The following is a 41,964-nucleotide window of genomic DNA, read 5'->3' on the forward strand; positions in this document are numbered from 1 at the left end:
CTAGTGTCCTGAGTCGTTAGTTCGTGTGCAGTATGCGGCGAGGGTTTCGAGGATCTCGTCTGCGGTCTTGGTCCACACGAACGGCTTGGGGTTCTTGTTCCACTCGTTGATCCAGCCGCGGATGTCGCGTTCGAGCTCGACGACGCTGCGGTGGGCCGAGCGGCGGAGTTTGCGGCAGGTCAGCTCGGCGAACCAGCGTTCGACGAGGTTGAGCCAGGATGCCGAGGTGGGAGTGAAGTGCAGGTGGAAGCGGGGGTGTCGCAGCAGCCACTTCTTGACCGCTTCGGTCTTGTGGGTGGCGTAGTTGTCCAGGACCAGGTGCAGGTCCAGGTCCTTGGGCACGGCGGCGTCGATGGTCTTCAGGAAACGGAGGAACTCCTGGTGGCGATGGCGTCGGTAGTGCTGGGCTATGACCGAGCCGGAGGCGATGTCGAGTGCGGCGAACAGGCTGGTGGTGCCGTGGCGGACGTAGTCGTGGGTCATCCGCGCCGGCGTCGTCGGTGCCAGCGGCAGCACGGGCTGGGTGCGGTCCAGGGCCTGGATCTGCGACTTCTCGTCCACCGCCAGCACCAGGGCGTTCTCGGGCGGGGCGAGGTAGATGCCCACCACGTCGCGGACCTTGGTCACGAACTGCGGGTCGGTGGACAGCTTCCATGTCTGCACGATGTGCGGTTTGAGGCCGAACGCCCGCCAGATTCTGGAGACTGCGGACTGCGACATGCCCGCAGCCTGGGCCATCGACCGCGTCGACCAGTGCGAATCCCCCGAAGGGGGTGCCTGGTCGAGGGTCCGGGCGACCAGGGACTCGACCTGCTCGTCCGTGATCCTGCGCGGGGCACCCGAGCGCGGAGCGTCGACGAGTCCCTCAAGACGGTCGGAAGCGAACCTGGACCGCCACTTGCGCACCGTCTCCCGCGAGATACCGAGCTCCTGCGCGACCTGCGCGTTCGGGCGGCCCTCGGCGCACGCCAGCACGATCCTCGCGCGCAGCACCAAGGCCTGCCCCGCGGTCCGCTTGCGCAACCAGCCTCGCAGTACGCGGCGTTCGCGCTCGGACAACTCCAATGACAACGGCTTCGGGCCCGGCATCCCCCAACCCTACAACCGCCAATGAACTACCGACTCAGGACACTAGGTCTAGCAGCGAACCGCCGCGCCGCATCTGCTACAGAGGGCCATAGAAGGGGCGGCCGATGGCCGCACGACTTTTGGCAGCGAGCTCCGCTCGCGCTCGCCCCCGCCGTGTCACCTGGTTGTCCCGAGCGGCCCCCGTGATTCATGGAAAGAGACCACCCCTGCCGAGAGGCGGTGGTCTCTTCAGCGTCCGCACCCCCTCCCCAGGCGAAAGCGTGCTGACCTGCGGTGATCTTAAAGGTGGGCCGTGGATATTGCGGACGCTGCGGACGCTGGCGGACGCTAGACATTTTGTTTAGCGTCCACACCAACGTTGCAGGTCAGCGGCTGTGCGCCTGTCCGTGCGGACGCTGCGGACGCTGTCTTCTCTCAACTCTCTAGGACGGGTGGCGCAGAGCCCCCGCGGGCGGGCACTTCCTGGTTCGAAGGGCTCGCCCCGCCGCTCGCTCGCGACAAGCAAGAGGAGCACGGCCGCGCCCCCGGTGCTCCTCTTGCCTGTCCCAGTCACTCGCTTCGGACGGGCTTTTCAGGGGGCACGCTCCGTCTACGTCACCCCGATCACGCATGAGCGGCTCACAGAGCGCTACCGGCTACTGGCTAATGCCGCATCAGGCAACGTTCGCCCTGTCGACGGGCGTGACTCCGTCTCGTGTGGAGCAGCAAGTCATGCGCGATGATGCGACGCGGTCCAGGATCGAAATGTGAACAGGCGGACGTCGCCGTTGCCTGATTCCGGCCCAGACGTGGCAGCCCCATGCCGCGTCTCCGCGATCTGGAAGGATCCAAATGCCGATCGTCCTCATCTCCCCCGAGTTCACACAGGAGCAGTACGAGGAGACCAACCGCAAGTTGACGGGGGGCAAGAACCGGATGGAATCTCCAGCCGACTGGCCCGTAGAAGGTTTGCTCGCACACATCGCGGGACAGGGCGAGAATACCTTCCGCGTCGTCGACGTCTGGGAGTCCGAGGAGGCCCTCAACCGCTTCGCCGAGATCCTCATTCCGATCCTCCGTGAGGCCGGTGTCGAGGGCGACCCGGAGGTGTATCCGGCACTCACATATGTGTCCGCCTAGGCGATCAGCCGCCTCGGGGCAGTGCTGTGCCCGTCCCAGCGGTGCGGATGCCGCCGATAGGGAGCCCTTTCACGCGATCGAACAGCGTCAGGTCAGCCAGTGTCGTAACGGCACTAGTGGCGCACTAGCCACTACAGCCACACACCGTGACGCCCCCACTGAAAAGCCTCGCGTAGCACCCTCAACGCGAGCGGCCCGATGGCGCCCCGGTCGCGCGGGCTGCTGGCGCTTCGAAGGTCGCCCGCCCGGAGGGCGGTCCGTCTTGCTCTTCGTCCTGAGGAGCGCGGGCCCTCTGGGCCCTCTCTGGGCCCTGCGACACCGACCAACGATGACCAACGACGGCCATCAATGACCGCTCGACCGCTGGTCAGTTGAGGTGTGCGGCACGCTGACCAGGGCCGAAAAGCGGGCCCCCTAGACCCAGGGCAAGAAGAAGTAGACGCACGGACGGTATGACCGTGACCGAGCCCCTCACCGCCGCCGACGCCGCCGGCGGCGAGGGGCTCGTCTGGTACCTGGCCTACGGCTCCAACACCGACCCGGACCGGCTCGCCTGCTACCTCGGCGGTGGGCAGCCCCTCGGCGCCGCGCGGAGCTACCCCGGCTGCCGGGACCGGGCGGCGCCGCGGGCGAGCGTGGCGGTGGAGGTGCCGGGGGCGGTGTACTTCGCGACCGAGTCGCCGGTGTGGAGCGGCGGACGGGCCTTCTACGATCCGGACGCGAGGGCCGCGACGGACCCGGGGGTCGCGGAGGACCCGGGGGTCGCGGAGGACCCGAGGGCCGCGGAGGACGCGACGGCCATGAGGGGCGCGCGCGTGCTGGCGCGGGCGCATCTGATCACGGCGGCGCAGTTCTCCGACATCGCCGCCCAGGAGATGTACCGGGAGCCCGGCGCGGGCCCGGACCTCGATCTGACGGCCGCGCTCCGCGACGGGCGGGCCGTGCTGGGGGAGGGGCGGTACGAGACGCTCGTCTGCGCGGGGCGGCTCGACGGGCACCCACTGCTGACCGTCACGGCCCCCTGGTCGATGGACGCCGTCCCCTGGAACCGTCCCTCCGCCCCCTACGTACGGTGTCTCGCGCGCGGGCTGCTCGCAGCGGGCGCCTGGGACGCCCCGACGGTCGCCGGCTACCTGGCGGCCTGCCCCGGTGCCGCCGGCCACTGGACCGCGCCGGACATCTTGGACGTGCTCCTCACGGGGTAGGGCCCCGGCCCGCGAGCCGCGGACGGGGCCCCCGGCAGCCGTGAGTGAGGTCCTCAGACCGTCATCCGCAGCTGCCGCTGCACGCGCAAGGACCGCCCGACTGGCAGCCGCAGCCGCAGCCGGAGCCGCAGCCGCAGGCGCCGAGAAGGGGAAGGTGCACCACTTCGACGGGCGCTTCCTGCTGGGGCTGGGTCGTGGGGGAATCTGCCATCTGTTCCTCCTCAACGGCGGGCGTAGGTCGCCTCGCCCCCATTGCATGCCCAACGGGGAGGGCGCATCAACAGCGCACGGAGGCGCCCACCCGGAGCCGCGCCCCCCTGGCGCCACCGTGCGCCGCCCCGGCGGGCGGGACGCGGGGTCACGCGCCCTCGACCGGCGCCTCCGGCTGCTGCAGCTCGTCCGCGTGCTCGCCCGTCACCAGGTACACCACACGCTTCGCCACCGACACCGCGTGGTCCGCGAACCGCTCGTAGTAGCGGCCCAGCAGCGTCACGTCGACCGCCGTCTCGATGCCGTGCTTCCAGCGGTCGTCCATCAGGTGCTGGAAGAGCGTCCGGTGCAGCAGGTCCATCTCGTCGTCGTCCTGCTCCAGCTGGAGCGCCAGGTCGACGTCCTTCGTGATGATGACCTCGGCCGCCTTGGCCATGAGGCGCTGCGCCAGCTGCCCCATCTCCAGAATCGTGGCGTGCAGGTCACGCGGCACCGCGCTGTCCGGGAAGCGCAGCCGCGCGAGCTTCGCCACATGCTGCGCCAGGTCGCCGGACCGCTCCAGGTCCGCGCTCATGCGCAGCGACGTCACGACGATCCGCAGATCCGTCGCGACCGGCTGCTGGCGGGCCAGCAGCGCTATCGCCCGGGCCTCCAGATCGTGCTGGAGGTCGTCGACCTTCTGGTCGGCCGCGATCACGGCCTCCGCGAGCTTCAGGTCCGCGTCGAGCATCGCCGTCGTGGCGCGCCCGACCGCCGACCCGACCAGCCGGGCCATCTCGACCAGCCCCTCGCCGATCGAGTCCAGTTCCTCGTGGTACGCGTCCCGCATGGATGTCCCTCTCTCACTGCTTACGGGGGTCCGGGTGGGGCTCGGACCCCACGCTCCCACCGTCCGTGTGCGACAAGTCGGGGGCCTCCCTCCCAAGTGAACCGTCACTATCCCCTCGGTGAACTCTGAGCGACGACTGTTCGAGCAGCCACTCGGACGGCTGGGAGAGTATCCGTGACCATGCCTAACCTGGATGCATGGACGTGAACGCGGCGGTCGCCGCAGCGGCAGCGATCGCCGGGTTGCTCACCGGCGTCATCGCAATGCTGGCGTTCCGCTGGAGCGAGCGCGACCAGGCGCGGCCCACCCGGACCTCCCTGCACACCGATGCCGTGCTGCCGCCCGGCGTCGACACCGTGCTGTCCGTGCTGCGCTCCTCCGCCGTCGTCCTCGACGAGAGCGACTCCGTCGTCAAAGCCAGCTCCGCAGCCTACGCGCTCGGCCTTGTGCGCGGCGGGAAACTGGCCGTCGAGCCCATGCTCCAGATGGCCCGCGACACCCGCCGCGACGGCGAGATACGCCAGGTCGAGCTGGATCTCCCGCGGCGTGGCACCGGACGCGGCGAGGCCCTCGCCGTGTCGGCGCGCGTCGCGCCCCTCGGTTCCCGGCTGGTCCTCCTCCTCGTCGAGGACCTCACGGAGGCCCGCCGTATCGAGGCCGTACGCCGCGACTTCGTCGCCAACGTCAGCCATGAGCTCAAGACCCCGGTCGGTGCCCTGTCCCTGCTCTCCGAAGCCGTCATGGACGCCGCCGACGACCCCGAGGCCGTCACACGCTTCGCCGGCCGCATGCAGGTCGAGGCGACCCGCCTCACCAACCTCGTACAGGAGCTGATCGACCTCTCCCGGGTCCAGAACGACGACTCGCTGGAGGACGCCGAGCCCGTACGGGTCGACGAACTGGTCGCCGAGGCCATGGACCGCTCCCGGCACACGGCGACCACCAAGAACATCACCATGGCCTCGGGAGGCACCGCCGACCTGCGTGTCTGGGGGCACCGAGGCCAGCTGGCCGCCGCCCTCGGCAATCTCGTCGAGAACGCCGTGAACTACTCTCCGGCTCATACGCGAGTCGGCATCGCCGCCCGCCGCATCACCGCTCCCGGCGGCGACCTCATCGAGATCGCCGTCACCGACCAGGGCATCGGGATCCCCGACAAGGACAAGGAGCGCATCTTCGAGCGCTTCTACCGGGTCGACCCCGCCCGCTCCCGCGCCACCGGCGGTACGGGCCTCGGCCTGGCCATCGTCAAACACGTGGCGGCCTCGCACGGCGGCGAGGTCACCGTCTGGTCCACCGAGGGCCAGGGCTCCACCTTCACTCTCCGCCTTCCCGAGGCGGCCGCGGCGCGCGACCGCGCCCGCGACCGTGACCGCCGTACCCCCAGCTCCGAGATCACCAGCGATCCGCTCACAGCCCCGGAGGCCCTTCCGTGACCCGAGTGCTTGTCGTCGAGGACGAGGAGTCCTTCAGCGACGCTCTGTCCTACATGCTCCGCAAGGAGGGATTCGAGGTTGCCATCGCAACCACCGGACCGGAGGGTCTCGACGAGTTCGAGCGCAACGGCGCCGACCTCGTCCTGCTCGACCTGATGCTGCCCGGGCTGCCCGGCACGGAGGTCTGCCGCCAGCTCCGTGGCCGCTCGAACGTCCCCGTCATCATGGTCACGGCGAAGGACAGCGAGATCGACAAGGTCGTCGGCCTGGAGATAGGGGCCGACGACTATGTGACCAAGCCCTTCTCGTCGCGGGAGCTCGTCGCCCGCATCCGCGCGGTGCTGCGCCGCCGCGGCGAGCCGGAGGAGACCGCCCCGGCGGCCCTGGAGGCCGGCCCGGTGCGGATGGACGTGGACCGCCATGTCGTCACGGTGGACGGCGGAAAGGTGGACCTCCCGTTGAAGGAGTTCGACCTCCTGGAGATGCTGCTGCGCAACGCGGGCCGCGTGCTGACCCGTATGCAGCTCATCGACCGGGTGTGGGGCGCGGACTACGTGGGCGACACCAAGACCCTCGACGTCCATGTGAAGCGGCTGCGAGCCAAGATCGAGCCGGACCCGGGTGCGCCGCGCTACCTGGTCACGGTCCGCGGCCTCGGCTACAAGTTCGAGCCGTAGGCCGTAGAGGGCCGTACGCCGTAGGGCCGTAGGCCGTACGGCGAAGGGCGCCCCGCCGGTACGAATCCGGTGGGGCGCCCTTCGCGTATGTCAGGGGGCGGCTGTCAGCGGCCGCCGACGGCCGTCAGTGGCTGTCGCCGCCCGCGGCCGGAGAGGTCTCCGCACCGGGGGAGGTCTCGGTGGCCGTCCCGGTCGGGGAGGCGTCCGGGCTGCCGGCGGGCGAGGCGTCCGGCGAGGCGGTGGTGGCGGTCGGCGAGGCGGCGGGGGACGGCGCGCCCGACGGGCCGAAGTCCCTGTAGGAGCCGGTCGCCGGGAAGACGATCCCCTCGAGCTTCACATCGCCGGTCTCGCTGAACTGGAAGACGATCTCCTGCACGGAGCCGTCGACGATGTCCTTCCCGCCCGTGATCTCGGCGGCGGCGTTGCCCTGGCCGCCGATGACGACGGAGCCGCCGGCGGCGACGGTGACGGGACCGGAGCCCTTGGCCGGCGAGAGCTTCACCTCGGCGTCGGTGCCGGGCAGCTGGATGGACTCCAGCGTCTGGTCCTTGGTGCCGTCGTTGAAGACGGTGGCGGAGACGGACGCCGGGCCCTCCCCGCCCTCTGGCTGGGTGATCACCACGGCGTTCTGCACCTTGATGGTGCCCACCGTGACGGCGGCGTTGTCCGGCCTGACGCCGAGGGTCTGTGCGTCGTTGCCCGCACCGCAGGCGGTGAGCGAGGCGATCGAGATCACAAGGGCGGAAGCGGCGATGGCGCCGCGTCGAAGGCTGCGGCTCACGGCGGCGGCAACTCCTAGACGTACGGACTACTGGACGGGCACGGTCGGTGTAGCGGTGCGACCGTCCCTCGACCGGACCGACGGGACCGGACCTTAAGGGGCAGTCGGCGGGCTCAGGTTACCGACCCCGTGTCCCCGTCCCGCACCCGACCCGCCCCGGACCCGCCCTCACACCCCCGCGCACTCCCCGGCACCCGCGTGCCGTGGGCGGCGTCCCGGCGGTGTCCGCGGGCGCCGGGCGGCTTCCGATCGCCGTTCACATAACCGCCTTGATCAATTCTCCGGCCCACACGCATTCCCTACGAATTAGCCACCCGTGATCTATTCGGGAAACTTCCCCGGCGTCCGCCCGTGCGAGTGACCGACAACCGAACGGAGTACGGGAACTGGACGCCTTCGAACCCGACAAATCGGGACGTTTCCTCTCCTTGGCGGCGCTCTGGACGTGCGTAGCGGAGACGTTTCGTACCGCGTCCGTAGCGGCTCCGACCTGCGAATACCCCCTTCCGGAAGGCCGTCGCAGCACGTTCGCGTCGCTGTTGTCAAGCCCCGAGATATGCCCTGACCTGCGAAAACGCCATTCAGAAGAAGCCGTTCTCGTGTTACCCTGGATAGCCACGGAAGGGGTACCTGTCACATGACGTTCAAGGTTGGCGACACCGTGGTCTATCCCCATCACGGGGCCGCGCTGATCGAGGCCATCGAAACTCGTCAGATCAAAGGCGTGGACAAGACCTACTTGGTGCTCAAGGTCGCCCAGGGCGACTTGACGGTACGTGTGCCGGCGGACAATGCGGAGTTCGTCGGTGTGCGCGATGTGGTCGGGCAGGACGGGCTGGACCGGGTCTTCGAGGTGCTCCGCGCACCTTACGCCGAAGAGCCCACCAACTGGTCCCGTCGCTACAAGGCAAATCTCGAGAAGCTCGCCTCCGGCGATGTCATCAAGGTCGCCGAGGTAGTGCGCGACCTGTGGCGGCGCGAGCGGGAGCGCGGTCTCTCCGCCGGAGAGAAGCGGATGCTCGCGAAGGCGCGCCAGATTCTCGTCAGCGAGCTCGCGCTCGCTGAGAACACCAACGAAGACAAGGCCGAGGCGCTGCTCGACGAGGTCCTCGCGTCCTGACGTCGAACTCGGACTCCACGTGTGCGGTACGCCTCACATGTGAACGAAGCGATTAACTGCCGCGGTGCCCGATGACATGCTGTGAGGCCACAGCATCGTCGCCGGGCGCTGCGGCATGTCCGCACTCATGACTCACGCATGACTCATGAGGCTCATGCCGACTCCCGGCTCCCCGGCGTCGGCGCGCGGAGCGACCCGCTCGACCAGCGTCACGGAAGGGTCCGGTCAAGGCGTCGCGCCCGGCTCGCTGTGGCCATACCCATGTCGGCCGAGTAAACAAACCTGCCGGAGTGCAACCGATGTCAGACGCAGCACCTCCCTCCAGCACCGCAGCGGTCATCCCCGCGGCAGGCCGAGGCGTACGACTCGGCCCGGGTGCCCCCAAGGCGCTCCGCACGCTGGGCGGCATCCCGATGCTGATCCACGCGGTACGGGCCATGTCCGCCTCGCGCGCCGTGTCCCTGGTCGTCGTCGTGGCGCCCCCGGACGGCGTCGACGGCGTCAGGGCGCTCCTCGACGAGTACCCGGCGCCCGAGCGCACCGAGGTCCTCGTGGTCCCCGGCGGCGAGACCCGCCAGGACTCCGTACGGCACGGCCTCGCCGCCCTGCCCGACACGGTCACCACCGTCCTCGTCCACGACGCCGCCCGGCCGCTCGTCCCGGTCGACACCGTCGACGCGGTCATCGAGGCCGTACGGGACGGCGCCCCCGCCGTCGTCCCGGCCGTGCCGCTCGCCGACACCGTCAAGGAGGTCGAGCCCCGCGGCGACGGCGCGCCCGAACCGGTCCTCGGCACCCCCGAGCGCGCCCGGCTGCGCGCCGTGCAGACCCCGCAGGGCTTCGACCGCGACACGCTGGTACGCGCCCATCACGAGGTCACCGGCGAGGTCACCGACGACGCGAGCATGGTCGAACAGCTCGGTGTCCAGGTCGTGGCCGTGCCCGGCCACGAGGAGGCGTTCAAGGTCACCCGCCCGCTGGACCTGGTCCTGGCGGAGGCGGTCCTGGCGCGGAGGAGGGTCAACGATGGCTTCTGAGCCGCCCGTGATGCCCCTGGTCGGCATCGGCACGGATGTGCACGCCTTCGAGCGCGGCCGCGCGCTGTGGTGCGCCGGCCTGCTCTGGGAGGGCGAGGAGTACGGGCTCGCCGGGCACTCCGACGGCGATGTCGCCGCCCACGCCGCGTGCGACGCGCTGTTCTCCGCCGCCGGGCTCGGTGACCTCGGTGCCCACTTCGGCACGGATCGCCCCGAGTGGTCCGGCGCCTCCGGCGTCACCCTGCTCGCCGAGGCGGCCCGGATCGTCCGTGCCGAGGGCTATGAGATCGGCAACATCGCCGTCCAGGTCATCGGCGTCCGCCCGAAGATCGGCAAGCGCCGGGAGGAGGCGCAGAAGGCCCTGGGCGCGGCGGTCGGCGCGCCCGTCTCGGTCTCCGGCACGACCACCGACGGCCTCGGCCTGACCGGCCGGGCGGAGGGCCTGGCGGCCATCGCCACAGCCCTGGTGGTCCGCACCTCGTAGCGGGCGCGCCACCACGAGAGTCCGCTGTGCCTGCGGCACCGTCGGCGCCGTCGGCACAGCGGGACGGGACGGCGTCGGCGCGCCCGCTCGGGCCCACTACTCTTGAGGGGTGACTATTCGGCTGTACGACACCAGCGCCCGGCAGATCCGCGACTTCACCCCGCTCACACCGGGCTGCGTCTCGATCTACCTCTGTGGCGCCACCGTGCAGGCGGCCCCGCACATCGGGCACATCAGGTCCGGGCTGAACTTCGACATCATGCGCCGCTGGTTCGCCCACCGCGGCTACGACGTGACGTTCGTACGCAACGTCACGGACATCGACGACAAGATCATCGCCAAGGCGGCCGACCAGGGCCGCCCGTGGTGGTCCATCGGGTACGAGAACGAGCGCGCGTTCAACGACGGCTACCAGGCCCTGGGCTGCCTGCCGCCCACGTACGAGCCCCGCGCCACCGGACACGTCACCGAGATGGTCGAGATGATGCGCGGCCTCATCGAGCGTGGCCACGCCTACGAGGCCGACGGCAACGTCTACTTCGACGTGCGGTCCTTCCCCTCGTACCTGGAGCTGTCCCGGCAGGACCTGGACGAGCTGCGCCAGCCGTCCGGCGAGGGCGAGACCGGCAAGCGCGACCCCCGGGACTTCGCCATGTGGAAGGCCGCCAAGCCCGGCGAGCCCAGCTGGGAGACCCCGTGGGGCCGCGGCCGCCCCGGCTGGCACCTGGAGTGCTCGGCGATGGCCCACAAGTACCTGGGTGAGGCGTTCGACATCCACGGCGGCGGCCTGGACCTGGTCTTCCCGCACCACGAGAACGAGATCGCCCAGGCCAAGGCGTACGGCGACGAGTTCGCGAAGTACTGGGTGCACAACGCCTGGGTCACGATGAGCGGCGAGAAGATGTCGAAGTCCCTCGGCAACTCCGTCCTCGTCTCCGAGATGGTCAAGCACTGGCGCCCCATCGTCCTGCGCTACTACCTCGGCACCCCGCACTACCGCTCGATGATCGAGTACAGCGAGGAGGCCCTGCGCGAGGCGGACGCCGCGTTCGCCCGGATCGAGGGCTTCATCCAGCGGGTCGCCGAGAAGGCGGGCCGGGACGTGGCGCCGGCCGCCGAGGTGCCGCCCGCGTTCGCCGAGGCGATGGACGACGACCTGGGCGTGCCGCAGGCGCTCGCCGTCATCCACAACACCGTCCGGCAGGGCAACAGCGCCCTCGCCGCCGACGACAAGGACGCGGCGGTGGACCGGCTCGCGGAGGTCCGGGCCATGCTCGGCGTCCTCGGCCTGGACCCGCTCGACCCGCACTGGGCCGGCGAGTCCGACCGCGGCCAGGACCTCCACGGCGTCGTCGACAGCCTCGTACGTATGGTCCTCGACCAGCGCGAGGCGGCCCGCGCCCGCAAGGACTGGGCCACCGCGGACGCCATCCGCGACCAGCTCGGGCAGTCCGGTCTGGTCATCGAGGACAGCGTCGACGGGCCTCGCTGGACGCTCGGCGCCCGCTGACGCACTCTTGGATGTGCCGCCCGGCCCGGCCGGGCGGCACACTGACGTATGTACGACTGTGAAGTTTGACGGAGACAGGTAGGTCATGGCCGGGAACAGCCAGCGCAGGAACCGCCGCACCAGCAACAAGAAGGGCGCGACGGTCGGCAGCGGTGGCAAGCGACGCCGCGGACTGGAAGGCAAGGGCCCGACGCCGCCCGCCTCGGCGCGCAAGGGCCATGTGAAGAACCGGGTCGCCAACGCCAAGGCCAAGCACGCCGCGCGCCGTCCGGTCGCCCGGCGCGGCGGCAAGGGCCAGTCCGAGATGGTCGTCGGTCGCAACCCGGTCTTCGAGGCACTGCGCGACGGCGTGCCCGCCACCACGCTCTACGTCCAGCAGTTCATCGACAACGACGAGCGGGTCCGCGAGGCGCTCCAGCTCGCCGCCGAGCGCGGCGGCATCCACCTGATGGAGGCCCCGCGCGTCGAGCTCGACCGGATGACGAACGGCCTCAACCACCAGGGCCTCGTCCTCCAGGTCCCGCCGTACGAGTACGCGCACCCCGAGGACCTGGCGGCGGCCGCGTTCGACGAGGGCGAGGACCCGCTGATCGTCGCCCTCGACGGAGTGACGGACCCCCGGAACCTCGGCGCGATCGTCCGTTCCGTGTCCGCGTTCGGCGGCCACGGTGTCGTGGTGCCCGAGCGGCGCGCCGCCGGGATGACCGCCGGAGCGTGGAAGACCTCCGCCGGCACGGCCGCCCGCACCCCGGTCGCCCGCGCGACCAACCTGACGCGCGCCCTGGAGGCGTACCAGAAGGCCGGCATCACCGTGGTCGGCCTCGCCGCCGAGGGCGAGACCGAGGTCGGCGACCTCGAGGCGCTGGACGGTCCGGTCGTCATCGTCGTCGGCAGCGAGGGCAAGGGCCTGTCCCGGCTCGTCGGCGAGACGTGCGACGTCCTCGTCCGCATCCCGATGCCGGGCGGTGCCGAGTCGCTGAACGCGGGCGTCGCGGCGGGTGTGGTCCTGTACGAGGCGGCCCGCCGCCGCGGCTGACGCGGCCGTACTCACCGCACCTTCCGTCCCCGCTGTCACCGCTGTCCCGAGGCCCGTCATGATCTTGACGGGTCTCGGACATTTCCCGCCCGTCAAGGCAGTGTCCTAAAGCCGCGTCACTCGGTTAGATGAGTGTGGACACCAGAACGCCCCGGCCCGGGTTCGATGATCAGCCTGCGCTGAGCATGGTCAAGGTGAACAGCGACCCCGCGCAGGTCATCGTGAACCACGCCAGTTTCCGGGTACAGCTCGCCCCGGTCCAGAAGCCTCGGTTCGCCGACACCGCCCGCGTCCCCGTCATGAGCGGTGCGGCGCCGGGGGGCAGGCGGCGGACGCCCGTCGTATGGAGCGGCAAGTCCTCGCCCGGCGACCCCGGGGCGACCGGACTCCTCCAGGCCGTACGCGACTCCGCCGCCGTCGACACGCTCGACCGCCCGGCGACCGGCCCCTCCCTGGACGTGGAAGCGGGGATCACCCAGGTCATCCCGCGCGTCGGCTTCGCCGACGACACCATGCCGACGCCGGTCGTCGGCGCTCCGCGCCGCCCCGAGGCCCCGCTTCTGCCGCCCATGCGGCGCGCGGAGGGCGCCTACGACGCACGACCGCACGAGAACGCCGACGGCTACGCCCCCGACTCCCGGTACGACGACGAGGACGGCGCCGACGGGTACGCCGAGGGCTCCGCCGCCCACCAGCGGCACGCCTACTACCCCGGCCGCCGGATGAACCTCGGTGTCGTCCTGCTGCCGCTGCGCGTGTTCCTCGGCTTCATCTCCATCTACGCCGGCATGGGCAAGCTGTGCGACCCCGTCTACTTCGACGGCGGCGAGCGCGGCTCCATGGTCAAGTGGCTGACGTCGCTGGACCCGTGGCCGCTCGCCGAGCCGCTGCGCGACTTCGCCCTGTCCCACCCGGTGGGCGCCGGTCTCACCGTCGCCTTCGCCCAGGTCGTCGTCGGCGTGCTCACGGTCCTCGGCCTCTGGCAGCGCGTCGCCGCCGTCCTCGGCACCCTGCTGTCCGCCGCGCTCCTCCTGACGGTGAGCTGGCGGGCCGTACCCGTGTACGACGCGCCCGACATCATCTACCTCGCCGCCTGGTCCCCGCTGATCATCGCCGGGGCACCCGTCTACTCCATCGACGGCCGCCTCGCCGGCGAGGCATGGCGCACGCTCGGCCCGCGCTCCGCGCTCTGGGCGCTGCGCCGCCGGGTGCTGCGCCGCGGCGTCGTCGTGGCGGCCGTCGTGGTCGGGCTGACCCTGCTCGTCGGCTCGGTGCTCGGCGGGGCCGTACGCTCCTCCGACCTGATCACCGTGCCGGGTCCGAACGACGACCCGACCAACCACCTGCCCGGCCGGCCCCTCCCGGAGGAGCCCACCGAGAGCGAGGCCACCAGCGAGTCGCCCCGCGAGCCGACGCCGTCGGCCTCGTCGTCCGCCTCCGCGTCGCCGTCCGAGTCGGCGGGCCCCACCGCCGGCACCGGCGATCAGACGGAGACCGTCCGCGAGAGCGGCCGCATCGAGGAGCAGCGGCCCACCGCCACGCAGGGCGTCGGCGACGGCGCACCGCAGCAGCCCCGCCCCGAACCGCCCCCGTCCTCCAGCGTCGGCCCGTCGTCCAGCGGTGGCGGAGGCGGTGGCGGAGGCGGAGGCGACGACTCCGGCTCGGGCGACTCCGACGACGGCGACTCCGACAGGGGCAACCGGAACCCCCTGGGCGGCCTCCTGGGCTGACGCCCCGCCCCGACCCGTGAAAGGCCCACGACCCGTGAAAGGCCCACCCCGTCCGGGGTGGGCCTTCGCAATGCCGGAGGCCCAACGCCCGTCGGCGGCCGCCACGGGCGGGGGTGCCTGGAGGCTTCCACGGCTTCCACGCCTGCGGGCCGGCCCCTCCCACTGCCGGGATGGGGCGGCCGGGGCATGTGCCCCTTGGCCCGCGCTGGTCGCGCACGATCGCCCTTAGACGCACGCTTCCAGCGCCCGGAGGCGGAACGAGTCTCTGAGAATCAGACCGACGCCCACGAGAACGGCCCGCCGGAGCGGGGTCCGGCGCGGCACGCACGAGCCGGTGTGAAGGCGCGGAGCACCTGGGAGAGCCGCCCGGCGCAAGGGCCGGCCTCGCGGGACCAGTGACCGCCGCCGGATCCACGTACGGGTGAAGGCCGCCGTCGGGTGAGGGCCCGCGCGCGCCCCTAGCCCCTAGCCCCCCTGTGCCCCCGCCAGCTCCCGCGCGGCCTCCGTGAGGTCCTTGGCGGTGTCGATGGCGCGCCAGTACGCGCCCTGGGGCAGCGGGAAGCCCGCGAGGCGGCGTTCGCGGGCCAGGCGCGGAAAGGTCGTGCGCTCGTGGTCGCCCCGATCGGGGAGCAGGCCCTGGAAGGACGCGGAGAAGACGTAGACGCCGGCGTTGATCAGGTACGGCGACGGCGGCGCCTCGATGAAGTCGGTGATGTGCCCGAACGTGTCCGTCTCGACGGCGCCCCACGGGATGCGGGGCCGGGCGAGGGCGAGCGTGGCGGTGGCGTCGCGCTCGGCGTGGAACCCGGCCATCTCGCGCAGCGAGAACCGGGTCCAGATGTCGCCGTTCGTGGCGTACCAGGGTCTGTCGGGGTGCGGCAGGTGGGCGGCCGCGTACTTGAGGCCGCCGCCGCGGCCCAGGGGCTCGTCCTCGACGACGGTGGTGACGCGCAGCGGCAGGTCTGTGGTGTCGAGCCACTGCTGGAGTACGTCGGCGAGATGGCCGCACGAGATGACGGCGTCGGTCACGCCCTCGGCGGCGAGCCAGGACAGCTGATGGCCGATGATCGGGGTCCCGGTTCCCGGGATCTCGACCATCGGCTTGGGGCGGTCGTCGGTGTACGGGCGCAGTCGCGAGCCCTGGCCGCCCGCCAGGACCACGGCCTGCGTCGGGGAGTTGTGCATACCGGGCACGATAGGCGCACCGCGGCGGTCACGGGGAGCGCGCCCCGCTTCAGCTGGCGCTGGCTACGCCACCGGCGAAGGACGTGTCGCAGACGGGCCGCGAGAAGGACTGCGCGCGGGTCGGCCCGTAGTGGCGCACGGCGGCGGCGCCGAGCTCGCGGGCGAGGGACATGCAGTACTGGGCGAGGGACGGGCTGTCCTCCACGGCGCGCTGGAGGTGCGTCAGGGCGGCGCCCGGGTCCTTCTGCTTCATCTCGGTGAGAAGGCGTTCGCGGAGCACGTCCTGCGGGGCGCGCGGCTTGGCCCGTACCGAGACGTTCTCCGCGGAGGCGGTGAGCAACTGGGTGTCGGAGCGCTGGCCGGCCCACGGGACGCTGGTGACCGCGAGAGTTCCGGAGAGCACCAGGACGACGGGCAGGACGAGGGCGAGGGAACGGCCGATGCGGCGTGCTGTCTGGGTCACGGAGGCGAGCGTAGCGCTCAGTGCAGATATGGAGACATTTAGTCACCCCCACGAGGGAGGTTATCTGCTCCTTTTCGAATTACGGGTTGACGAGGGGGGCCCGAAATGACCGCTGTGCCGGGGTATTTGCGCAGTGCAAGATCACCAAACCTGAACGGCTCCGCGTGGAGGACGCGGAGCCGTTCGTGTTCAGCGTGTCGCGAGGCGTGCGGGGGTGCCTCAGTCGGTGAGGCGCTCGCCCGTCGAGGTGGAGAAGACGTGCATCTCGCCGGGGCGCGGCACGACGTGGAGCTCGGAGCCCTTCTCCGGGATGGCGCGGCCGCCGACGCGGACGACGAGGTCCTTGAGCTCCCTGCCGACGTGGGCGGAGCCGTAGACGTAGCCGTCGGCGCCGAGCTCCTCGACGACGTTGACGGAGACGGCCAGGCCGGCGGGCGCGTGCACGTCCTGGGACAGGGACTGGGCGCCCTCGGCGCCGCCGAGCTCGACGACGTCGAAGTGCTCGGGGCGGACGCCGACCGTGACGGTGGTGTCGCCCTTGTGGGCGGCGGCCGTGAGGGCCTCACGCGAAACGGGGACGACGCTGTTGCCGAACTTGACGCCGCCGTCGGTGATCGGGACCTCGACGAGGTTCATGGCGGGGGAGCCGATGAAGCCGGCGACGAAGAGGTTGGCCGGGCGGTCGTACATATTGCGCGGCGTGTCGACCTGCTGGAGGAGGCCGTCCTTGAGGACCGCGACCCGGTCGCCCATGGTGAGGGCCTCGACCTGGTCGTGGGTGACGTAGACGGTGGTGATGCCGAGGCGGCGCTGGAGCGAGGCGATCTGCGTACGGGTGGACACACGCAGCTTGGCGTCGAGGTTCGACAGCGGCTCGTCCATGAGGAACACCTGGGGCTCACGCACGATGGCGCGACCCATGGCGACACGCTGCCGCTGGCCGCCGGAGAGCGCCTTCGGCTTGCGGTCCAGGTACTCGGTGAGGTCGAGGATCTTCGCGGCCTCCTCGACCTTCTTGCGGATCTCCGCCTTGTTGACTCCGGCGATCTTGAGCGCGAAGCCCATGTTGTCGGCGACGGTCATGTGCGGGTACAGCGCGTAGTTCTGGAACACCATGGCGATGTCCCGGTCCTTCGGCGGCAGGTGGGTGACGTCGCGCTCACCGATCCGGATGGCGCCGCCGTTGACGTCCTCGAGGCCGGCGAGCATACGGAGGGAGGTCGACTTGCCGCAGCCGGAGGGGCCGACGAGGACGAGGAACTCGCCGTCCGCGATCTCGATCTCGAGCTGGTCGACGGCGGGCTTGGTGGAACCCGGGTAGAGCCGGGTCGCCTTGTCAAAGGTGACAGAAGCCATGGTGATGTTTCCCTTCACCGGCAGGAACGTGCCGGACGATCCGAGTAAAGGAAGGAATGTTCATGTCTGGTCCACGTGAGTGAACTCCGGGCGACGGTACCTGGCGGTGGCGGCTTCTGTCATCAGTTCGAGGTCGGCGAAATTTTCGACCTTGGGGAGTTCCTGTCCGGTTACACTGGCCCGGCTGCCTCCTTAGCTCAGCTGGCCAGAGCACCGCTCTTGTAAAGCGGGGGTCGTCGGTTCGAACCCGACAGGGGGCTCAAGCGCGAAGGCCCCCGGTCCCTCCGGTCCGGGGGCCTTCGCCGTGCCCTGCCTCGTGCCCTGCCTCGTGCCCTGTCCTGGGTGGTCGTGGACCTGGTCAGCCGTGTACATCGCGCGGGACGCTACTCGAACAGCTGGCGTGACAGGGGTGCGGGGAGGCAGGGTGCGGGCATGATTCGTGCTGCTACGCCTGCCGACGTGCCCCTTGTCCATGCCATGATCCGCGACCTCGCCGAGTACGAGAAGGCGTTGGAGGAGGTGCGGGTCACCGAGGAGCAGTTGCGCGAGGCGTTGTTCGGGGAGCGGGCGGCGGCGTTCGCGCATGTCGCCGAGGACGAGCGCGGGGAGGTCGTCGGATTCGCGCTGTGGTTCCTGAACTTCTCCACCTGGCGCGGGGTGCACGGGATCTATCTGGAGGATCTGTACGTGCGGCCCGAGGCGCGGGGCGGCGGGTACGGGAAGGCGCTGCTGCGGGAGCTGGCGCGGATCTGTGTGGAGCGGGGGTACGAGCGGCTCGAGTGGTCCGTGCTGGACTGGAACACCTCGTCGATCAACTTCTACAAGGCGCTGGGCGCGCGGCCGCAGGACGAGTGGACCGTGTATCGGTTGACCGACGGTGCCCTGGCGGAACTCGGGCGGGATTGAGAGGGCTCGCTCGGGTCGTGTCGATCCGGTCCGTGACCTCGCCCGGGCCGCCGCGCGGGTACCGCGACGCCTTCGGTGGCAGCGCGGCGGCCCGGTGCAGCCGCTCATGCACGAACCGCGTCGGCAGCGAGCCCGGTTCGTGGTGGTGCGGCGCGACACCGCTGTAGCGCGCGGCGTCCCGGGCGGCCCGCCGGACCGGCCCGGGAGGCGGCCCAGGGGTCAGGGCACGCGGGGGAAGCGGGCCTGGAGGTCCCAGACGACGGGGTTGTCGGCGAGGCCCTCGTGCATGTCGACGAGGTCGGCGATCAGGTCGTGCAGGAAGTCCCGGGCCTCGCGGCGCAGCACGCTGTGGCCGAACGTCAGCGGCGGCTCGTCGCCGGGCATCCAGTCCGCCTCGACGTCCACCCAGCCGAAGCGGCGCTCGAACAGCATGCGGTCGGTGGATTCGGTGAAGTCGAGCTCGGCGTACTGCGGCTTCGCCGCGCGGCTGCCGTGCGGGTCGCGGTCGATCCGCTCGACTATGTCGCACAGTGCCCACGCGAAGTCGAGCACCGGCACCCATCCCCAGGCGGTGGACAGCTCACGGTCGGCCTCGGTGTCGGCCAGGTACACGTCTCCGCAGAACAGGTCGTGCCGCAGCGCGTGGACGTCCGCCCGCCGGTAGTCGGTCTGCGGGGGGTCGGGGAAGCGGCGGGAGAGCGAGTAGCCGATGTCGAGCACGTACGCGATGGTGTCACGTCCCTGGCTGTGGGCGACGCGGACCGGGCAGGCACCGGGGCTCAGGGCGCGGGGGACGGGGCGGGATCAGGGCAGGAGTCGCTGCTCCTTCGCCACCGCCACCGCGCCTGCCCGGGTGTCCACGTTCAGCTTGGCGTAGATGCGGCTGAGGTGGGTCTTGACCGTGGCCTCGCTGATGAAGAGGGCGCGGGCGATCTCGCGGTTGCCGAGGCCGCGGGAGAGCTGGCCGAGGATGTCGAGTTCGCGGGCGGTGAGGGTGGGCCCGGCGGCGCCGCGTACACGGTTCAGGACGCGGTCGGCGACCGGGGCGGAGAGGGCGGTGCGGCCTTCGGCGGCGGCGCGGATGGCGGCGAAGAGCTCCTCGGGGCGTTCGGCCTTCAGGAGGTAGCCGGTCGCGCCCGCGTCGACGGCGCGGGTGATGTCGGCGTCCGTGTCGTACGTCGTGAGGACGAGGACGCGGATCTCGGGGGACGCGATACGGCGGGTGGCCTCGACGCCGTCCATGCCGGGGCCCAGTTGGATGTCCATCAGGACGACGTCGGGGCGCAGCTTCGCGGCCAGCGCGACGGCCTCCTCGCCGCTGCCCGCCTCGCCGACGACCTCGATGCCGGGCTCGCTGCCGAGGAGGGCCAGCAGACCGGCGCGTACGACGGCGTGGTCGTCGCACAGGAGGGTGCGGACGGTCCTGGTCATCGGGGGGCCTCCACGGGGACCGACGCCGATACGACCGTGCCTTCGCCAGGTGCCGACTCCACGGTCAGCGTGCCGCCCAGCGCCGCCACCCGGGCGCGCATCGCGGGCAGGCCGTGGCCCCGTACGCCCTCCGCCCAGGACGCCGCCGACGGGTCGAAGCCGCGCCCGTCGTCCGCCACGTCGAGCACCACCTGGTCGTCGAGCCGCGTCAGGGTCATCGCCGCCGTGGTCGCCCCGGCGTGCTCCCGTACGTTCGCGAGGGCGCCCTGCGCGATCCGCAGCAGCGCCGACGCCACGCGGTCGGGGACGGGCCCGCCCTCGCCCTCGGCGTGGAAGCGCACATCGAGTTCCGCGGTCGTCTCACGGGCCGCCAGGGCGCGCAGGGCCTGCGCCGGGCCGACGCCCTCCGCCAGGTCGGCCGGCGCCAGGTCGTGGACGAAGCGGCGTGCCTCGGCCAGGTTGTGCTCGGCGATCGACGCGGCGGTACGCACATGACGGCGCGCCGTGGCCGGGTCGCCGTCCCATGTGCGGTCGGCGGCCTGGAGCAGCATCCGCTGACTCGACAGGCCCTGCGCCAGCGTGTCGTGGATCTCCATCGACAGCCGCTGGCGCTCCGCGAGCGTGCCCTCCCGGCGCTCGGTCGCGGCCAGCTCGCGGCGGGTCCGCAGCAGGTCCCCGATCAGCGCCCGCTGCCGGTCCGCCTGCCGTTGCGCGTGTACGAACACGGCCGTGGCGATGGCCGCCGTCGCGGGTGGTGCCACCAGCAGGATCGGGTCGACGCCCGAGTCCGCGAGCTTCTGCAGGGCCACGACGACGAACACCGTGAGCAGCGCCACCAGCACCAGCGCGGCGCGCGGCGGCAGGATCCGCAGCCCGGTGTACAGCAGCGGTACGGCGCACAGCGCGAAGCTCGGTGCCAGCACCACCAGCACCATCCACACCGCCACCACGGCGACCAGCCACATCCGGCCGCGCCGTGCCGGAGCGGCGGTCCGCGGCCCGAGTACGTACAGCAGCGCCAGCGCGGCCGACAGGGCGACGACCCATCCGCCCCGCTCCGCCCACGGGTGCCGTAGCAGGAACCGGGCCAGCGAGGCCGCCAGCAGCAGGAAGAAGGCCAGGTGCATGACCTGTGCCAGCCGGCGTGCGTCGCTGTTCTGCGGCTCGGTGTCCTGCGGCTCGTCCGCCTCCGTTGTCCACACGCCCCCATCCTCCGTCCGTCCGGGCCATGCGGCATCAGCCGATCGGCCGACCCCCCTGTCACCCCCTCCGGCGACGCGGAACCGCAGGTCAGGAGGGGAGGGTTGAAGTGTTGCCCGCCACCATCACCTGGAGCTCAGCATGAAGACCCGCCTCATCACCGGCGCCCTCGCCGCCGCGGCCCTCACCGTCGGGACCTTCGGCGCCCTGTCCGCGGGCGCCGCCACCCCGCAGGCGGCGCCCGTCTCCGCCACCGTCTCCGACCGGAACGTGCACCGCACCACCCACCTCACCGTCGACGCCGCCACCCGCGCCGCCCAGGCCGTCCTGAAGGCCGCCGGCGAGGACGGGCAGCGGGTCACCGTCGCCGTGGTCGACCGCAACGGCAACCCGCTCGTCGTGCTGCGCGGCGACGGCGCGGGCCCGCAGTCGTACGAGTCCGCCGAGCGGAAGGCGTTCACCGCCGCGTCCTGGAACGCCCCCACCTCCGAGCTGGTCAAGCGCCTGGAGAGCACGCCCACGCTGAAGGACATCCCGGGCACGCTGTTCCTCGGCGGCGGTGTCCCCGTCGCCGTCCAGGGCGTGCCCGTCGCCGGTATCGGGGTGGCCGGCGCCCCCAGCGGGGCCCTCGACGAGAAGTACGCGCAGGCCGGGGCCGCCACGCTCAACCGCTGACCCCCGCCCGCCCGGCCCCTGCCTGCCCGGCCCCTGCCGCCCGGCGCCCGCCCGCATGGCAGCTGCCCGCCCGACGCCCGCCTGCCTGGCAGCTGCCCGCCCGGGCCCCCGACCGCCCGGCTTCCCGACCGCCGGGTCGATCGCCGCCACCCTGCGGCGCCGGTCTTGAGGCGGGGCCGCACGGTCCGGAATGATGCGGCTTATGCGGCGGCTCCCGGGGCCGCACACGGGGTGGGGGGCGTGGCCTGGTGTCGTTCAAAGATCTGGAGCCGGACGACCCCCGGCAGGTGGGGCCCTACCGGATCGTGGCCCTGCTGGGCGCCGGGGGGATGGGCCGGGTGTATCTCGGGCGCTCGCGCGCCGGGCGGCCCTTCGCGGTGAAGGTGGTACGCCCCGACCTCGCCCGGGACAGCGAATTCCGGCGCCGCTTCGCCCGCGAGGTCACCGCCGCCCGGCGGGTCAACGGGGCCTTCACCGCCGGTGTGGTCGACGCCGATCCGGACGGTTCCCCGGCCTGGCTGGCCACCGTCTACGTACCGGCCGTCTCCCTCGGGGAGGCGGTCGCCCGGCTCGGCCCCTGGCCCGTCGCGCCGGTCCTGGCGCTCGGCGCCGGACTGGCCGAGGCCCTGGAGGTCATCCACACCGCCGGGGTGGTCCACCGCGACCTGAAACCCTCCAACATCCTCCTCGCCTCCGACGGCCCTCGCGTCATCGACTTCGGCATCGCCCTCCCCAGCGATGCCAGCGCCCTGACCCGCACCGGCACGGTGATGGGCACTCCCGGCTTCATCTCCCCCGAACAACTGACCAGTCAGCCCGTCGGGCCGGCCGCCGACGTCTTCGCGCTGGGTGCGGTGCTGGCCTACACCGCCACCGGAGTCGGCCCGTTCGGCATCGACAGCCCGCACATCCTGCACTACCGCGCCGTGCACGAAGAGCCCCAGCTGGACGCCCTGCCGCCGGAACTGCGTGACGTGGTGACCGCCTGCCTGGACAAGAAGCCCGACCGGCGTCCCACGGTCGCGCAGCTGCTCGACCGGCTCACCGCTGAGGACGCCTTCACGGGTGACGCGCACGGCGCCGGTCGCGCGGACCGCGGGGAGGAGACGACCGCTGCCAGACCGCGGCTCGCGGGGCTCGGGTGGATGCCCGACCCGGTCGCCCAGCTGGTAAGGGAACGCATCTCCACCCCCATACCCCACAACCCGCCCCCACCGCCGGACACGACGCCCAAGAGCACGCTTCCCGAGCCGCCCCCGCGACCCGTGCCCGATCCGGACACCTGGGACGACCCGGACGGGACGCACAGCGGTCGCCCGGCGCGGCGGGATTACCAGTCGGCCGTCATGTCGCTCGACGCCGCACGGGGCAACGCGGTGAGCGGGGTGTCGGCGGTGATGCGAGCGCTCCTGGCTCGACGGGAGTCGGCGGAGCAGACCGCCGCCGTGGCCACCGCCGCCGTGGCCACCGCCGCCGTGGCCACCGCCGCCGTGGCCACCGCCGCCGCGGCTCCCGCCGCCGTGGCTCCCGCCGCCGCGGCCACCGTCGGCGCGTTCCGCGCTCTGCTGCAAGGTTGCCTCGGCACGACCATGACCGTGACGGGCCTCTTCCTGGCCGCGATCGGCACCTCGGCCTTCACCCGGCTGAAGGAGGGAGACACTCCGAACCCGAACGCGGAAAGCCCCCTCGCGTATCTCATCTACATGGCTGTGCTCGCAGGCATGTCCGCGCTTGCCGGAGCGTCCGTGTCGAGAACGGATACCGCGGTCGGCAAGGCATTCGCGGTGCTCGCCCTGGTCCTGTGCTGTGCCACCCCGGTGGTGTTCACGATCGGCCTCGTCGACCCTGACCTGCTGGGCTCCGTCGGAGCATGGGGAAGGTCCTGGGCCGAGTCGAACGGCCCCAGATCGAAGGTGACGTGCACGATCGGCATCTGCTGGTCGTCGTGAGGGGCGGGCCGCTTCCCGGGACCGGCCGACCCCATGGGACGCGGTCTTAGGATCATCATGTGAAAAAGGGGAAGAGGGTGACTGCTGTCGCCTCCGCGTCGCTCGCCGCGGTGCTGCTCGCCGCGGGCTGCACCGGCGGCGTCAGCGGCACACCCGGCGCAGCCGGGCTGCGCGACCCGTACTTCCCCCGGCTCGGCAACGGCGGCTACGACGTACGGCACTACGCCCTCACCCTCGCCTACGACCCGGCCACCGGGCGCCTGGACGGCACCGCCGAGATCACCGCGCGGGCCACGCAGGGCCTCAGCGCGTTCAACCTGGACCTCGCCGGGCTCACCGTCCACAGCGCCACCGTCGACGGTGACCCGGCCTCCGTCCGCCGGGCCGGGCACGAGCTGACCCTCCGCCCGCGCGCCGACATCGACGACGGCGCCACCTTCCGCACCGTCGTCCGCTACTCAGGCACCCCGCGCGCGATCACGGACCCCGACGGGTCGGAGGAAGGCTGGCTGCGTACCGCCGACGGGGCCGTCGCCCTCGGCGAGCCGGCCGGCTCCACGGCCTGGTTCCCCGGCAACCACCACCCGTCCGACAAGGCCACCTACGACATCACGGTCACCGTCCCCGACGGCTACCGGGCCCTCGCCAACGGCCTGCCCTCGGCCACCGCCACCAAGGACGGCCGCACCACCGCCACCTGGCGTACCACCGAGCCGATGGCCGGCTACCTGGCGACGCTCGCCATCGGGCAGTACGACGTCACCACCACCCGCACCCCCTCCGGGCTGCCCGTCATCACCGCCACCGACCGCACCGTCACCCGCGCCAGCGCCGCCCTCCTGGCCCGGCTGCCCGAGCTGCTCGCCTGGCAGACCGAGATCTTCGGCCCGTACCCCTTCTCCTCCGCCGGCGCGATCGTCGAGCGGGCGGGCGACTCCGGGTACGCCCTGGAGACCCAGACGCGGCCGGTCTTCCCGTACGACCAGTTCACCGTCGAGATCCTCGTCCACGAGCTGGCCCACCAGTGGTACGGCAACTCCGTCTCGCCCAAGTCCTGGCGGGACATGTGGCTCAACGAGGGCTTCGCCCAGTACGCGGAGTGGCTGTACGCGGAGGACTTCGAGGGCACGCCCGCACTGCAGAGCCACGAGGCCGCGTTCGCCCACCCGGCCAACTGGGCGTTCGCGCCCGCCGAGCCGCCCTCCGCCGCCGACATCTCCGAACCGCCCGTGTACTACCGGGGCGCGATGGTCCTGCACAAGATCCGGCAGGCCGTCGGCGACGACGCGTTCTTCGCCCTCCTCAAGGGCTGGGCCGCCGAACACCGGCACGGCAACGCCTCCACGGAGGACTTCACCGCGTATGTGGAGGAGGAGACCGGCGAGGACCTGACGGAGCTCTGGGACACCTGGCTGTACGGGGAGGGGAAGCCCGAAGCTCCATGACGGGCCGGCCGAGGGGCTGCTGAGGGCCCGTCGAGGGCCGCTACAGCGGCTTGCGCATCACGACGCTGGGGCGGCCCGGCTCCAGGTCCTCGCGGCGGTCGATCTCCTGGTAGCCGATGGCCCGCCAGAAGGCGATGGCCTTGTGGTTGTTGTCCGGCACAGCCAGCCTGACGCCCGTACGGCCCAGGGCGCGGAACCGCTTCTCGACGATCTCCGCCAGCTCCCGGCCGAAGCCCATCCGGTGGTCCCGGGCGTGCACCATCAGCAGGCCGATCCACGGGTCCGGGTCGTCCGGGTCCGGGTGGTGGGCGAGGGTCACCGAGACACCGATCACGCGCCCGGCCGAGCGTGCCAGCAGCACCTCGGCGTCCGGCCGGGCCAGCTCCTCCGCGAGCGAGGCCGCGACCTGCTCGGGCAGGACGTCCTCGGGGTCCGGGAAGTCCCCGCTGAGCTGCAGGAACTCCTGGTTCGACGCGTACAACTCGGTGAGTTCGGTGAGAAGCGGCCCGGGCAGGGCGCCCTCCTCGCCGAGCTCCAGCGGTTCGACGATCATGCGGCCCACAGTAGGCAACAACGGGCCCCGGGGCGGCGACCGCCACCGGGGCCCGTGGTCACACACATGTACGCCTACCGGTACACGCACCTGTACGCGCCCGGTCAGCCCTCCGTGTACGTCAGACGCCCACGCCGAAGTCGCGGGCGATGCCCTCCAGGCCGGAGGCGTAGCCCTGGCCGACCGCGCGGAACTTCCACTCCGCGCCGTGCCGGTACAGCTCGCCGAAGACCATGGCGGTCTCGGTGGCGGCGTCCTCGCTGAGGTCGTAGCGGGCGAGCTCGCCGCCGCCGTTCTGGTTCACGATGCGGATGTACGCGTTGCGGACCTGGCCGAAGTTCTGCGAGCGGTTGACCGCGTCGTAGATGGAGACCGGGAAGACGATCTTGTCGACCTCGGCGGGGAGGCCCGCGAGGTTGACGTTGATCTGTTCGTCGTCGCCGCCGCCCTCGCCGGTGCGGTTGTCACCGGTGTGGACGATGGTCTGGTCCGGCGTCGACTTGTTGTTGAAGAAGACGAAGTGCGCGTCGGAGGCGACCTTGCCGGCCGCGTCGACGCCGATCGCCGAGGCGTCGAGGTCGAAGTCGGTGCCCGTGGTCGTCCGGACGTCCCAGCCGAGGCCCACCGTGACGGCGGTCAGGCCCGGTGCCTCCTTGGTCAGCGAGACGTTGCCGCCCTTGGACAGGCTTACAGCCATGGGAAGTCCCTTTCCTCGGTTTCTCAGTCATACGTTGACGTCACAGCACATAACGCGGGGGCCGTCGAGGTGGTTCCAGACACGGAAAAGCGCGTGACGTAACCCGTGTGGGTCGGTGAACATGGATGACATGTCCGGTCCTTATGTCATCCGTGGTTCGGTCTCCCTGCCGGAGGCCGAGCTGATGTGGCGTTTCTCCAGATCCTCAGGGCCGGGCGGACAGCACGTCAACACCAGCGACTCGCAGGTGGAGCTGCGCTTCGACCTGGCGCGTACGCAGGCGCTGCCTCCGGTGTGGAAGGAGCGGGCGCTGGAGCGGCTCGGGGGGCGGCTGGTCGGCGGGGTGCTCGTCGTGCGGGCGTCCGAGCACCGGTCGCAGTGGCGCAACCGGGAGACCGCGGCCGTGCGGCTGGCGTCCCTGCTGGCGGAGGCCACCGCTCCGCCGCCCAGGCCCCGGCGGGCCACGAAGATCCCGCGCGGTATCAACGAGCGGCGGCTGCGGGAGAAGAAGCACCGCGCCGAGACGAAGCGCACGCGTTCGGCCCGCGACTGGAGCTGAGCCGACGCGCCGCGGCGCCGTGCCGCCGCGGTCCTCCCACGTTCGTTACGCCAGATGGCGGTACTTGCCCCTGAAGTACGTCAGGGGGGCGCCCTGCGCGCTGGGGAGGGTGGCCGACAGGACCCGGGCGATGACCAGGGTGTGGTCGCCGGCCTCCACACGCTGTTCCGTGCGGCACTCCAGTGTGGTGAGCGCGCCGCCGATGAGGGGGGCGCCCGTCAGCTCGCCGCGGGTGTACGGGATGTCCGCGAAGAGCAGGCGGTCGCTGATCCTGCCTTTCATGGCGAACCGGCCGGCGATGTGGCGCTGGCTCTCCGCCAGGACCGACACCGCCCACAGGGGCTGCTCCGCCAGCAGGTCGTCCATGCGGGAGTCGTTGCGCAGGCTCACCATCACCAGCGGCGGGTCCAGGGAGACGGACATGAACCCCGTCGCCGTCATGCCGACGTCCTCGTCCAGCGGGGGTTCCAGCGCCGTCACCAGGACGACTCCCGCGGCCAGCCGGGACATCGCCGCCCGGAACTCGTCGTTGCTCACCCCTTCAGGATGAGGCAGACGAGCGGCTGATACCTGGGTCCGAGTTGTTGGCAGCACACCGGGAACGCTAACCTCGCCCGCCACCCGGCCGCATCGGACCAGGGGACCAGCCGGGGCCACTCCGGTCCTAGGCCCCTGGGCGGTTTGCGTTCCGGAATCCTTTCGGAATCAACTACTCTCTGTGACTTGAGTCACAGAGGGCGGTAATTGTTGACCCTGTGTACCGAGTGCACAGCTCGCTGTGATTCAGTGGCCGTTGACACCGCAAGAGAAAGCCACGGACACATCTGGAGTTGTTGCTGTCGAGGTCTCGGGGAGAGCGAACGATGGAGACCGAGTCGGAGCCGTACGTCCGTCTTGCGACCCTGCGGCAGCTGCACCAGGTCGTCGCCAACCTGAACACGGCCCGCAGCCTGGCCGACACGCTGCAGACGGTCGCCGACGGTGTCATCACCGGACTCGGGTACGAGCTGGCCTGCGTCAATCTCGTCCGCCCCGACGGTGACCTGGTCGTCGCCGCCTTCGCCGGCAACGCCGCCGCGGAAGCCCTGATCACGGGGCGGGTCGGCTCCCGCCCCTCCTGGGACCGGCGGCTCCAGATGGGTGAGGGCTGGGGTGACCTGCGGTTCATCCCGCACACCGAGGGCTGGGTGCTGATAGACGACGACGTGCCGCAGTGGCACACCGAGGGACCCGAGCCGCGCTTCGAGGACGAGTGGCACCCCCGCGACCGGCTCTACGCCCCCATGTACACCTCGGGCGGCCAGCGCGAGCTGCTCGGCGTCATCTCCGTCGACCGGCCCCGCAACGGCCGCCGCCCGGGCGCCTGGGGGCGTGAGGCCCTTCAGATGTACGCCTCCCAGTCCGCGATCGCGATCAGCAACGCCCGTTTGCGCGCGAACATGCAGCGGGCGCTCGTCCGGCTGGAGCGGGAACAGCAGGCGCTGCGGGCCAGTGAGGAGTCGTTCCGGCAGGCTTTCGAGTACGCGCCGTCCGGCATGGCCATCGCCGAGATGGGCGGCGACCAGCACGGGCGGCTGCTGCGCGCCAACGACGCGCTGTGCCGGCTCCTCGGCCGCCCCGCCGCCGTGATGCGCCGCTACTCCTTCGCGGACCTCGTCCACCCCGAGGACGTCGGCACGCTGCTGCGCACCTCCGCCGAGGGCGGCCGCGCCGAGCTGCGCCTGGCCCGCCGGGACGGCTCGTACGTCTGGGTGTCTCTGCGGAACTCCGTCGTCGCCGACACCGCCGACGGGCCCCGGTTCCTCCTCACGCACGTCGAGGACATCGAGGAGCGCAAGCGCCATGAGCTCCAGCTGAAACACCGCGCCTCGCACGACGCGCTGACCGGCCTGCCGAACAGCGCCGAGCTCCGCGCCCGGCTCAGCTCCCGGCTGTGCCCCCGCCCCGGCGGCCGGGTGACGTACGAGAACGGGCGCGAGTCCGGCACCCCGGGCGCCGCGTACGACGGGACGCCCAACGGGTACGAGGCGAACGGGTACGAGACCAACGGGTACGAGTACGAGCACGCCTACCGCGCTGACGGCTTCGGCTTCGACCCGTCCGCGGCCGGCGGCCCTTACGACAGCCATGTGCACGCCGTCGCCCCGGACGGCGAAGTCGACGACGGTACGAAGGGGCTCGCCGTCCTCTTCTGCGATCTCGACGGCTTCAAATCGATCAACGACCGGTTCGGGCACCACACCGGTGACGCCGTGCTCATCGAGGTGGCCCGCCGCCTCACCGCAGGGGTCCGGGACGGCGACACGGTCGCCCGGCTCGGCGGCGACGAGTTCGTCGTCCTCGCCGACGGCCTGGGCGCCGCGGACGCCGCCGACCTGGCCGTACGCCTCCGCAACGGCATCATCCCGCCGATCCGGGTGGACGGCCGGGCGGTGCGCGTAGGGGCCAGCTTCGGCATCGGATGGGCGGAGTGCGGAATGTCCGTCGAAGAGGTGCTGAACTCCGCCGACCAGCGGATGTACATGGAAAAGCGGTCCCGGGCCAAGGTGCACCGCCGGGCGGGGTAGTCCATACGGGGTAGGCTCGCCGGGGTCGGTGACGGCTGGCGAGCACGGATGAGGAGTGACCAGGGATGGCTGCCGGTAACAACGGCAACGGCGCGGGCACGCCCGAGGACGACGACCCGTTCGGCTATTTGTACGCGGACGGCCAGGCGTCGGGTGCCCAGGGGCCGGGCGGCGGCCAGGGCGGCTACGGCTACCCGGGTCCCACCAGCGGTCAGCCGGGGCGCCCCCGGACCTCGTACAACCAGGTCAGGGCGGTCGGCGAGCGCCAGTACAACCAGGTGCCGCAGCAGCAGTACGGCCAGCAGCCCGCGCAGCCGCACGGCCAGCCGCACCCGCAGTACGCGGCACCCGAGACGTACCCGGGCGGCGCGCCCACCCGGCCGGTCCCCGCGCAGGGGCGCGGCGGTCGTGGTGGCGGCCCGAACACCAAGGGGCTGCTGATCGGCGCGGTCGTCGTGGTCCTGGTCGTCGTGGCGGGAATCACCGTGGCGGTTCTCACGAACACCGGCGGCGAGAAGAACGAGGCGGGGCCCTCCCCGACCGCGTCCGCCCCCCAGTCGGGGGACGCGTCCCCGTCCACCGATCCGTCCCCGTCCGCCTCGGCCCCCGTCGCGCTGCCCAAGCGGGACGCCGCCACGCTCCAGCTGACCGCGCCCGCCGTGCTCGGCACGGACGTGAAGGGCGCGAAGGGCGCCGGTGGCGCGTATGTGATGTTCAACGGCGTCGGCGGCGCGGCCAGTTGGCAGGTCGAGGTGCCGGAGGCCGGCGACTACACGCTGTACCTCACGTACAGCGTGCCCGGTAAGGACGCCAAGACATCGCTGACCGTCAACGACGGCAAGCCCCGCGAGATCAACATGTCGAACTTCGCGAAGGCCGCCGAGGGCGACTGGGAGAAGGGCTGGACCAGGACCTACTCCTGGATCCGGCTGGAGAAGGGCCAGAACACCCTGAAGATGTCCTGCGAGCAGGACAACCAGTGCGAGGCGTACCTGGACCAGGTCTGGCTCAAGCAGGGCCAGCTCAGGGGCGACGGCTAGCGGCGACGGCCACAGCAGGCCGTCCGGCGGCCCGGCCCCCGGCGATCACCGGGTCCGTCCCTTCCGTCGCGTTGACGGTGTGTCACGCCGCGGAGGCGTGCTCCCTCACCGTCACCCGCTCCAGCAGTTCCCCGTACCGGACGGGGTCGAACTCCCCTGCTGCCGGGGCGTGTACGGTCGCCGTCGCCAGCGCGGTGGCGCGGGCCAGCCGATCCGGCCACGGCAGGCCCTCGACCAGGGCGGACAGGAGGCCGGCGACCACCGAGTCGCCCGCGCCCGTCGGGTTGCCGTTCACGCGGGCGGGCGGGGCGGCCTGCCAGATGCCCTCCGGGGTGACCGCGACGAGCCCGTCGGGTCCGTGCGAAGCGACGACCGCGTGCGCGCCGCGGCGGCGGGCGTCGCGGGTGGCGCGCAGCGGCTCGCGGGCGCCGGTCAGTGCGGCCAGCTCGTCGGCGTTCGGCTTGACGAGGTCGGGGCGGGCGGCGATGCCGCGGCGCAGCGGTTCGCCGCTCGTGTCCAGCAGGACCGGCACACCGGCGGCGCGGGCGCGGCGGACGAGCTCGGCGTACGCGCCGACGTGTATGCCGGGCGGGAGGCTGCCGCACAGGGCGACCGCGTGGGCCTCGGCGAGCAGTTCCTCGTACGTGGCGACGAGCGCCGCCCACTCGGCGGGGGTGACGACCGGTCCCGGCTCGTTCAGCTGGGTGGTGTCGCCGGTCGCGGTGTCGACGACGGCGACGGTGCGGCGGGTGGTGCCGGTGGTGGGGACGAGCGCGTCCCGTACGGGCAGGGGCGCGAGGAGGCCGCGCAGGACGTCGCCCGTGGGGCCGCCCGCGAAGCCCGTGACGACCGTCTCGTGGCCGAGGGCGGCCAGCACACGGGCCGCGTTGACGCCCTTGCCGCCAGGGCGCTCCGCCACGTCGGTCACGCGGTGCGTGGTGTGCGGGGTGAACGCGGGCACCGTGTAGGTGAGGTCGAGCGCGGTGTTGAGCGTGACCGTGAGAATCAACGGTTCCAACACCCCCGTGAGTCGTGGACCGGTTTCCGGCTGGTGTCCGGCCGGGAAAATTTACGGTGCACGATCATGCCAAAAGGCGGGCGGCGGGCCCAGTCCCCCGGGCCCGCCGCCTTACCGTAATGCGTTCGGAAATCAGCCCAGTTGGGGCTCAACCACCCATTCGCCCCCGCGCATCACGCCCTTGAGGGTGAATTCGGCGTCGAGGACGACCAGGTCGGCGTCCTTGCCGGGTTCGAGGGAGCCGATCCGGTCGTACAGGCCGAGCAGCTTCGCCGGGTTGGCGGAGATGGCCTGGACGATCGCCTCGACGGGCAGTCCGTCGACGGTCGCGGCGCGCTTGAAGGCGGTGTCGAGGGTGAGTGTGGAGCCGGCGATGGAGCCGCCCTCGACGAGCCGGGCGACGCCGTCCTTGACCTCCACCTCCAGGGGGCCGAGGTGATAGACGCCGTCGCCGAAGCCGGCCGCGTCCATGGCGTCGGTGATGAACGCGACGCGGCCGGGGCCCGCGTGATGGAACGCCAGCTCCAGGGCGGCGGGGTGCAGATGCGTACCGTCGTTGATCAGCTCGACGGTGACCCGCTCGTCCTCCAGGAGGGCGGCGATGGGGCCGGGGGAGCGGTGGCCGAGCGGGGGCATCGCGTTGTAGAGGTGCGTGGCGACGGTGGCGCCCGCGTCGATGGCCTCGACGGTCTGCTCGTACGTGGCGTCCGTGTGCCCGACGGCGGCGATGACGCCGTACTCGGCGAGGAGGCGTACGGAGTCGATGCCGCCCGGCAGCTCGGTGGCGAGGGTCACCATGCGGGCCCGGCCGCGCCCCGCGTCGATCAGCTTGCGGACCTCGGCGGGGTCGGGGTCGCGCAGCAGGGCCTCGCTGTGGGCGCCCTTGCGGCACGGGGAGATGAACGGGCCCTCGAAGTGGATACCGGCGATGTCGCCCTGCTCGGCGAGTTCGGCGAGCTCGCCGGCGCGGTGGGCGAGGAAGTCCATGTCGCCGGTGACGGTCGACGCGACCAGGGTGGTCGTGCCGTGGAGGCGGTGGGTGCGGATGCCCTGGAGGACTTTTTCGAGGGTGCCGGAGGTGAAGGACGCGCCGCCGCCGCCGTGGTTGTGGATGTCGACGAAGCCGGGGACGAGCCAGTGGCCGGAGAGGTCGAGCGCCGGGGCGCCTGCGGCCGCGGTGCCTCCGGCGGTGGCGGCGGCGCCCGAGTGCCGCGGCGCGGCTGCGGTGGGTTCCGGCCCGGCCTCGGTGATCGTGCGGCCCTCGACGATCACCCGCCCGCCCTCGACGACGCCGCTCGGCAGCACCACGCGGGCGCCGGCGAGGACCTTGCGATCGGCGTGAACGGCCATCAGGCGGATACCTCCAGGTCGGTGGCGAGCAGGTCCCAGGCGAGGAGCCCCGCGCCCAGGCAGCCGGCGGTGTCCCCGAGGGCCGCGGGCACGATGGTGGGCGGCTTCTGGAACGTGACGCGCTCCTCGACGGCGGCCCTGAGCGGTGTGAACAAGGTTTCCCCCGCCTCGGCGAGACCGCCACCGATGATCAGGGTGCCGGGGTCCAGCAGGGTGAGCGCCGTGACCAGCCCGTCGGCGAGCGCGTCGACCGCGCCACGCCAGACACGTACGGCGCGCTCGTCGCCCGACTCCACGGCCTTGGCGCAGTCGGCGGCGTCCGCGGCCGGGTCGCCGCTCGCCTCCGCCCACGCGCGGGTGACCGCGGCGGCGGACGCGAGGGTCTCCAGGCAGCCGCGCCGGCCGCAGCCGCAGTCGGGGCCGTCCGGGTGTACGACGATGTGGCCGATCTCGCCCGCGTACCCGTGCGCGCCCGCCTCGATGGCGCCGCCGATGCCGATGGCGCCCGCGATGCCGGTGCCGAGCGGCACGAACAGGAACCGGTCCGCGCCCCGGCCCGCGCCGACACGCCCCTCGGCGAGCCCGCCGCTGCGTACGTCGTGGCCGAGGGCGACGGGCAGTCCGCCGAGCCGCACGCTCAGCAGGGAGCGCAGCGGTACGTCCCGCCAGCCGAGGTTCGCGGCGTACACGGCGACGCCGTCGTCGGGGTCGACGATGCCGGGTACGGCGATCCCGGCGGCCTCCGCCCGTACGCCGTACCGCTCCTCGCCGTGGGCGAGCAGCTCTGCGGCGAAGCCGAGGATCGAGGTCACGACGGCGTCCGGGCCGCGCTCGCGGCCCGTGGCGCGCCGCGCCTCGTACAGCAGTGCCCCGTCGGCTCCGACCAGGGCGGCCTTCATGCCGGTGCCGCCCACATCGAGGGCGATGACGTGTCTCACGGGAGACAGTGTCGCCCGAGCGGCGTGAAAGGTCTAGTCCACTTGTCCGGGCTGTTGGCGCAACATACGAATCGGATGATCGGTGGGGCGATCAGGGAGGGTCAGGAGAGGGTCAGGAGAGGATCACGCTGCGCGTGAGGTTGCGGGGCCGGTCGGGGTCGTGGCCGTTCGCCTCCGCGAGGGTCACCGCGAGGCGCTGGGCGCGGATCAGGTCGGCCATCGGGTCCGCCGACGCGTGTGCGTGGAGCGTGCCGCCGACCCGGGCCACGTCCGCCGCCAAGCCCTCCGGGAGCGCGCCGAAGACCCAGGCGACACGACCGGGTCCGGTGATCGAGATCGGGCCGTGGCGGTACTCCATCGCCGGGTACGCCTCGGTCCACGCGCCCGCCGCCTCGCGCATCTTCAGTCCGGCCTCCAGTGCGAGCCCGTACGTCCAGCCGCGCCCCAGGAACGTCCACTGCTCGGCCGCGAGCACCGCCTCCGGCAGGGGCTCCGTCACCGCCAGCTCCGCGTCCAGCGCCGCCCCCGCGACCGGCTTCACCCCGGGTACGTCGCCGAGGCCGGCGCGCAGAAACGCCAGCGCGGTCGTCGCGAACCGGGTCTGGACGACGGACTCCTCGTCCGCCCAGTCCAGGGCCGCGACCCTCTCGGCGGCGTCCACCACCGGGGTCTTCGGGTCCGCCGTCAGCGCCGTCGTGCGCGTCGCCCCCCGCATCCGCGCCAGGAGGTCCAGGACCTCCGTCGTCGTACCGGACCGTGTGATCACCACGACCCGGTCGTACGCCGCGGCCCGGCCCGCCGGGAACTCCGAGGCGGCGAACGCGTCCGTCTCGCCCTGGCCCGCCGCCTCGCGGAGCGCCGCGTACGCGAGGGCCATGAACCAGGAGGTGCCGCAGCCGGTGACGGCGACCCGTTCGCCCGGCCGTGGCAGCCCGTCGAAGGTCGCGGCTGCTTCGGCGGCGCGGCGCCAGCAGCCCGGCTGCGTGGTGATCTCGGCGGCTGTTCGGGACATGCGAGGGCTCCCACTGTCGAGGTCCGCGGACCTCCGGAACGTACCCGCGAGTAGGCCGCAGGTCGCCCGGACGTTGCCGAAGCGATACCGAAACAACCCCAGTGGTTTAGACCTAGGTGTAGACCTCATATCCTTCGCTCGGATGTAATCGCAGCTCGACGTGGAGCAGAGGGTGGTAAAGCTGTGCAGCGCCGCTACAAGGGACTGACCGCGGCGATGGCCGCACTGACGATCACGGCGACGATGTCGGGTTGCGGGGCGAGCGACTCCGGCGACGTCACCCTGAAGATCGTCGCCGCCGACTACGGCAGCAACGACGACAACACGTCGCAGAAGTACTGGAACGACCTGGCCCGCGCGTACGAGATGAAGACGCCCGGGGTCAAGATCGACGTCACCGTCCTGTCCTGGAAGGACGTGGACCGCGAGGTCGCCGAGATGGTGAACCGGGGCGAGGCCCCCGACCTCGCGCAGATAGGCGCGTACGCGGACCACGCCAGGGCCGGGAAGCTGTACCCGGTCGACAACCTCGTCTCCGTGCCGACCCAGGCGAACTTCCTGCCGAAGCTGCGGCAGGCCGGTGAGGTCGACCGCGTCCAGTACGGCATGCCGTTCGGGGCCAGCACACGGCTGCTCTTCTTCAACGAGAAGCTCTTCGCCGGCGCCGGGGCGAAGCCGCCCACGACGTGGGAGGAGCTCCAGAAGGCCGCCGAGAAGCTCAAGGCCAAGGACGTGAAGTACCCCTTCGCGCTGCCGCTGGGCTCCGAGGAGTCGCAGGCCGAGACCATGATGTGGCTGCTGAGCGGGGGCGGCGGCTACCGCGACACGACCGGCACCGCCTACCAGATCGACTCGCCCGCGAACGTCGAGACCTTCGGCTGGCTGAAGAAGGAGCTGGTCGGGAAGGGGCTGACGGGCCCGGTCGCCCCCGGCGACCTGGACCGGCAGGAGGCGTTCGACGCGTTCGTGCGCGGCGAGGTCGGCATGCTGAACGGCCACCCGACGCTGATGGAGACCGCCGAGCAGGCGGGGGTGAAGGTCGGCAAGGTCCCGCTGCCCGGCACCGCCGGCCGGGCGAAGGCGACGCTGGGCGTGGCCGACTGGATGATGGCGTTCAAGCAGAACGGACACCGCAAGGAGGTCGGCGCGTTCCTGGACTACGTCTACGCGGACAAGAACGTCGTCTCCTTCTCCGACCGTTACGACCTGCTGCCGGTCACCGTCACCGCGAGGGACACCATGGAGTCGGACGCCGAGCACGCGGCGCTGCGGCCGTTCCTGGAGCAGCTCGCCGGGTCGGAGCTGTACCCGGTCGGTGAGCGGTCCTGGACGAAGGTGAGCGAGAGCGTGAAGAAGAACATCGGCAAGGCCGTGGCGCCGGACGGTGATCCGCGGGCCGTACTGGAGGAGATCGCGCGGGACGCCAGGTCGGCGGAGGCCGCGGCGTCGGCGCAGTAGCTTAAGTTGCTGATATGACGGACGAGGACCTTTCCGACCGCGAGCGCGCGGTCCTGGCGATGGAGCGGCGCTCCTGGCCCGGGCCCGGTGCCAAGGAGCGCGCGATCCGTGAGCGGCTGGACCTGTCGCCCGTCCGCTACTACCAGCTCCTGAACGCTCTCCTGGACGACGAGCGGGCCCTGGCCCACGACCCCGTGACGGTCAACCGCCTCCGCCGCTTGCGCGAGGACCGCGAACGACGCCGCTGAGGGCCGGTCCGCTGTGCGGGGGCTCCGCGCGGCGCCTGGGCCGGCAGGTGTGCCCCCTGTGCCTTCTGGATAGATACGCACACATGTCCACCCACTTGGAAGAGGCACTCCCCGAGCCCCTCACGGCCGCGGGCCGTGAGGGCCTGGCGGCCATCCTGGCGCGGCCGCGGGCCGCCGCCGTGGCGGTCGACTTCGACGGCACTCTCGCCCCCATCGTCGAAGACCCCGAGCAGGCCCGCGCCCACCCGCGCGCCGTCCCCGCGCTGGCCGAGCTGGCCCCGCGCGTGGCGACGGTGGCCGTGGTGACGGGCCGCCCGGCCGGTGTCGCCGTCCGGTACGGCGGCTTCGCCGGGGTGCCGGGCCTGGACCACCTCGTCGTCCTGGGCCACTACGGCGCCGAGCGCTGGGACGCCGTCACCGGCGAGGTGCGGGCGGGGCCCGAGCACCCGGGCATCACGGCGGTACGGGCGGAACTCCCCGCCGTCCTGGAGAGGGCCGGCGCGTGGCCCGGCACCTGGGTCGAGGAGAAGGGCCGCGCGGTCGCCGTCCACACCCGCCGCGCCGCCGACCCGCGGGCCGCGTTCGACGCCCTGACCGTCCCGCTCACCGAACTGGCCGCCCGCCACGGTCTCGTCGTCGAACCCGGCCGCATGGTCCTGGAGCTGCGTCCGCCGGGCATGGACAAGGGCCGGGCCCTCACCGACCACGTCCGTGAGACGGGCGCCGAAGCCGTCCTCTACGCGGGAGACGACCTGGGCGACCTCCCGGCCTTCGCGGCCGTCGAGAGACTCCGCTCCGACGGCATCCCCGGCCTCCTGATCTGCAGCGGCAGCGAAGAGGTCCCCCAACTCGCCGCCCGCGCCGACCTCACCCTGCCGGGTCCCGCGGCGGTCGTGGACTTCCTCGCCGCCCTCGCCCGCGCCCTGTCCCGCTGACCGCCCTACCGCGCCGACCGCCCCTACCGCCCCTACCGCCCCTACCGCGCCGACCGCCCTACCGCTCCGGCCTCGCCTGCCCGGCCCCCGCCCGCAGCGCGTCCAGCTGCTCCACGAACCAGCGCTGCGGGGGGAGGGCGGTCGCGGCGGCGGCCAGGCGCTTCGTGCGCTCGGCGCGCTCGGTGGGCGGCATGGACAGGGCCTCGTGCAGGGCCCGGGCGGTGCCGGTGATGTCGAACGGGTTCACCGTGACCGCGTCGTCGGCCAGTTCCTCGTACGCGCCGGCCTCGCGGGACAGGACCAGGGCGCAGCCCTCGTCGGAGACGACCGGGACCTCCTTGGCGACCAGGTTCATGCCGTCCCGGATGGGGTTGACCAGGGCGACGTCGGCGAGGCGGTAGGCGGCGAGGGAGCGGGCGAAGTCGTCCTTCACATGGAGGAGGACCGGGGTCCACGTCTCCGTGCCGTACTCGGCGTTGATCTGCCCCGCGACGCGCGACACCTCCGCCGTGTACCGCTGGTACACCGGCAGGTCCTGGCGGGACGGGTACGCGAAGGCGATGTGGACGACCTGTTCACGCCACTCGGGGTGCTCCTCCAGCAGCGCGCGGAACGCCAGGAGGCCGCGCACGATGTTCTTCGACAGCTCCGTGCGGTCGACGCGGATGACCGTCTTCCGCGATCCGGCTCCGCCGACCTGCTCCCGGAGCAGCGCCATTCGCTCCGTCACGTCCGGTTCCCGCGACCTCGCCCGAAGGAACTCGGCGTCCGCGCCCAGACCGTGCACACCGATCTCCGTGGCGCCCGTGCCGCCCATCAGCCGGGTGCAGCAGGCCGCGAAGGCGTCCGCCCAGCGGTGCGTCAGAAAGCCCAGGCGGTCCGCGCCCAGCATCCCGCCGAGCAGCTCCCGCGCGATGTCGTCGGGGAGCATGCCGAAGTAGTCCGGCGGCGCCCACGGGGTGTGCGAGAAGTGGCCGATCCGCAGGTCCGGGCGGAGCGCGCGCAGCATCCCGGGTGCCAGCGCCAGGTGGTAGTCCTGGATCAGCACCGCCGCGCCCGGCGCCGCCTCCGCCGCGAGCGCCTCCGCGAAGGCCCGGTTGTACGCGCGGTACGCCTCCCACCGGCGCCGGAACTCCGCGTCGAAGACCGGCTCCAGAGGCGTCTGGTACAGCATGTGGTGGACGAACCACAGGACCGAGTTGGCGATGCCGTTGTACGCCGCGGCGTGCGTGTCCGGCGGAATGTCCAGCATGCGGACATCTGGTTCACCCGCCTGTCGCCCGCCACCGCCCCCCTGCGGAGGGGCGTCCGGCCGCGCACCCACGATTCCGCGCCGCACCGCCTCCCGGTCACCCTCGCCCAGCGCCGCGCACACCCACACCGCGCCCGCCTCGGGTCCGATCGCGGAGAGGCCCGACACCAGGCCGCCCCCACCGCGCCTCGCCTCCAGCTCGCCGTCCGCCTCGCGCAGCACGTAACTCACCGGGCCGCGATTCGATGCCACCAGGATGTCGGAGACCATGTGGCCAACCTAGCCCGCGCCGGAAACGCTCAAACGTACGGAAATCAAGCCACGCGGCGCTTTCGCATGTACTCCGCCACCTCGAGCATCGGTGGCCGCTCCTCCGTGTCCACCGCGTGCGTACGCGGCGCGAAGCCCTCCTCCGTACGGTCGAACTGCGTCAGCCGTGGCCGCACCAGATGCCCGCGCGACAGCCGCAGCTGCGCCGTCCGGTAGATCGCCGCCGCCATCCGCCCGAGCGCCCGGTCGTCCTGGTGCCGGTGCAGCCGCACCCCCACGTCCACCTGCGCCAGCGCGTCCAGGCCCACCGTGTGCAGCGCGTCCACCAGCAGGCCGAGCTCCACCCCGTAACCGACCGGGAACGGCAGGCGTTCGAGGAGCGAGCGCCGCGCCGCGTACTCACCGCCCAGCGGCTGGACGAACCCCGCCAGCTGCGGCCAGTGCAGGTTCAGCAGCGGCCGCGCCACCAGCTCCGTGACACGCCCGCCCTGGCCGCCCTGACCGCCCGCCGGACCGGTACTCAGCGGGCGGTCGTACATCGCCTTCACGAACTCGACGTCCGGGTCCGTCAGCAGCGGCCCCACGATCCCCGTCACGAAGTCCGCGTCGAACTCCCGCAGATCCGCGTCCACGAAACACACCACGTCCCCGCCCGTGACCAGGAGGGACCGCCACAGGACCTCGCCCTTGCCGGGCGCGGCGGGTATGCGTGGCAGCACCTCGTCGCGCGCCACCACCCGCGCGCCCGCCGCCGCGGCCACCTCCGCCGTACGGTCGGTCGAACCCGAGTCGAGGACCACCAGCTCGTCGACGAGCGGCACCGCCTCCGACATCAGCTCCCGCCGGATCACCGCGACGATCTCCCCGACCGTCGCCTCCTCGTTCAGGGCGGGCAGGACTACACTCACCGTCGTCCCGTGCGCCTGCTTCGCGGCGAGCAGCTGGTCGATCGGCCGGTCGGCCACGCTCCAGGACCGCCGGTCCAGCCAGCGCTCCACCTCTTCCAGCACCCGCGCCCACTCCTCTTGTGATCCATCTCGCGGTTCGGACGCCTATCTCAGACATCCACCCCTTCGGTTACAGTCTTGAACAACGCGCAGGACGACCGCATGCCGGGGTCCCGTGCCGACAACCACATACCGCTCATCCAGAGGGGCAGAGGGATACGGCCCGATGAAGCCCCGGCAACCCTCCAGCCGGCACTCGCACATTCACGCGAGGTCCCCCGGCTAGGGAAGGTGCCAAATCCGTCTCACGGCGAAACGCGCCAGTGAGAAAGATGAGGAGAAAGGGCCTCGCCTCCCATGGCTGCGCAGATCACAGCACCTACCGCACAGACCGCAAGCACCGCCTCTGTCGACCTCGGGCCCGCCTCCGCCCTCTCGTGCCGCGAATGCGGCGAGCGTTTCGAGCTCGGCCCGATCTTCGCCTGCGACCAGTGTTTCGGCCCCCTCGAAGTGGCCTACGACCTGCCGCTCGGCGACCCGGACGCGCTGCGCAAGCAGATCGAGGCCGGCCCCGCCAACGTGTGGCGGTACGCGCCGCTCCTCCCCGTCCCGGCCGACGTCGCCGACAAGCCGAACCTCAACCCCGGCTGGACCAAGCTCGTCAAGGCGGACAACCTCGCCCGCGAACTGGGCGTGACCGGCGGCCTGTACATCAAGGACGACTCGGGCAACCCCACGCACTCCTTCAAGGACCGCGTGGTCGCCCAGGCCCTGGAGGCCGCCCGCGCGTTCGGCTTCACCACCCTCTCCTGCTCCTCCACCGGCAATCTCGCCGGTGCGGTGGGTGCCGCCGCCGCCCGTGCCGGCTTCCGCTCCTGCGTGTTCATCCCGCACGACCTGGAGCAGGGCAAGGTCGTCATGGCCGCCGTCTACGGCGGCGAGCTCGTCGGTATCGAGGGCACGTACGACGACGTCAACCGCTTCTGCTCGGAGCTCATCGGCGATCCGCTCGGCGAGGGCTGGGGCTTTGTCAACGTCAACCTCCGCCCGTACTACGCCGAGGGCTCCAAGACCCTCGCGTACGAGATCTGCGAGCAGCTCGGCTGGCGGCTGCCGGACCAGCTCGTCGTCCCCATCGCGTCCGGCTCCCAGCTGACGAAGATCGACAAGGGGCTGCAGGAGCTCATCAAGCTGGGCCTCGTCGAGGACCGGCCGTACAAGATCTTCGGCGCCCAGGCGGAGGGCTGCTCCCCGGTGTCCACGGCCTTCAAGGCCGGTCACGACGTCGTACGGCCCCAGAAGCCGGACACCATCGCCAAGTCGCTCGCCATCGGCAACCCGGCGGACGGCCCGTACGTCCTCGACATCGCCCGCCGCACCGGCGGCGCCGTGGAGGACGTCGACGACGAGCAGATCGTCGACGCGATCAAGCTGCTGGCGCAGACCGAGGGCATCTTCGCGGAGACCGCGGGCGGTGTGACCGTGGGCGTGACCAAGAAGCTGATCGAGGCGGGCGTACTCGACCCGTCCCTCACCACCGTCGTCCTCAACACCGGCGACGGCCTCAAGACCCTGGACGCGGTCGCCCCGACGACCGGTCCGACCGCGACGATCCGCCCGAGCCTGGACGCGTTCCGCGACGCCGGCCTGGCCACCCACTGAACCACCGGCTCAACCACTGGGAGACCCGAATCATGAGCGTCAACGTCCGCATCCCCACCATCCTCCGTACGTACACGGGCGGCCAGGCCGAGGTCCCGGCGGAGGGCGCCACGCTGGGCGACGTCATCGCGTCGCTGGAGAAGAACCACCCGGGCATCGCCGCGCGCGTCCTCGACGACCAGGGCCAGCTGCGCCGCTTCGTCAACGTGTACGTGAACGACGACGACGTCCGCTTCGAGGGCGGGCTCGCCACCGTGACCCCGGACGGCGCGGGCGTTTCCATCATCCCGGCGGTCGCCGGCGGCTGCTGACGCCGCAGGCGTGATCTGTCCACTTCTGTTGCCCCCTCCGCGAGAGAAAGCGGAGGGGGCAATTCTGCATGGTTGAGCGCGGTAGGGTTGGGGAAGTCCCCGCCGTCGCCTGTGCCACCCGCATATGAGAATGCGCCCGGTCGCGACAAGATGTAGCCAAAGTGTCGCCGCATGATGCGCCTTTTGTGCGCTTTGCCCGGCCCGACTTGCCGGGATTATTACCATTCCGGCCGCAATTTCCCTTCGCTCGTGCTCGGAATTCTCGTCCGATTGA

General features: G+C 71.9%; 40 protein-coding genes, 1 tRNA gene and 1 riboswitch. Of the genes, 23 read left to right on the forward strand and 18 right to left on the reverse strand.

The features are described from left to right. Window positions 1-1,089, reverse strand: a complete 1,089-nt coding sequence (locus tag FVS66_RS16020) for an IS630 family transposase (RefSeq protein WP_149181358.1) — start codon at window positions 1,087-1,089, stop codon at window positions 1-3. Window positions 1,090-1,920: 831 nt separating this feature from the next. On the opposite strand from FVS66_RS16020, the gene FVS66_RS16025 reads away from it, so the two are divergent. Together FVS66_RS16025 and FVS66_RS16030 are read left to right on the forward strand one after the other, a co-directional pair. Further along, window positions 1,921-2,208, forward strand: coding sequence for a hypothetical protein (locus tag FVS66_RS16025; protein WP_149181860.1), 288 nt, complete (start codon window positions 1,921-1,923; stop codon window positions 2,206-2,208). A 452-nt stretch (window positions 2,209-2,660) separates the two neighbouring features. Then, a complete protein-coding gene (locus FVS66_RS16030) occupies window positions 2,661-3,413 on the forward strand; it encodes a histone deacetylase (protein ID WP_149181861.1) in 753 nt (250 codons plus the stop codon). 358 nt (window positions 3,414-3,771) lie between these two features. Here FVS66_RS16030 and phoU read toward each other — a convergent pair whose 3' ends face one another. Continuing rightward, window positions 3,772-4,452 carry a phosphate signaling complex protein PhoU gene (gene phoU / locus FVS66_RS16035; RefSeq protein ID WP_149181862.1) on the reverse strand — a complete coding sequence of 227 codons (681 nt, stop codon included), beginning with the start codon at window positions 4,450-4,452 and terminating at the stop codon, window positions 3,772-3,774. Window positions 4,453-4,649: 197 nt separating this feature from the next. Here phoU and FVS66_RS16040 point away from each other — a divergent pair, with 197 nt between their 5' ends. Next, on the forward strand, window positions 4,650-5,888 hold the full coding sequence (locus FVS66_RS16040) for an ATP-binding protein (RefSeq protein WP_149181863.1): 1,239 nt from the start codon (window positions 4,650-4,652) through the stop codon (window positions 5,886-5,888). Further along, the gene (locus FVS66_RS16045; RefSeq protein ID WP_149181864.1) at window positions 5,885-6,565 is read left to right on the forward strand and encodes a response regulator transcription factor; all 681 of its coding nucleotides are present in this window, start codon (window positions 5,885-5,887) and stop codon (window positions 6,563-6,565) included. Before FVS66_RS16040 ends, FVS66_RS16045 begins: the two co-directional genes overlap by 4 nt. Window positions 6,566-6,689: 124 nt before the next feature. Here FVS66_RS16045 and FVS66_RS16050 read toward each other — a convergent pair whose 3' ends face one another. Next, window positions 6,690-7,346, reverse strand: a complete 657-nt coding sequence (locus tag FVS66_RS16050; RefSeq protein WP_149181865.1) for a DUF461 domain-containing protein — start codon at window positions 7,344-7,346, stop codon at window positions 6,690-6,692. A 637-nt stretch (window positions 7,347-7,983) separates the two neighbouring features. On the opposite strand from FVS66_RS16050, the gene FVS66_RS16060 reads away from it, so the two are divergent. The 6 genes from FVS66_RS16060 to FVS66_RS16085 all read left to right on the forward strand — a co-directional run bounded on the left by FVS66_RS16060 (window position 7,984) and on the right by FVS66_RS16085 (window position 14,263). Next, a complete protein-coding gene (locus tag FVS66_RS16060) occupies window positions 7,984-8,466 on the forward strand; it encodes a CarD family transcriptional regulator (protein ID WP_003953493.1) in 483 nt (160 codons plus the stop codon). 299 nt (window positions 8,467-8,765) lie between these two features. Then, window positions 8,766-9,503 carry a 2-C-methyl-D-erythritol 4-phosphate cytidylyltransferase gene (ispD, locus tag FVS66_RS16065; protein ID WP_149181866.1) on the forward strand — a complete coding sequence of 246 codons (738 nt, stop codon included), beginning with the start codon at window positions 8,766-8,768 and terminating at the stop codon, window positions 9,501-9,503. After that, the gene (ispF, locus tag FVS66_RS16070) at window positions 9,493-9,987 is read left to right on the forward strand and encodes a 2-C-methyl-D-erythritol 2,4-cyclodiphosphate synthase (RefSeq protein WP_149181867.1); all 495 of its coding nucleotides are present in this window, start codon (window positions 9,493-9,495) and stop codon (window positions 9,985-9,987) included. Before ispD ends, ispF begins: the two co-directional genes overlap by 11 nt. A gap of 109 nt (window positions 9,988-10,096) precedes the next feature. Further along, window positions 10,097-11,497 (forward strand): cysteine--tRNA ligase, encoded by a 1,401-nt coding sequence (gene cysS / locus FVS66_RS16075; RefSeq protein WP_149181868.1) that lies wholly within the window; start codon window positions 10,097-10,099, stop codon window positions 11,495-11,497. A gap of 85 nt (window positions 11,498-11,582) precedes the next feature. Next, the gene (rlmB, locus tag FVS66_RS16080; RefSeq protein ID WP_149181869.1) at window positions 11,583-12,533 is read left to right on the forward strand and encodes a 23S rRNA (guanosine(2251)-2'-O)-methyltransferase RlmB; all 951 of its coding nucleotides are present in this window, start codon (window positions 11,583-11,585) and stop codon (window positions 12,531-12,533) included. 128 nt (window positions 12,534-12,661) lie between these two features. After that, entirely contained in the window at window positions 12,662-14,263 is a 1,602-nt protein-coding gene (locus tag FVS66_RS16085; RefSeq protein WP_149181870.1) for a DoxX family membrane protein, read from the forward strand. 465 nt (window positions 14,264-14,728) lie between these two features. On the opposite strand, the gene FVS66_RS16090 is transcribed toward FVS66_RS16085, so the two are convergent. From FVS66_RS16090 to FVS66_RS16100, 3 genes are all read right to left on the reverse strand, one after another. Continuing rightward, window positions 14,729-15,448, reverse strand: a complete 720-nt coding sequence (locus tag FVS66_RS16090; protein ID WP_149181871.1) for a nucleotidyltransferase family protein — start codon at window positions 15,446-15,448, stop codon at window positions 14,729-14,731. Between the two features lie 49 nt (window positions 15,449-15,497). Beyond that, window positions 15,498-15,911, reverse strand: coding sequence for a hypothetical protein (locus FVS66_RS16095; protein WP_149181872.1), 414 nt, complete (start codon window positions 15,909-15,911; stop codon window positions 15,498-15,500). 219 nt (window positions 15,912-16,130) lie between these two features. Continuing rightward, window positions 16,131-17,267, reverse strand: a complete 1,137-nt coding sequence (locus tag FVS66_RS16100) for a sn-glycerol-3-phosphate ABC transporter ATP-binding protein UgpC (RefSeq protein ID WP_149181873.1) — start codon at window positions 17,265-17,267, stop codon at window positions 16,131-16,133. A 186-nt stretch (window positions 17,268-17,453) separates the two neighbouring features. Here FVS66_RS16100 and FVS66_RS16105 point away from each other — a divergent pair. Next, window positions 17,454-17,527: transfer RNA gene (locus FVS66_RS16105), tRNA-Thr, on the forward strand. A gap of 172 nt (window positions 17,528-17,699) precedes the next feature. Further along, on the forward strand, window positions 17,700-18,173 hold the full coding sequence (locus FVS66_RS16110; RefSeq protein ID WP_149181874.1) for a GNAT family N-acetyltransferase: 474 nt from the start codon (window positions 17,700-17,702) through the stop codon (window positions 18,171-18,173). Window positions 18,174-18,392: 219 nt separating this feature from the next. Here FVS66_RS16110 and FVS66_RS16115 read toward each other — a convergent pair whose 3' ends face one another. From FVS66_RS16115 to FVS66_RS16125, 3 genes are all read right to left on the reverse strand, one after another. After that, entirely contained in the window at window positions 18,393-18,893 is a 501-nt protein-coding gene (locus FVS66_RS16115) for a hypothetical protein (RefSeq protein ID WP_149181875.1), read from the reverse strand. A gap of 84 nt (window positions 18,894-18,977) precedes the next feature. Beyond that, window positions 18,978-19,604 (reverse strand): response regulator transcription factor, encoded by a 627-nt coding sequence (locus FVS66_RS16120; protein ID WP_149181876.1) that lies wholly within the window; start codon window positions 19,602-19,604, stop codon window positions 18,978-18,980. Beyond that, on the reverse strand, window positions 19,601-20,731 hold the full coding sequence (locus FVS66_RS16125; protein WP_149181894.1) for a sensor histidine kinase: 1,131 nt from the start codon (window positions 20,729-20,731) through the stop codon (window positions 19,601-19,603). The genes FVS66_RS16120 and FVS66_RS16125 overlap by 4 nt, the downstream gene beginning before the upstream one ends. 214 nt (window positions 20,732-20,945) lie before the next feature. On the opposite strand from FVS66_RS16125, the gene FVS66_RS16130 reads away from it, so the two are divergent. From FVS66_RS16130 to FVS66_RS16140, 3 genes are all read left to right on the forward strand, one after another. Then, window positions 20,946-21,479 (forward strand): heme-binding protein, encoded by a 534-nt coding sequence (locus FVS66_RS16130; RefSeq protein WP_149181877.1) that lies wholly within the window; start codon window positions 20,946-20,948, stop codon window positions 21,477-21,479. A 248-nt stretch (window positions 21,480-21,727) separates the two neighbouring features. After that, the gene (locus FVS66_RS36015; RefSeq protein WP_262387026.1) at window positions 21,728-23,428 is read left to right on the forward strand and encodes a serine/threonine-protein kinase; all 1,701 of its coding nucleotides are present in this window, start codon (window positions 21,728-21,730) and stop codon (window positions 23,426-23,428) included. A 77-nt stretch (window positions 23,429-23,505) separates the two neighbouring features. Next, window positions 23,506-24,873: a M1 family metallopeptidase gene (locus FVS66_RS16140; RefSeq protein WP_262387027.1), complete on the forward strand. Its 1,368-nt coding sequence runs from the start codon at window positions 23,506-23,508 to the stop codon at window positions 24,871-24,873. 40 nt (window positions 24,874-24,913) lie between these two features. Here FVS66_RS16140 and FVS66_RS16145 read toward each other — a convergent pair whose 3' ends face one another. Together FVS66_RS16145 and FVS66_RS16150 are read right to left on the reverse strand one after the other, a co-directional pair. Beyond that, window positions 24,914-25,426, reverse strand: coding sequence for a GNAT family N-acetyltransferase (locus FVS66_RS16145; protein ID WP_149181879.1), 513 nt, complete (start codon window positions 25,424-25,426; stop codon window positions 24,914-24,916). Window positions 25,427-25,547: 121 nt separating this feature from the next. After that, a complete protein-coding gene (locus tag FVS66_RS16150) occupies window positions 25,548-26,123 on the reverse strand; it encodes a TerD family protein (protein WP_149181880.1) in 576 nt (191 codons plus the stop codon). Between the two features lie 121 nt (window positions 26,124-26,244). On the opposite strand from FVS66_RS16150, the gene arfB reads away from it, so the two are divergent. Next, window positions 26,245-26,682, forward strand: a complete 438-nt coding sequence (gene arfB, locus FVS66_RS16155) for an alternative ribosome rescue aminoacyl-tRNA hydrolase ArfB (protein ID WP_149181881.1) — start codon at window positions 26,245-26,247, stop codon at window positions 26,680-26,682. A gap of 45 nt (window positions 26,683-26,727) precedes the next feature. On the opposite strand, the gene FVS66_RS16160 is transcribed toward arfB, so the two are convergent. Continuing rightward, window positions 26,728-27,192 (reverse strand): flavin reductase family protein, encoded by a 465-nt coding sequence (locus FVS66_RS16160; RefSeq protein WP_149181895.1) that lies wholly within the window; start codon window positions 27,190-27,192, stop codon window positions 26,728-26,730. A 353-nt stretch (window positions 27,193-27,545) separates the two neighbouring features. Here FVS66_RS16160 and cdgB point away from each other — a divergent pair, with 353 nt between their 5' ends. Then, window positions 27,546-29,249 (forward strand): diguanylate cyclase CdgB, encoded by a 1,704-nt coding sequence (gene cdgB / locus FVS66_RS16165; protein ID WP_149181882.1) that lies wholly within the window; start codon window positions 27,546-27,548, stop codon window positions 29,247-29,249. A 65-nt stretch (window positions 29,250-29,314) separates the two neighbouring features. Continuing rightward, a complete protein-coding gene (locus FVS66_RS16170) occupies window positions 29,315-30,289 on the forward strand; it encodes a carbohydrate-binding protein (RefSeq protein ID WP_149181883.1) in 975 nt (324 codons plus the stop codon). Window positions 30,290-30,371: 82 nt separating this feature from the next. Here FVS66_RS16170 and FVS66_RS16175 read toward each other — a convergent pair whose 3' ends face one another. The 4 genes from FVS66_RS16175 to FVS66_RS16190 all read right to left on the reverse strand — a co-directional run bounded on the left by FVS66_RS16175 (window position 30,372) and on the right by FVS66_RS16190 (window position 34,607). After that, window positions 30,372-31,298: a 1-phosphofructokinase family hexose kinase gene (locus FVS66_RS16175; RefSeq protein WP_149181884.1), complete on the reverse strand. Its 927-nt coding sequence runs from the start codon at window positions 31,296-31,298 to the stop codon at window positions 30,372-30,374. Window positions 31,299-31,439: 141 nt separating this feature from the next. Next, on the reverse strand, window positions 31,440-32,657 hold the full coding sequence (gene nagA / locus FVS66_RS16180) for an N-acetylglucosamine-6-phosphate deacetylase (protein ID WP_149181885.1): 1,218 nt from the start codon (window positions 32,655-32,657) through the stop codon (window positions 31,440-31,442). Continuing rightward, on the reverse strand, window positions 32,657-33,595 hold the full coding sequence (locus FVS66_RS16185) for an ROK family protein (protein WP_149181886.1): 939 nt from the start codon (window positions 33,593-33,595) through the stop codon (window positions 32,657-32,659). The genes nagA and FVS66_RS16185 overlap by 1 nt, the downstream gene beginning before the upstream one ends. A gap of 112 nt (window positions 33,596-33,707) precedes the next feature. Next, window positions 33,708-34,607: a sugar isomerase gene (locus tag FVS66_RS16190; RefSeq protein WP_149181887.1), complete on the reverse strand. Its 900-nt coding sequence runs from the start codon at window positions 34,605-34,607 to the stop codon at window positions 33,708-33,710. Window positions 34,608-34,823: 216 nt separating this feature from the next. Between FVS66_RS16190 and FVS66_RS16195 the strand changes: the two genes are divergently transcribed. The 3 genes from FVS66_RS16195 to otsB all read left to right on the forward strand — a co-directional run bounded on the left by FVS66_RS16195 (window position 34,824) and on the right by otsB (window position 37,248). Then, window positions 34,824-36,065: an extracellular solute-binding protein gene (locus tag FVS66_RS16195; RefSeq protein ID WP_149181896.1), complete on the forward strand. Its 1,242-nt coding sequence runs from the start codon at window positions 34,824-34,826 to the stop codon at window positions 36,063-36,065. 14 nt (window positions 36,066-36,079) lie between these two features. Continuing rightward, window positions 36,080-36,313 (forward strand): DUF3263 domain-containing protein, encoded by a 234-nt coding sequence (locus tag FVS66_RS16200; RefSeq protein ID WP_149181888.1) that lies wholly within the window; start codon window positions 36,080-36,082, stop codon window positions 36,311-36,313. 83 nt (window positions 36,314-36,396) lie between these two features. Continuing rightward, window positions 36,397-37,248, forward strand: a complete 852-nt coding sequence (gene otsB / locus FVS66_RS16205; RefSeq protein ID WP_149181889.1) for a trehalose-phosphatase — start codon at window positions 36,397-36,399, stop codon at window positions 37,246-37,248. Window positions 37,249-37,306: 58 nt separating this feature from the next. On the opposite strand, the gene FVS66_RS16210 is transcribed toward otsB, so the two are convergent. Both FVS66_RS16210 and FVS66_RS16215 read right to left on the reverse strand, forming a co-directional pair. Continuing rightward, on the reverse strand, window positions 37,307-38,770 hold the full coding sequence (locus FVS66_RS16210) for a trehalose-6-phosphate synthase (RefSeq protein WP_149181890.1): 1,464 nt from the start codon (window positions 38,768-38,770) through the stop codon (window positions 37,307-37,309). Window positions 38,771-38,814: 44 nt separating this feature from the next. Beyond that, entirely contained in the window at window positions 38,815-39,780 is a 966-nt protein-coding gene (locus FVS66_RS16215; RefSeq protein WP_149181891.1) for a glucosyl-3-phosphoglycerate synthase, read from the reverse strand. 130 nt (window positions 39,781-39,910) lie between these two features. Further along, window positions 39,911-40,056: riboswitch (SAM riboswitch) on the forward strand. A gap of 18 nt (window positions 40,057-40,074) precedes the next feature. Between FVS66_RS16215 and thrC the strand changes: the two genes are divergently transcribed. After that, window positions 40,075-41,379, forward strand: coding sequence for a threonine synthase (gene thrC, locus FVS66_RS16220; protein ID WP_149181892.1), 1,305 nt, complete (start codon window positions 40,075-40,077; stop codon window positions 41,377-41,379). Between the two features lie 32 nt (window positions 41,380-41,411). Then, window positions 41,412-41,690, forward strand: a complete 279-nt coding sequence (locus tag FVS66_RS16225; protein WP_149181893.1) for a ubiquitin-like small modifier protein 1 — start codon at window positions 41,412-41,414, stop codon at window positions 41,688-41,690. The last annotated feature ends 274 nt before the right edge of the window (window positions 41,691-41,964 follow it).

Origin of the sequence: Streptomyces sp. TRM49041, from assembly GCF_008271805.1 — a bacterium.
Classification (GTDB): Bacteria; Actinomycetota; Actinomycetes; order Streptomycetales; family Streptomycetaceae; genus Streptomyces.

Bases quoted from the DNA above. Each gene is read 5' to 3' on its own strand.
- FVS66_RS16020 (WP_149181358.1), bottom strand. From the start codon at position 1,089: ATGCCGGGCCCGAAGCCGTTGTCATTGGAGTTGTCCGAGCGCGAACGC.
- FVS66_RS16025 (WP_149181860.1), top strand. From the start codon at position 1,921: ATGCCGATCGTCCTCATCTCCCCCGAGTTCACACAGGAGCAGTACGAG.
- FVS66_RS16030 (WP_149181861.1), top strand. From the start codon at position 2,661: ATGACCGTGACCGAGCCCCTCACCGCCGCCGACGCCGCCGGCGGCGAG.
- phoU (WP_149181862.1), bottom strand. From the start codon at position 4,452: ATGCGGGACGCGTACCACGAGGAACTGGACTCGATCGGCGAGGGGCTG.
- FVS66_RS16040 (WP_149181863.1), top strand. From the start codon at position 4,650: ATGGACGTGAACGCGGCGGTCGCCGCAGCGGCAGCGATCGCCGGGTTG.
- FVS66_RS16060 (WP_003953493.1), top strand. From the start codon at position 7,984: ATGACGTTCAAGGTTGGCGACACCGTGGTCTATCCCCATCACGGGGCC.
- ispD (WP_149181866.1), top strand. From the start codon at position 8,766: ATGTCAGACGCAGCACCTCCCTCCAGCACCGCAGCGGTCATCCCCGCG.
- ispF (WP_149181867.1), top strand. From the start codon at position 9,493: ATGGCTTCTGAGCCGCCCGTGATGCCCCTGGTCGGCATCGGCACGGAT.
- rlmB (WP_149181869.1), top strand. From the start codon at position 11,583: ATGGCCGGGAACAGCCAGCGCAGGAACCGCCGCACCAGCAACAAGAAG.
- FVS66_RS16085 (WP_149181870.1), top strand. From the start codon at position 12,662: ATGAGTGTGGACACCAGAACGCCCCGGCCCGGGTTCGATGATCAGCCT.
- FVS66_RS16090 (WP_149181871.1), bottom strand. From the start codon at position 15,448: ATGCACAACTCCCCGACGCAGGCCGTGGTCCTGGCGGGCGGCCAGGGC.
- FVS66_RS16100 (WP_149181873.1), bottom strand. From the start codon at position 17,267: ATGGCTTCTGTCACCTTTGACAAGGCGACCCGGCTCTACCCGGGTTCC.
- FVS66_RS16110 (WP_149181874.1), top strand. From the start codon at position 17,700: ATGATTCGTGCTGCTACGCCTGCCGACGTGCCCCTTGTCCATGCCATG.
- FVS66_RS16120 (WP_149181876.1), bottom strand. From the start codon at position 19,604: ATGACCAGGACCGTCCGCACCCTCCTGTGCGACGACCACGCCGTCGTA.
- FVS66_RS16125 (WP_149181894.1), bottom strand. From the start codon at position 20,731: ATGCACCTGGCCTTCTTCCTGCTGCTGGCGGCCTCGCTGGCCCGGTTC.
- FVS66_RS16130 (WP_149181877.1), top strand. From the start codon at position 20,946: ATGAAGACCCGCCTCATCACCGGCGCCCTCGCCGCCGCGGCCCTCACC.
- FVS66_RS16145 (WP_149181879.1), bottom strand. From the start codon at position 25,426: ATGATCGTCGAACCGCTGGAGCTCGGCGAGGAGGGCGCCCTGCCCGGG.
- FVS66_RS16150 (WP_149181880.1), bottom strand. From the start codon at position 26,123: ATGGCTGTAAGCCTGTCCAAGGGCGGCAACGTCTCGCTGACCAAGGAG.
- arfB (WP_149181881.1), top strand. From the start codon at position 26,245: ATGGATGACATGTCCGGTCCTTATGTCATCCGTGGTTCGGTCTCCCTG.
- FVS66_RS16160 (WP_149181895.1), bottom strand. From the start codon at position 27,192: ATGTCCCGGCTGGCCGCGGGAGTCGTCCTGGTGACGGCGCTGGAACCC.
- cdgB (WP_149181882.1), top strand. From the start codon at position 27,546: ATGGAGACCGAGTCGGAGCCGTACGTCCGTCTTGCGACCCTGCGGCAG.
- FVS66_RS16170 (WP_149181883.1), top strand. From the start codon at position 29,315: ATGGCTGCCGGTAACAACGGCAACGGCGCGGGCACGCCCGAGGACGAC.
- nagA (WP_149181885.1), bottom strand. From the start codon at position 32,657: ATGGCCGTTCACGCCGATCGCAAGGTCCTCGCCGGCGCCCGCGTGGTG.
- FVS66_RS16190 (WP_149181887.1), bottom strand. From the start codon at position 34,607: ATGTCCCGAACAGCCGCCGAGATCACCACGCAGCCGGGCTGCTGGCGC.
- FVS66_RS16195 (WP_149181896.1), top strand. From the start codon at position 34,824: ATGGCCGCACTGACGATCACGGCGACGATGTCGGGTTGCGGGGCGAGC.
- FVS66_RS16200 (WP_149181888.1), top strand. From the start codon at position 36,080: ATGACGGACGAGGACCTTTCCGACCGCGAGCGCGCGGTCCTGGCGATG.
- otsB (WP_149181889.1), top strand. From the start codon at position 36,397: ATGTCCACCCACTTGGAAGAGGCACTCCCCGAGCCCCTCACGGCCGCG.
- FVS66_RS16210 (WP_149181890.1), bottom strand. From the start codon at position 38,770: ATGGTCTCCGACATCCTGGTGGCATCGAATCGCGGCCCGGTGAGTTAC.
- thrC (WP_149181892.1), top strand. From the start codon at position 40,075: ATGGCTGCGCAGATCACAGCACCTACCGCACAGACCGCAAGCACCGCC.
- FVS66_RS16225 (WP_149181893.1), top strand. From the start codon at position 41,412: ATGAGCGTCAACGTCCGCATCCCCACCATCCTCCGTACGTACACGGGC.